Annotated in this window: 53 protein-coding genes and 1 pseudogene (1 of these 54 cut by a window edge); 29 read left to right on the top strand and 25 right to left on the bottom strand. The window is 74.7% G+C overall.

All coding sequences use genetic code 11. The features are described from left to right. A protein-coding gene (locus tag ACI782_RS20325; RefSeq protein ID WP_456911902.1) for a PTS mannitol transporter subunit IICB crosses the window boundary here: on the bottom strand, window positions 1–505 show its 5' portion. Its footprint begins 1,061 nt before the window's first position; 505 of the gene's 1,566 nt are visible here — the first part of the coding sequence; the start codon lies at window positions 503–505; its stop codon lies off the left edge, out of view. 161 nt (window positions 506–666) lie between these two features. Between ACI782_RS20325 and ACI782_RS20320 the strand changes: the two genes are divergently transcribed. From ACI782_RS20320 to ACI782_RS20310, 3 genes are read left to right on the top strand one after another with little or no spacing between them, the layout of a single operon-like run. Next, entirely contained in the window at window positions 667–1,617 is a 951-nt protein-coding gene (locus ACI782_RS20320; RefSeq protein ID WP_456911901.1) for a sugar-binding transcriptional regulator, read from the top strand. Window positions 1,618–1,643: 26 nt separating this feature from the next. Then, complete coding sequence (locus ACI782_RS20315) at window positions 1,644–2,426, top strand: phosphotransferase (protein WP_456911900.1); 783 nt, start codon at window positions 1,644–1,646, stop codon at window positions 2,424–2,426. Window positions 2,427–2,481: 55 nt separating this feature from the next. Then, on the top strand, window positions 2,482–3,423 hold the full coding sequence (locus ACI782_RS20310) for an oxygenase MpaB family protein (RefSeq protein WP_456911899.1): 942 nt from the start codon (window positions 2,482–2,484) through the stop codon (window positions 3,421–3,423). Here ACI782_RS20310 and ACI782_RS20305 read toward each other — a convergent pair. Beyond that, window positions 3,407–4,870: an AAA-type ATPase lid domain-containing protein gene (locus ACI782_RS20305; RefSeq protein ID WP_456911898.1), complete on the bottom strand. Its 1,464-nt coding sequence runs from the start codon at window positions 4,868–4,870 to the stop codon at window positions 3,407–3,409. The genes ACI782_RS20310 and ACI782_RS20305 overlap by 17 nt on opposite strands. A gap of 188 nt (window positions 4,871–5,058) precedes the next feature. Here ACI782_RS20305 and ACI782_RS20300 point away from each other — a divergent pair, with 188 nt between their 5' ends. Genes ACI782_RS20300 through ACI782_RS20290 form a run of 3 tightly spaced genes read left to right on the top strand, consistent with a single transcriptional unit; the run spans window position 5,059 to window position 7,902 of the window. Then, the gene (locus ACI782_RS20300; protein WP_456911897.1) at window positions 5,059–6,102 is read left to right on the top strand and encodes an amidohydrolase family protein; all 1,044 of its coding nucleotides are present in this window, start codon (window positions 5,059–5,061) and stop codon (window positions 6,100–6,102) included. A 10-nt stretch (window positions 6,103–6,112) separates the two neighbouring features. Continuing rightward, entirely contained in the window at window positions 6,113–6,880 is a 768-nt protein-coding gene (locus tag ACI782_RS20295) for an iron-sulfur cluster assembly protein (RefSeq protein WP_456911896.1), read from the top strand. Then, window positions 6,877–7,902, top strand: a complete 1,026-nt coding sequence (locus ACI782_RS20290; protein WP_456911895.1) for an NAD(P)-dependent alcohol dehydrogenase — start codon at window positions 6,877–6,879, stop codon at window positions 7,900–7,902. Before ACI782_RS20295 ends, ACI782_RS20290 begins: the two co-directional genes overlap by 4 nt. A gap of 31 nt (window positions 7,903–7,933) precedes the next feature. Here ACI782_RS20290 and ACI782_RS20285 read toward each other — a convergent pair. Next, window positions 7,934–8,314: pseudogene (locus tag ACI782_RS20285) on the bottom strand (heme-binding protein); the annotation flags it as partial. 87 nt (window positions 8,315–8,401) lie between these two features. Continuing rightward, a complete protein-coding gene (locus ACI782_RS20280; RefSeq protein WP_456911894.1) occupies window positions 8,402–9,358 on the bottom strand; it encodes an alpha/beta hydrolase in 957 nt (318 codons plus the stop codon). Window positions 9,359–9,548: 190 nt separating this feature from the next. Between ACI782_RS20280 and ACI782_RS20275 the strand changes: the two genes are divergently transcribed. The 9 genes from ACI782_RS20275 to ACI782_RS20235 all read left to right on the top strand — a co-directional run bounded on the left by ACI782_RS20275 (window position 9,549) and on the right by ACI782_RS20235 (window position 20,564). Beyond that, complete coding sequence (locus tag ACI782_RS20275; RefSeq protein WP_456911893.1) at window positions 9,549–10,205, top strand: GntR family transcriptional regulator; 657 nt, start codon at window positions 9,549–9,551, stop codon at window positions 10,203–10,205. Window positions 10,206–10,556: 351 nt separating this feature from the next. Then, the gene (locus ACI782_RS20270) at window positions 10,557–11,981 is read left to right on the top strand and encodes an MFS transporter (RefSeq protein ID WP_456911892.1); all 1,425 of its coding nucleotides are present in this window, start codon (window positions 10,557–10,559) and stop codon (window positions 11,979–11,981) included. 23 nt (window positions 11,982–12,004) lie between these two features. Next, window positions 12,005–12,880 carry a transketolase gene (locus ACI782_RS20265; protein WP_456911891.1) on the top strand — a complete coding sequence of 292 codons (876 nt, stop codon included), beginning with the start codon at window positions 12,005–12,007 and terminating at the stop codon, window positions 12,878–12,880. Continuing rightward, window positions 12,877–13,920, top strand: coding sequence for a transketolase family protein (locus tag ACI782_RS20260; protein ID WP_456911890.1), 1,044 nt, complete (start codon window positions 12,877–12,879; stop codon window positions 13,918–13,920). Before ACI782_RS20265 ends, ACI782_RS20260 begins: the two co-directional genes overlap by 4 nt. Window positions 13,921–13,962: 42 nt before the next feature. Next, window positions 13,963–14,724 (top strand): SDR family NAD(P)-dependent oxidoreductase, encoded by a 762-nt coding sequence (locus tag ACI782_RS20255; RefSeq protein WP_456911889.1) that lies wholly within the window; start codon window positions 13,963–13,965, stop codon window positions 14,722–14,724. Window positions 14,725–14,845: 121 nt separating this feature from the next. Next, on the top strand, window positions 14,846–18,232 hold the full coding sequence (locus tag ACI782_RS20250) for a pyruvate carboxylase (RefSeq protein ID WP_456911888.1): 3,387 nt from the start codon (window positions 14,846–14,848) through the stop codon (window positions 18,230–18,232). A gap of 94 nt (window positions 18,233–18,326) precedes the next feature. After that, complete coding sequence (locus ACI782_RS20245; RefSeq protein WP_456911887.1) at window positions 18,327–19,313, top strand: intradiol ring-cleavage dioxygenase; 987 nt, start codon at window positions 18,327–18,329, stop codon at window positions 19,311–19,313. Window positions 19,314–19,389: 76 nt separating this feature from the next. Next, a complete protein-coding gene (locus ACI782_RS20240) occupies window positions 19,390–19,746 on the top strand; it encodes a thioredoxin family protein (RefSeq protein ID WP_456911886.1) in 357 nt (118 codons plus the stop codon). 119 nt (window positions 19,747–19,865) lie between these two features. Next, window positions 19,866–20,564, top strand: a complete 699-nt coding sequence (locus ACI782_RS20235) for an HdeD family acid-resistance protein (protein ID WP_456911885.1) — start codon at window positions 19,866–19,868, stop codon at window positions 20,562–20,564. A gap of 21 nt (window positions 20,565–20,585) precedes the next feature. On the opposite strand, the gene ACI782_RS20230 is transcribed toward ACI782_RS20235, so the two are convergent. Then, window positions 20,586–21,065, bottom strand: a complete 480-nt coding sequence (locus ACI782_RS20230; RefSeq protein WP_456911884.1) for a hypothetical protein — start codon at window positions 21,063–21,065, stop codon at window positions 20,586–20,588. A gap of 196 nt (window positions 21,066–21,261) precedes the next feature. Here ACI782_RS20230 and ACI782_RS20225 point away from each other — a divergent pair, with 196 nt between their 5' ends. From ACI782_RS20225 to ACI782_RS20215, 3 genes are all read left to right on the top strand, one after another. Further along, window positions 21,262–21,642, top strand: coding sequence for an STAS domain-containing protein (locus tag ACI782_RS20225; protein WP_456911883.1), 381 nt, complete (start codon window positions 21,262–21,264; stop codon window positions 21,640–21,642). Window positions 21,643–21,750: 108 nt separating this feature from the next. Beyond that, the gene (locus ACI782_RS20220; RefSeq protein WP_456911882.1) at window positions 21,751–22,983 is read left to right on the top strand and encodes an MFS transporter; all 1,233 of its coding nucleotides are present in this window, start codon (window positions 21,751–21,753) and stop codon (window positions 22,981–22,983) included. Window positions 22,984–23,029: 46 nt separating this feature from the next. Then, window positions 23,030–23,458: a nuclear transport factor 2 family protein gene (locus ACI782_RS20215; RefSeq protein WP_456911881.1), complete on the top strand. Its 429-nt coding sequence runs from the start codon at window positions 23,030–23,032 to the stop codon at window positions 23,456–23,458. 43 nt (window positions 23,459–23,501) lie between these two features. On the opposite strand, the gene ACI782_RS20210 is transcribed toward ACI782_RS20215, so the two are convergent. From ACI782_RS20210 to ACI782_RS20200, 3 genes are all read right to left on the bottom strand, one after another. Continuing rightward, entirely contained in the window at window positions 23,502–25,166 is a 1,665-nt protein-coding gene (locus ACI782_RS20210) for an MDR family MFS transporter (RefSeq protein WP_456911880.1), read from the bottom strand. Then, window positions 25,163–25,801 carry a TetR/AcrR family transcriptional regulator gene (locus ACI782_RS20205; protein ID WP_456911879.1) on the bottom strand — a complete coding sequence of 213 codons (639 nt, stop codon included), beginning with the start codon at window positions 25,799–25,801 and terminating at the stop codon, window positions 25,163–25,165. Before ACI782_RS20205 ends, ACI782_RS20210 begins: the two co-directional genes overlap by 4 nt. 67 nt (window positions 25,802–25,868) lie before the next feature. After that, window positions 25,869–27,500 (bottom strand): glycoside hydrolase family 13 protein, encoded by a 1,632-nt coding sequence (locus ACI782_RS20200; protein WP_456911878.1) that lies wholly within the window; start codon window positions 27,498–27,500, stop codon window positions 25,869–25,871. A gap of 234 nt (window positions 27,501–27,734) precedes the next feature. On the opposite strand from ACI782_RS20200, the gene ACI782_RS20195 reads away from it, so the two are divergent. Beyond that, a complete protein-coding gene (locus ACI782_RS20195; RefSeq protein WP_456911877.1) occupies window positions 27,735–27,950 on the top strand; it encodes a hypothetical protein in 216 nt (71 codons plus the stop codon). 91 nt (window positions 27,951–28,041) lie between these two features. Here ACI782_RS20195 and ACI782_RS20190 read toward each other — a convergent pair whose 3' ends face one another. From ACI782_RS20190 to zwf, 5 genes are all read right to left on the bottom strand, one after another. Next, window positions 28,042–28,857 (bottom strand): succinate dehydrogenase/fumarate reductase iron-sulfur subunit, encoded by an 816-nt coding sequence (locus tag ACI782_RS20190; protein ID WP_456911876.1) that lies wholly within the window; start codon window positions 28,855–28,857, stop codon window positions 28,042–28,044. Continuing rightward, complete coding sequence (locus ACI782_RS20185) at window positions 28,854–30,650, bottom strand: fumarate reductase/succinate dehydrogenase flavoprotein subunit (RefSeq protein ID WP_456911875.1); 1,797 nt, start codon at window positions 30,648–30,650, stop codon at window positions 28,854–28,856. The genes ACI782_RS20190 and ACI782_RS20185 overlap by 4 nt, the downstream gene beginning before the upstream one ends. Beyond that, window positions 30,650–31,480, bottom strand: a complete 831-nt coding sequence (locus ACI782_RS20180; RefSeq protein WP_456911874.1) for a hypothetical protein — start codon at window positions 31,478–31,480, stop codon at window positions 30,650–30,652. The genes ACI782_RS20185 and ACI782_RS20180 overlap by 1 nt, the downstream gene beginning before the upstream one ends. Window positions 31,481–31,658: 178 nt before the next feature. Beyond that, window positions 31,659–33,065 (bottom strand): sensor histidine kinase, encoded by a 1,407-nt coding sequence (locus ACI782_RS20175; protein WP_456911873.1) that lies wholly within the window; start codon window positions 33,063–33,065, stop codon window positions 31,659–31,661. 16 nt (window positions 33,066–33,081) lie between these two features. Then, on the bottom strand, window positions 33,082–34,572 hold the full coding sequence (zwf, locus tag ACI782_RS20170; RefSeq protein ID WP_456911872.1) for a glucose-6-phosphate dehydrogenase: 1,491 nt from the start codon (window positions 34,570–34,572) through the stop codon (window positions 33,082–33,084). Between the two features lie 140 nt (window positions 34,573–34,712). Between zwf and ACI782_RS20165 the strand changes: the two genes are divergently transcribed. Beyond that, window positions 34,713–35,441 carry a glutamine amidotransferase gene (locus ACI782_RS20165; RefSeq protein WP_456911871.1) on the top strand — a complete coding sequence of 243 codons (729 nt, stop codon included), beginning with the start codon at window positions 34,713–34,715 and terminating at the stop codon, window positions 35,439–35,441. Window positions 35,442–35,465: 24 nt separating this feature from the next. Here ACI782_RS20165 and ACI782_RS20160 read toward each other — a convergent pair whose 3' ends face one another. Next, window positions 35,466–35,921 carry a DUF1707 SHOCT-like domain-containing protein gene (locus ACI782_RS20160; protein WP_456911870.1) on the bottom strand — a complete coding sequence of 152 codons (456 nt, stop codon included), beginning with the start codon at window positions 35,919–35,921 and terminating at the stop codon, window positions 35,466–35,468. A 148-nt stretch (window positions 35,922–36,069) separates the two neighbouring features. Between ACI782_RS20160 and ACI782_RS20155 the strand changes: the two genes are divergently transcribed. From ACI782_RS20155 to nhaA, 3 genes are all read left to right on the top strand, one after another. After that, window positions 36,070–37,566 carry a sensor histidine kinase gene (locus ACI782_RS20155; protein WP_456911869.1) on the top strand — a complete coding sequence of 499 codons (1,497 nt, stop codon included), beginning with the start codon at window positions 36,070–36,072 and terminating at the stop codon, window positions 37,564–37,566. A 151-nt stretch (window positions 37,567–37,717) separates the two neighbouring features. Continuing rightward, entirely contained in the window at window positions 37,718–39,223 is a 1,506-nt protein-coding gene (locus ACI782_RS20150) for an MFS transporter (protein WP_456911868.1), read from the top strand. Next, a complete protein-coding gene (nhaA, locus tag ACI782_RS20145; RefSeq protein ID WP_456911867.1) occupies window positions 39,220–41,877 on the top strand; it encodes a Na+/H+ antiporter NhaA in 2,658 nt (885 codons plus the stop codon). The genes ACI782_RS20150 and nhaA overlap by 4 nt, the downstream gene beginning before the upstream one ends. A gap of 139 nt (window positions 41,878–42,016) precedes the next feature. Here nhaA and ACI782_RS20140 read toward each other — a convergent pair whose 3' ends face one another. The 3 genes from ACI782_RS20140 to ACI782_RS20130 all read right to left on the bottom strand — a co-directional run bounded on the left by ACI782_RS20140 (window position 42,017) and on the right by ACI782_RS20130 (window position 45,633). Continuing rightward, the gene (locus ACI782_RS20140) at window positions 42,017–43,039 is read right to left on the bottom strand and encodes an acetamidase/formamidase family protein (RefSeq protein WP_456911866.1); all 1,023 of its coding nucleotides are present in this window, start codon (window positions 43,037–43,039) and stop codon (window positions 42,017–42,019) included. Next, window positions 43,036–44,493, bottom strand: a complete 1,458-nt coding sequence (locus tag ACI782_RS20135; protein WP_456911865.1) for an APC family permease — start codon at window positions 44,491–44,493, stop codon at window positions 43,036–43,038. The genes ACI782_RS20140 and ACI782_RS20135 overlap by 4 nt, the downstream gene beginning before the upstream one ends. 102 nt (window positions 44,494–44,595) lie before the next feature. After that, window positions 44,596–45,633, bottom strand: coding sequence for an ABC transporter substrate-binding protein (locus ACI782_RS20130; RefSeq protein WP_456911864.1), 1,038 nt, complete (start codon window positions 45,631–45,633; stop codon window positions 44,596–44,598). Between the two features lie 20 nt (window positions 45,634–45,653). Between ACI782_RS20130 and ACI782_RS20125 the strand changes: the two genes are divergently transcribed. Next, a complete protein-coding gene (locus tag ACI782_RS20125; protein WP_456911863.1) occupies window positions 45,654–46,103 on the top strand; it encodes a MarR family winged helix-turn-helix transcriptional regulator in 450 nt (149 codons plus the stop codon). 3 nt (window positions 46,104–46,106) lie between these two features. Here the strand turns inward: ACI782_RS20125 and ACI782_RS20120 are convergent, their stop codons facing one another. Both ACI782_RS20120 and ACI782_RS20115 read right to left on the bottom strand, forming a co-directional pair. Continuing rightward, window positions 46,107–46,415: a hypothetical protein gene (locus tag ACI782_RS20120; protein WP_456911862.1), complete on the bottom strand. Its 309-nt coding sequence runs from the start codon at window positions 46,413–46,415 to the stop codon at window positions 46,107–46,109. Between the two features lie 62 nt (window positions 46,416–46,477). Then, window positions 46,478–47,062 carry a hemerythrin domain-containing protein gene (locus ACI782_RS20115; protein ID WP_456911861.1) on the bottom strand — a complete coding sequence of 195 codons (585 nt, stop codon included), beginning with the start codon at window positions 47,060–47,062 and terminating at the stop codon, window positions 46,478–46,480. A gap of 132 nt (window positions 47,063–47,194) precedes the next feature. Here ACI782_RS20115 and ACI782_RS20110 point away from each other — a divergent pair, with 132 nt between their 5' ends. Beyond that, window positions 47,195–47,455, top strand: a complete 261-nt coding sequence (locus ACI782_RS20110; protein WP_456911860.1) for a hypothetical protein — start codon at window positions 47,195–47,197, stop codon at window positions 47,453–47,455. A gap of 10 nt (window positions 47,456–47,465) precedes the next feature. Here ACI782_RS20110 and ACI782_RS20105 read toward each other — a convergent pair whose 3' ends face one another. From ACI782_RS20105 to ACI782_RS20090, 4 genes are read right to left on the bottom strand one after another with little or no spacing between them, the layout of a single operon-like run. Continuing rightward, window positions 47,466–48,647, bottom strand: coding sequence for an acyl-CoA dehydrogenase family protein (locus tag ACI782_RS20105; RefSeq protein ID WP_456911859.1), 1,182 nt, complete (start codon window positions 48,645–48,647; stop codon window positions 47,466–47,468). 41 nt (window positions 48,648–48,688) lie between these two features. Next, on the bottom strand, window positions 48,689–49,195 hold the full coding sequence (locus ACI782_RS20100) for a mycothiol transferase (protein WP_456911858.1): 507 nt from the start codon (window positions 49,193–49,195) through the stop codon (window positions 48,689–48,691). Next, window positions 49,195–49,320 (bottom strand): hypothetical protein, encoded by a 126-nt coding sequence (locus tag ACI782_RS20095; RefSeq protein ID WP_456911857.1) that lies wholly within the window; start codon window positions 49,318–49,320, stop codon window positions 49,195–49,197. Before ACI782_RS20095 ends, ACI782_RS20100 begins: the two co-directional genes overlap by 1 nt. A 39-nt stretch (window positions 49,321–49,359) precedes the next feature. After that, entirely contained in the window at window positions 49,360–50,565 is a 1,206-nt protein-coding gene (locus ACI782_RS20090) for a serine/threonine-protein kinase (RefSeq protein ID WP_456911856.1), read from the bottom strand. 172 nt (window positions 50,566–50,737) lie between these two features. On the opposite strand from ACI782_RS20090, the gene ACI782_RS20085 reads away from it, so the two are divergent. Both ACI782_RS20085 and ACI782_RS20080 read left to right on the top strand, forming a co-directional pair. Further along, a complete protein-coding gene (locus tag ACI782_RS20085) occupies window positions 50,738–51,262 on the top strand; it encodes a universal stress protein (protein WP_456911855.1) in 525 nt (174 codons plus the stop codon). Continuing rightward, on the top strand, window positions 51,172–51,729 hold the full coding sequence (locus ACI782_RS20080; RefSeq protein WP_456911854.1) for an N-acetyltransferase family protein: 558 nt from the start codon (window positions 51,172–51,174) through the stop codon (window positions 51,727–51,729). Before ACI782_RS20085 ends, ACI782_RS20080 begins: the two co-directional genes overlap by 91 nt. A 12-nt stretch (window positions 51,730–51,741) precedes the next feature. On the opposite strand, the gene ACI782_RS20075 is transcribed toward ACI782_RS20080, so the two are convergent. Then, window positions 51,742–52,245 (bottom strand): DUF2505 domain-containing protein, encoded by a 504-nt coding sequence (locus ACI782_RS20075; protein ID WP_456911853.1) that lies wholly within the window; start codon window positions 52,243–52,245, stop codon window positions 51,742–51,744. A gap of 225 nt (window positions 52,246–52,470) precedes the next feature. On the opposite strand from ACI782_RS20075, the gene ACI782_RS20070 reads away from it, so the two are divergent. Beyond that, window positions 52,471–54,600 carry a hypothetical protein gene (locus tag ACI782_RS20070; protein WP_456911852.1) on the top strand — a complete coding sequence of 710 codons (2,130 nt, stop codon included), beginning with the start codon at window positions 52,471–52,473 and terminating at the stop codon, window positions 54,598–54,600. A 63-nt stretch (window positions 54,601–54,663) separates the two neighbouring features. On the opposite strand, the gene ACI782_RS20065 is transcribed toward ACI782_RS20070, so the two are convergent. Then, window positions 54,664–55,116, bottom strand: coding sequence for a hypothetical protein (locus tag ACI782_RS20065; RefSeq protein WP_456911851.1), 453 nt, complete (start codon window positions 55,114–55,116; stop codon window positions 54,664–54,666). Between the two features lie 198 nt (window positions 55,117–55,314). On the opposite strand from ACI782_RS20065, the gene ACI782_RS20060 reads away from it, so the two are divergent. Beyond that, window positions 55,315–56,355: a thioredoxin family protein gene (locus ACI782_RS20060; protein ID WP_456911850.1), complete on the top strand. Its 1,041-nt coding sequence runs from the start codon at window positions 55,315–55,317 to the stop codon at window positions 56,353–56,355. Window positions 56,356–56,533 lie beyond the last annotated feature (178 nt).

Raw genomic sequence — 56,533 nt, 5'->3', positions numbered from 1 at the left:
CCGCCAGCGCGGCCGCGACGATGCCGGCGGAGAAGTTGTTGACCAGCATCTCGAAGCCGGGCTTGATCTTGCCGTCCCACAGCTTGTCGAGCTGCTTCATCACCCAGGCGGCGAGCGGGGCCATGATCAGCGCGCCGAGGAACATCGGCTGCTCGGTGCTGACGATGACGCCCATGGTGGCCACGGCGGCGACCACGGCACCGCGGACGCCGTAGACCATCCGGCCGCCCTGCACCGCGATCAGCAGCGGCAGCATGTAGCGGATCATCGGGCCGACGAGGCCGGTGTTCGGCTCGCCGGCGGCGTTCTCCCCGAAGCCGCCGATCCCCGGGATCGGCGTCCACCCGGTCTCGATGAAGAACGCGGTGATGAAGCCCCAGGCGATGAACGCGGCGATGTTCGGCATGATCATCCCGGACAGGAAGGTGCCGAACTTCTGCACCGCCACCCGGGCGCCGGAGCCCTTCGTCGTGGTCCCTGCCGGAGTCTCTGCTGCTGCGGTCACGATCTGCCTCAGCTCTCCCGTGGTTGGCCCGCGGACGGGTGCACCCCCGTCCCCCGACCGGCAGTGCCGTCGTGGTCGGAAGTCTCGTGACCTGGATCACACGTCGTCAAGTCGAGGTGCGAACATGGGCGCGGGGTGCTCATCTGAGCAGGGAGGTCGACGTGGTCAGCCAGCTCTCCGGGCCGGCGTCGCTGGTGCTCTCCGCCTCGGTGGCCCGCCGCTACTACCTGGACGGGCGGTCGAAGGTCGAGATCGCCGAGGAGTTCGGGCTGAGCCGGTTCAAGGTCGCGCGGCTGATCGACACCGCCCGGGCCACCGGCCTGGTCCGCATCGAGATCGGCTCCCGCGGGCTGGTCGACGTCGACCTGTCCGCGCGGCTCCAGGACGCGTTCGGCCTCGAGCACGCCGTGGTGGTGGACACCTCGGAGAGCTCGCCCGACGCGGTCCGCAAGCACCTGGGCCAGGTCGCCGCCGAACTGCTCGCCGAGGTGACCGGCCCCGAGGACGTGCTCGGCGTCGCGTGGTCCCGCTCGGTCGGCGCGATGGCCCGGGCGCTGCACCGGCTGGCCCCTGTCCCGGTCGTCCAGCTCACCGGGGCGCTCGCCCTGCCGGACGGCGCCGAGACCTCGATCGACGTCGTCCGCGACGTGGCCCGGGCGGCCGGTGGGCCGGCCTACGTCTTCTACGCGCCGTTCACGCTGCCGGACGCGGCGACCGCGTCCGCCCTGCGCCGCCAGCGGGAGGTCGCGCTCGCCTTCGACCAGCTGCCCCGGGTGACCAAGGCGGTCGTCGGCGTGGGGCTGTGGGCGCCCGGCCAGTCGACGCTGCACGACACCGCCCGCGAGCGCGACCGGGCCGATCTCGCCCGGCTGGGGGTCTGCGCCGAGGTGTCGGGGGTCTTCCTGACCGCCGACGGCGAGCCGGTCCGCACCGGACTGACCGAGCGGATGATCGGCATCGACGCCGAGCAGATGCGCGCCATCGCCGAGGTCATCGCCATCCCGTACGGCGTGGCGAAGGTGCCCGCGGCGCGTGCCGCGCTGCGCAGCGGCCTGGTGCGGGGCCTGGTCACGCACCGGTCGTTCGCCGAGGCCCTGCTCGAGGCGGCGTGAGCGGTCGACACCGGCCGGAGGGAGCCGTGCGCGAGGTGCCGCTGCCCGGCGGGCTCGCCAACCGCGGGCGGGTGGTCCGGGTGGGCGACACCGTCCGCCGCCCGCTGCGGCGCACCAGCCCGGCCACCCACGCCCTGCTCCGCCACCTGGCGGACGTCGGGTTCGCCGGGGCCCCGCGGTTCCTCGGGGTCGACGAGCAGGGGCGGGAGGTGCTCGGCTACGTCCCCGGGACGACCGTCCTCCCGCCCTACCCCGCGTGGGCGCTCACCGACGAGGCGCTGGTCAGCGTGGCCGAGCTGCTGCGCGCCTACCACGAGGCGGTGGTCGGGTTCGACCCGTCGCCCCACACCTGGCCGGACGCCCTGCCGGCGCCGTTCGCAGGCGAGCTGGTCAGCCACAACGACCCGAACCTCGACAACGTCGTCTTCCGCGACGGCCGCGCGGTCGCCCTCATCGACTTCGACCTCGCCGGCCCCGGCTCCCGGGTGTGGGACGTCGCGTGCGCGGCCCGCCTGTGGGCGCCGCTGCGGCGGGCGGCCACCGTCGGCGACGCCCGGCGGGAGCGCGCGGTCGCCCGGCTGCGGGTCTTCGTCGACGGCTACGGCCTCGACGACGCCGACCGGCGCCGGTTCCTCGCGGCCGTCCAGCAGAACCAGGAGTGGTTCTCCCGGCTCGTCGAGCGGTACGCCGCCGCGGGGCACGCCGCCTTCGCCGAGTACGCCCGGTCCGACGTCCGGATGGCGGTGGGGGACTACCGCCGCTGGCTGGCCGAGCACGAGGCCGCCCTCTGCGCGGCGCTCGGACTCTGAGGCCCGCGCCGGAGCGGCGCTGCGGGCGGCCCCTGCGGCTGGGACCGTGGGGGACGTGCCCGCGCTGACCGCCCTGCCCGAGTCCGTGCGGTCGCGGTTCCGCGCCCGGGTCTCCGGCGACCCGACCGGCGTGCCCGGCTGGGTCCGCGACATCGGGCGGGTGGGGGAGGGGCCCGGCTGGTTCGAACCCGGCGGCGTCGTCTGGTGGGTCCACGGCGACCTCTCCACGCTGGTCGGTGGCATCGCCGCGCTGCTCGGCCAGGCCGCGCACCCGCTGGCCCTGGCCGGGGTGCGCCGCCACTCGGCCTACCTGGAGGACCCGTGGGCGCGGCTGGCCGGCACCGCCCGCTGGCTGGTCGTCACCACCTTCGGGTCGGCCGAGCTGGCCGAGCAGGAGGCCGCCCGGGTCCGCGCGCTGCACGCGCGGGTCCGGGGGACGACGGAGGACGGGCGGGCCTACTCCGCCGGGGACCCGGAGCTGCTGCGCTGGGTGCACCTGGCGTTCACCGATGCCTTCCTCGCCGCGCAGCGGGCCGTCGGCCGCCCGCCGGTGGCCCGGTTCGGCCGCCGCTGGCCCGACGCCTACGTGCGCGAGTGGACGCGCAGCGCCCGCGCCCTGGGGGCCGGCGACCTGCCGCAGACGGAGGCGCAGCTCGGCGAGGCGCTGGCCGCGTACGCGCCGGTGCTCGAACCCGTGCCGGACGACCTGCGCGCCTTCCTCACCGCGCCGCCCGGGCTGGGGCCGGCCGAGCAGGTGTTCTACCGCGGGCTCGCAGGCGCCGCGGGCCTGGTCGTGTCGCCGGTGCTCGCACGGTTCGCCGGGGTGCCGGGGCGGGGGAGCGGCGTGGTCCGGCTGCCGGTGACCCGCGCCCAGCTGCGCGCGCTGCAGGTGGTGCTCGGGCCGCGCAGCCCCTCGGAGGAGGCGGCGCGATGGCGACTGGGGCAGGGGCCGGCGCCGGCGTGGGCGGGCGGCCCCACCGTCAGCGCGGCAGGGTGATCTTGTACTGCGCCATCTTGCGGTAGAGGGTGGCGCGGCCGATCCCGAGCTCCTCGGCGGCCCGGGTGATCGTCGTCCCCGGTTCGGTCAGGCAGCGGACGATCTCGTCGCGCTCGAGCCGCTCCAGCCGGGTGAGCGCGCGGCCGCCGGCGTCGAGCACCTCCGGCGGCAGGTGGTGGACGTCGACGAGGTCGGCGCGGGCCGCCGCCTCCCGGACGGCGCGCCGCAACTGGCGCACGTTGCCCGGCCAGGCGCAGGCGGTCAGCGCGCGGGCGGCGCGGGCGGTGAAGCCGACCGCGCGGTGCCGCTCCTGCTCGGCGAACCAGTGCGCCAGCGGCACCACGTCGTCGGTGCGGTGCCGCAGCGTGGGCACCTCGACGACGGTGTCGACCAGGGTGGCCAGCTGCCCGGGCACGGCGGTGAAGTCCGGCGCGGTGAGCACGAACGGCTGCGGCCGGCCGGTGCGGCGGACCGCGCCGAGGGTCTGGGCCAGGTCCTCGGCGGCCCACGCCGGCAGGTGCGGCAGGCCGGAGACGATGACGAGGGTGTCGGGGTCGCGCAGCTCCGGCGTCCACAGCTCCAGCCAGGCGGCGACGTCCCCGGTCTCGGGCGCCCGGGCGTGCAGCACCCGCTGCCGGGGGGCGACCCGGCGGCGGGCCAGCGCGGCCAGCGCGGCCTTGCCCACGCCGGGATCGCCCACGACGGCGGTGACCCGGTCGGCCGCGGCGACGGCGTCGGCCACCGCGCCGCGCCACCCCGCCGAGACGCACGGGTCGCCGGCGTCGGGGGCGAGGTGCCCGCCGACGACGTGGAAGACCTCGCCCCGCGGGGCCGGGCGGACCGTCCGCCCGCCGGCGCGGACCAGCATCAGCGCGCTCGTGGCACTGGCGGCCGCCTGGGCCAGGCCGAGCAGCAGCTCGGAGGAGGAGTCCGACCAGGTGGTCAGGTTGATGCTGCCCGCGAGGTCCCCGCTCACCGGGTCCACGACCGGGACCGCGGCGCAGGTGAACCCGCGCAGTTCGGCGCACCAGTGGTCCTCGGCCCGGACCAGTGAGGGCGCGCGGTCGGCGAGCGAGAGGCCCAGCCCGTTCGTGCCGGCGTTGCGCTCGGCGTAGGAGAAGCCCGGGGCGAGGTGGACCCGGTCGAGCGACCGGAGGATCCCCGCGTCGCTGCAGAGCCGGGCGAGCACGAGCCCCTCGGCGTCGGCCACCATCAGGCTGACCGGCTCGTTCGGGATCGTCGCCTGCAGGTCGGTGAGCACCCGGTGCGCGCACTCGTACAGCAGCGACCCGGTGTCCAGGGACCCGGTGAAGACGGGGACGACCTCGTCGGGGGTGACGCCGTAGTCCTGGCTGCGGCGCCACGAGGCCCGCAGCCGGGACGGCGCCGGCCGGGCGGCCAGCACCGGGTCGGCGAAGGGGTCGGAGGCGGCCCGCTGCACGTCCACGGGACACCTCCTGGGCGGAACGGGCCTGGTGGCTGTGGCCCGCGCCACACGAATGTATCCCCGCGGGGCGCCGTCCAGGGGGCGTTCCAAAGTGAGACAACGACCGGCTCCCGCCGCCGTCCCGGCGTGCCTACCGTCGCTCCCACCAGCGTGACTGGCGTCACAGCCAAGCCGAGCGGAGGCCGGAGATGTACACCAAGGACGGCGAGAAGTACTACGTGGTGGACGCCCACATCGCCCTGTGGGACGGGCGCCCGGAGAACCAGCGCAACGTCCACGGCAAGCAGTTCATCGACTGCTTCTACGACTACCACCGCAACCTCAGCCCGGAGTCCGAGGTGTGGGGCTACGAGGAGTACCTCTACCAGGGCGGCGAGCGGCTGATGCGCGACGTGTTCGTCGACGGGATCGTCGACCACGCGATCTTCCAGCCGGCCCGGCTGGCCGAGTTCTACCACCGGGGCTTCGGGCAGACCGACGAGGCGTCCGCTCTCGCGAACGCGCACCCGGACAAGCTCACCTACAACCACTACTGGGACCCCCGCGACGGCGAGAACGGCCTGGACCAGCTGCGTGCCGACGCCGAGCGCTTCGGCCTCAAGGGCGTGAAGCTCTACACCGCCGACTGGCACGGGGAGTCCCGCGGCTGGAAGCTGACCGACCCGATGGCCTACCGGTACCTCGAGGTCTGCCGGGAGCTCGGGATCACCAACATCCACATCCACAAGGGCCCGACGATCCGGCCGCTGGACCGCGACGCGTTCGACGTCGCCGACGTCGACCACGTGGCGACCGACTTCCCCGACCTGACGTTCGTCGTCGAGCACTGCGGCCTGCCGCGGCTGGAGGACTTCTGCTGGATCGCCACCCAGGAGCCCAACGTGCACGCGGGCCTGGCCGTCGCGATCCCGTTCATCCACACCCGGCCGCGCTACTTCGCGCAGATCATGGGCGAGCTCGTCTACTGGATCGGCGAGGACCGCATCCTCTTCTCCAGCGACTACGCCCTCTGGGCGCCGAAGTGGCTGGTCGAGCGGTTCGTGGACTTCCAGATCCCGGAGGACATGACCGAGTACGCGCCGCTCACCACCCAGATCAAGAAGAAGGTGCTCGGCCTCAACGCGGCGCGGCTCTACGACCTCCCGGTGCCGGAGGAGTGCCGGCTGCCCGAGGCCGCCGAGACCGAGACCGGCCCGCGCGAGCCCGGCGCCGCCGACCTGGCGATGGCCTGAGGGCGGCGCGATGACCGCCGTCCTGCCCGACCTCGCCGCGGAGGTCCGGACCGCGCTCGGCGCCGTCGTCGACCCCGAGCTGGACGAGCCGATCACCGACCTCGGCTTCGTCCGCTCGGTGTCGGTGCGCGGGTCGGACGTCGAGGTCCACCTGCGCCTGCCGACGTCGTTCTGCGCGCCCAACTTCGCCTGGCTGATGGCCTCCGACGCCCGGGAGGCGGTCACCGCCGTCCCGGGCGTGGGGCGGGTCGTGGTGGCCCTCGACGACCACTCCGACTCCGACCTCATCAACCGCGGCCTGGCCGCGGGCGCCGACTACCGGGCGACCTTCGCGCACGAGGCGGAGGACTCCCTCGACGACCTGCGCGCCACGTTCACCCGCAAGGCGCACACCGCGGCGATGGAGCGGGCGCTCACCGCGGCGCTCCGGGCCGACCCGTCGCTGACCGAGGCCGACGTCGCCGGCCTGACCCTCGCCGACCTGCCGGCCGGCGCGCCGACGACCGAGGCGCTGCTGCGCCGGCGGGCCGCCCTGGGCCTGCCGGTGGACGGTGCGGCACCCGTCCTGGTCGGCGAGGACGGGACCCGCCCGCCCCCCGAGCAGGCGCCCCTGGTCCTGCGCCGGGCCCGCTCGGTGCGGATCTCCGTCGACGGCAACGCGCACTTCTGCCGCGGGCTGCTCGCCACCCGCTACCCGGGGGCGGAGGCCGACCAGGTGCCCCGCCCCGAGGACCGCCCCCTGCTCCCGCTCACCGTCTCGAAGGGAACCCAGCCGTGAAGGCCGTCCGCGTGCACGAGTACCACGCCGACCCCGCGATCGACGACATCCCCGAACCGCAGATCCAGGGTCCGCTCGACGTCATCGTCAAGATCGGCGGCGCCGGGGTCTGCCGGACCGACCTGCACATCCTCGAGGGCCAGTGGGCCGACCTGCAGAACCCGGACCTGCCCTACGTGATCGGGCACGAGAACGCCGGGTGGGTGCACGCTGTCGGGGAAGGGGTCACCAACGTCGCCGTCGGTGACACCGTGATCCTGCACCCGCAGCCCAGCTGCGGCCTGTGCACGGCCTGTCGCGCCGGCCGGGACATGCAGTGCGAGAACGCCTTCTTCCCCGGGCTGTCGAACGACGACGGCGGCATGGCCGAGTACCTGCGCACCACGGCCCGCGCCTGCGTGAAGCTCGACCCGTCCACCAACCCCGCCGACGTCGCCGCACTCGCCGACGCCGGCATCACCGCCTACCACGCCGTGCGCAAGGCCCTGCCGCTGCTGCACCCGGGCACGACCGCGGTCGTGCAGGGCGCGGGCGGGCTCGGCCACATCGGCGTCCAGTGCCTGGCCGCCCTGTCCGGCACCCGGATCATCGTGGTCGACCGCAACCCCGACGCCCTGGAGCTGGCCCGGCAGATCGGCGCGGACGAGACCGTGGTCGCCGACGGCAACCAGGTGCAAGCGGTCCAGGACCTGACCGGCGGGGGCGCGAACGTCGTCCTCGACTTCGTCGCCGAGCAGGGGGCGGAGATGGACGGCTGGCACATGACCGGCCCGGCCGGCTCGTACTACGTCATCGGCTACGGCGGCGAGCTCCGCATCCCGACGCTGGACTTCGTCGCCGGAGAGAAGAACATCGTCGGCAACATCGTCGGCACCTACACCGACCTGGCGGAGCTGATGGTGCTCGCGCAGGCCGGGAAGGTCACCCTGCACACCCAGCAGTACCCGCTCGACCGGGCCGTGGACGCGCTCCGCGACCTCGACGCCGGGAAGGTCCGGGGCCGGGCGATCCTCGTCCCCTGAGACGCCCGCCGTCCCGCTCGCCCGGGCCGGGTCAGGCCCGGGCGAGCGCGGCGACGGCGGCCTCGGCGCAGGTGGTGTCCTCCTCCGGGGTCGCGCCGCTCACCCCGACCCCGCCGACGACCTCGCCGTCGCGCAGGACCGGCAGGCCGCCGCCCAGGGTGGTGGGGCGGAAGCCCAGGTGCTCGCCGGCGGCCAGCAGCACCTCGGGGCGGCGCTCGGCGACCTCGGCCAGCTCCCACGAGGGACGGCGGAACGCCGCGGCCGTGGCCGCCTTCGACCGGGCGATCCCCGGGGTGAACCCGGGGGTGCCGTCGCCGCGCGCGACGGCCACCTCGGAGCCGGCGAGGTCGACCACGGCGACGCTCACCCGCCCTCCGAGCTCCGCCGCGCGCGCCAACGCGGCCTCCGCGGCCGCGCGTGCTCGTCGTACCCGATGCCCTGTCCCACCCCCGTGCTCCTCGTCTCGGTGCTCCGCGGGCCCACCCTGCCCGACGGGGTCTCAAGCGTGCCGGGCCAGGGCGGACGACTGTTCCGCGCAGAGCTCGGACAGGGCCTGGGGCGCGGCGCGGCAGATCCGCGGGAAGCTCAGGTAGCCGTGCGGCATCGCGACGTACCCGGTCAGGCGGACCGGGACGCCGGCCCGGCGCAGCGCGGCGGCGTAGCGCAGGCCGTCGTCCCGGATCGGGTCGTGCTCGGCCACCTGGACCAGCGCCGGCGGCAGCCCGGAGAGGTCGTCGGCGAACAGCGGTGAGGCGTAGGGGTGTGTCGGGTCCTGGCCGCCCAGGTAGTGGTCGCGGAAGGACAGGCAGTCGGCCTTCGTGAGGATCGGCGCGTGCGCGTTCTCCTCGATCGAGGGGCTGCTCATGGTGAGGTCGACCGCCGGGTAGACCAGCCCCTGATGGGCGATCCGCGGACCGGAGCGGTCGCGGGCCATCAGGCTGACCACGGCGGCCAGGTTGCCCCCCGCGCTGTCACCCATGACCGCGACCCGCCCGGGGTCGGCGCCGAGGTCCGCCGCCCGGTCGACCACGTCGACGAGGGCGCCGTAGCAGTCCTCGGCCGCCGCCGGCCAGCGGTGCCCGGGCGCCAGCCGGTAGTCCACCGAGACGACCACGGCCCCGGTGGTCACCGACACGTGGCTGCACAGCCAGTCCGCGGTGTCGAGCGACCCGATCGTCCAGCCCCCGCCGTGGAAGTTCACGACGAGCGGCAGTCGCCGGTCGGCGGCGCGGTCGGGCCGGTAGACCCGGATCGCCACGGGATCGACCTCGCCCTTCGCCGTCCCGTCCGCGAGGGACACGCCGCCGGCGACTGCGCCGAACAGCAGGTCGGTCAGCGGGTTGTGGCCGATGCGCTGCTGCTGCGCCCGCCGCAGCCGGTCGTCGTCCATCGAGGAGACCGACACGAGGCCGGCCAGCCGGCCCAGCAGCCGCACGCGCAGGTCCATCCGCGTCATGCGGCCATCCTCTCCCGGTGGGGCGCGGCACGCTGACCAGCGTGTCCGTCGCCCTGCACGACGGGCGCGCCCGCCGGATCGCCGCCGCGCCGCGACCGACGGGGCGTGCCCCGATGGAGCTGCCTGTCGACTGTCGCCACCTCGTTGTCGACAGCCGCTGGATACCATGCGGGGGACGAGGAGGTGCACGGTGGACGTCGAGCCCCTGGCCAGTCTGGACCGCAGCACGCTGCGGGAGCGCGCCCTGGAGGTGCTCCGGTCGGCCGTCCTCTCGGGTCGCTACCGCCCCGGTGACCACCTCGGCGAGGTCGAGCTCGCGTCCTCGCTCGGGGTCAGTCGCGGCACCGTGCGCGAGGCCCTGCGGCACCTCCAGCAGGAGGGCCTGGTGACCGCCGGCAACCGGGGGATGCTGCGGGTCAACAGCTTGACCCCCACAGAGGTCCGCGAGCTCTTCCAGGTCCGTGCGGCGCTGGAGGGGCTGGCGGTGCGGGAGGTCGTCGCCTCACCCCGGCGGGAGGCCGCCGTGACGGCGCTGCGTGCGGCCCTCGAGCAGCTCTCCGACGAGGAGGAGCCGGCCGCCCGGATGGCCGCCGACCTGGCCTTCCACCTGCTGCTGTGCCGGCTGTCGGGCAACTCCATGCTGGTGGAGGCGTGGCAGCGGCTGGAGGGCCGCATGCGGGTCGCCATCCTCAACGGAGCGTCCTGGCAGGCGCCCATGATGGCGCGCGACCGGCACGCCCCGATCGTCGACGCCATCGAGCGCGGCGACGTCGACGCGGCCGTCGAGGTGGTCGACGAGCACATGACCGCGGCCGCGGAGCACTTCGCCCGGGCCACGTCCGCCTGACCCCTGCCGACGGCGGTCACGTCCTGCGGGACCTCCCGGGGGACGGCGGTCACGTCCGCCCGACCTCCCCGCAGACGGCCGCCGCACCGGACTGACCTCCTGGGGACGGCCGCCGCACCGGGCTGACCGGCCGCGCCAGACCGGCCGTCCCCTCGCCGGCGGCTGGGCGGCTCTGGGTCCCTGGGCCGCGGCACCTCCTCGCTGGCGAGCAGCCGGGACGCGCTCCCCGCACGCCGGGCCAGAAGTGACCCTTGACACGGTGACCCACGCCACCCACACTCGGTCGGGAGTTGACTGTTAACAGTCAACGGATAACGGGGACCACGGCCCAACGCTCACCCGGAGACCACCATGACCGAACGGCACCCACCCGTCCGCGACCCCCACCTCGAGGAGGTCGCCGCGTGGCACCCGATCGAGGGCACCCCGACCAAGAAGAAGGTCGCGATCGGGTGCTCCGTCGGGGCGACGATCGAGACCTACGACTTCATCGGCTTCGGCATCGCGGCGGCGCTGTACTTCAACACCGCCTTCTTCCCGGCCGACGACCCGCTCTCGGGCACGCTGCTGTCCTTCGCCACCCTGGGCATCGGCTTCGCCGTCCGACCCCTCGGCGGGATCATCGGCGGCTACCTCGGTGACCGGATCGGCCGCAAGCCGGTCCTCGTCGGCTCCCTGCTGCTCATGGGGATCGCGACGGTCCTCATCGGCTGCCTGCCCACCTACCAGCAGGTCGGCGTCTGGGCCGGGATCCTGCTGGTGGTCGTCCGGGTCGTGCAGGGGCTCGCGTTCGGCGCGGAGTGGGGCGGGGCCATCCTCATGTGCTTCGAACACGCCCCATGGCGGAAGAAGGGCCTGTACACCGGCATCACCCAGGCCGGCTTCCCGGTGGGGCTGCTGCTGGCCAACCTCGCCTTCCTGGCCAGCGTCCCCCTGGGCGGCTCGTGGGCCTGGCGGGTGCCGTTCCTGCTCAGCGCCGTGCTGATCGTCGTGGGCATCGTGATCCGGCTGAAGGTCGAGGAGTCGCCCGAGTTCGAGGAACTCAAGGAGGAGGGCGAGCTCTCCAAGAACCCGCTCCTCGAGGTGCTCCGCGACGACTGGCGCAACATCCTGCGCGCCTTCTGCCTGCGGATCACCGAGACCGCCGGCTACGCGGTGTCGGTCACGTTCATGCTGTCCTACGTCGCCGCCGAGGAACTGGCCGACCGGTCGGTCACCCTCACCGCGACGATGATCGCCGCCGGCATCGGCATCTTCGCGACCACGTACTGGGGCGCGCTCACCGACCGCGTCGGCCGGCGGCCGGTGTACCTGCTGGGCACCGCGCTGCACCTGCTGTGGGGCATCCCGCTGTTCCTCGTGGTCAACACCGGCGTGGCGGTGGCGATCGTCATCGCGTTCGTCATCAGCTACGCGGTCCTGCAGAACTCGCTGGCCGGCGTGCAGGGCGCCTGGTTCTCGGAGCTGTTCGCCACCAAAACCCGGACCACCGGCGCGTCGCTGGCCTACCAGATGTCGGCGGTCGTCTCCGGCTTCACCCCGCTCATCACCACCGCGCTCTACGCCGGCTTCGGCTGGATCGGCCCGGCGCTGCTGTTCAGCGGCTACGGCCTGCTGGGCCTGGTCGCCGCGCTGCTGACCCGCGAGACCTGGGGCAGGACGGAGCGCGAGGAGGTCGCCGCCCTCGAGCGCAGCCTCGCCGCCGAGGCCGCCGTCCCCAGCCCCCGCACCCGGACGCACGAGCTCCGGCCGACGGCCGACTCGGCCACCGACTGACCGACTCCCGAGAGGAGACCGACATGACCTCGCTGACCACACCGCAGGCGGCCGGGACCACGGCCGACCGGGCGGAGCGGATCGACCGCATCCGCCAGGCCGCGTACCGCATCCGCCGCAACGCCCTCGACATGGGGGAGGTGCAGGGCCAGGGCTACATCGGCCAGGCGCTGGGCGTCGCCGACGTCCTCGCCGTCGTCTACACCGACCAGCTGCGGTACCGGCCCGAGGACCCGCACTGGGCCGACCGCGACCGCTTCCTGCTCTCCATCGGCCACTACGCCATCGCGCTGTACGCGGCGCTGGCCGAGGCCGGGACCATCCCGCTCGAGGAGCTGGAGACCTACGGCTCCGACGACTCCCGGCTGCCGATGTCGGGGATGGCCTCCTACACCCCCGGCATGGAGATCTCCGGCGGCTCGCTGGGCCACGGCCTGACGGTCGCCACCGGGATGGGCCTGGGGCTGCGCCGGCTCGGCAACCCCGCCCGGGTGTTCAACCTGCTCTCCGACGGCGAGCTGGACGAGGGCTCCACCTGGGAAGCCGCCATGGCCTGCGCCCACCACGGCCTCGACAACGTGACCGCGATCGTCGACGTCAACGCCCTGCAGGCCGACGGCCCCACGGCCGGCGTCCTGCGCACCGAGCCGGTCACCGACAAGTGGCGGGCCTTCGGCTGGCACGCCCTGCGCGTGGACGGCAACGACGTCGGCGCCCTCGTCGACGCCTTCGACGAGATCCGCGAGCACCGCGGCTCGCCGTCGGTGCTCATCTGCGACACCCGCATCGGGCGCGGGGTGCCGCTGCTCGAGAACCGGGAGAAGGCCCACTTCATGCGGGTCGAGGAGCACGAGTGGCAGATCGCCCGCGACCAGCTGCAGGAAGGACTGACCCGATGACCAGCACCGCCCCCCGCAAGAAGCTGACCACCTCGGCGATGATCGCCTCGTTCGCCGACCCGGGACAGCGCACCACCAGCGCCCCGTTCGGGCACGCGCTGAACCGGCTGGCCGAGGAGCGGCCCGAGATCGTCGGGCTGTCGGCCGACCTGGCCAAGTACACCGACATGCACGTGTTCCGCGACGCCCACCCGGACCGCTTCTTCCAGATGGGCATGGCCGAGCAGGCGATGCTCGGGGCGGCGGCCGGACTGGCCGAGGTCGGGCTGGTGCCGTTCGCCTCCACCTACTCGGTGTTCGCGACGCGGCGGGCCTACGACTTCCTCTGCCTGGACATCGCCGAGCCGGGCCTGAACGTCAACGTCGTCGGGGCCCTGCCCGGCCTGACGACGGGGTACGGCCCCAGCCACCAGGCCACCGAGGACCTCGCGATCCTCCGCGGCTGCCCGAACCTGACGATCGTCGACCCCTGCGACTCGGTGGACATCGAGCAGGCCGTGCCGGCCCTGGCCGCGGCACCGGGCCCCACCTACCTGCGGCTGCTCCGCGGCGCGGTGCCCACGGTGCTCGACGAGTACGACTACCGCTTCGAGCTGGGCAAGGCCGCCGAGCTGCGCACCGGCCGGGACGTCGTCCTCATCTCGACCGGCCTGATGACCATGCGGGCGCTCCAGGCGGCCGCCCGGCTCGAGGCCGACTCCGTCGACGTCGCCGTGCTGCACGTCCCGACCATCAAGCCGCTGGACACCGAGGCGATCCTGCGGGCGGCGCGGACGGACCGGCTCGTGGTCACCCTGGAGAACCACACCGTCGTCGGCGGGCTGGCCGAGTCGGTCGCCTCGACGCTGGCGTTCGCCGGCGTGGGCACCCGCATCGTCCCGATCGCCCTGCCCGACGAGTTCCTCGCCGCCGGCGCCCTGCCCACCCTGCACGACCGCTACGGCCTGTCCACCGACGCCGTCGTCGCGCGGGTCAAGGCCGAGCTGGGCGGCGGCACGCACGCCCCCTGGGCCGCCGACCCCACCCCGGCCACCGCCTGACCCCCACCCACCCCGCACACCCGGAAGACCCTGGAGGACCCCATGACCGTCTCCGACAAGACCGCCGTCGTCACCGGCGCCGGCTCCAAGCGCGGCATCGGCCGCGCCACCGCCCACGCCCTCGCCGCCGCCGGCTGGAACGTCGCCGTCCTCGACCTGGACGAGGCCAGCGCCAAGGACGCCGCGCACGAGGTCGCCGACCGCAACGGCGTGCAGGCCGTCGGGATCGGCTGCGACATCACCGAGGAGGCGTCGGTGGAGAACGCGCTGACCGTCCTGGACGGCGCGCTGCCCCCGGTCGGCGCCCTCGTCAACAACGCCGGCATCACCTCGCCCACGCCGTTCCTCGAGGTCACCGGGGCGGAGTGGGACCGCATCTTCGCCGTGAACGTGCGCGGTGCCTTCAACGTCACGCGGCGTCTGGCGCCCGGCATGGCCGAGCGCGGCTTCGGCCGGATCGTGTTCCTCTCCTCGGTGTCGGCCGAGCGCGGCGGCGGCGTCTTCGGCGGGGTGGCCTACTCCGCCGCCAAGGCCGCCGAGCTCGGCTTCACCCGGGCGCTCGCCCGCGAGCTGGGGCCCTCGGGGATCACGGTCAACGCCGTCGCGCCCGGGCTGATCGACACCGACATCACCGGCGGGGCGCTGGAGGGCGAGCGCAAGCAGCAGCTCGTCGCCGGGATCCCCGTGGGCCGCAACGGCCGGGTTTCCGACGTCGCCGACCTCATCACCTACCTGTGCCGCGAGGAGACCGGCTACGTCACCGGGGCCACCTACGACGTCAACGGCGGCTCCCACATCCACTGAGGAACGACGCGACCGGCGGCGGTGTCCCCGCGGACGCACGTGGGTGACACCGCCGCCCGGACGTGGTCGAGTAATCCGGTGTCCGCGCGCGGACCGCGGGACCCGTGACCGACGACAGGCTGTGAGGGGCGAGATGTTCGGCAAGGTGCTGGTGGCCAACCGCGGGGAGATCGCCGTCCGGGCGTTCCGCGCCGCCTACGAGCTCGGGATCGGCACGGTCGCGGTCTTCCCGTGGGAGGACCGCAACTCGGTCCACCGGCTCAAGGCCGACGAGAGCTACCAGATCGGCGAGATCGGGCACCCGGTGCGGGCCTACCTGTCGGTCGACGAGGTGGTCGCGGCGGCGCGGCGGGCCGGCGTGGACGCGGTGTACCCCGGCTACGGGTTCCTGTCGGAGAACCCGGAGCTGGCCGAGGCGTGCGCGGCGGCGGGGATCACCTTCGTCGGCCCGCCGGCCGACGTCCTGACGCTGACCGGCAACAAGGCGCGGGCGATCGCCGCGGCGCGGGAGGCGGGGCTGCCGGTGCTGGCCTCCACCGAGCCCAGCGCCGACCTGGACACCCTGCTGGCCGCCGCCGAGCAGCTGCCGTTCCCGGTGTTCGTCAAGGCCGTCGCCGGCGGCGGCGGGCGCGGCATGCGCCGGGTGGAGGACCCCGCCGAGCTGTCGTCGGCGGTGCAGGCGGCGATGCGGGAGGCGGAGTCGGCGTTCGGCGACCCGACGGTCTTCCTCGAGCAGGCGGTGGTCGACCCCCGCCACATCGAGGTGCAGATCCTCGCCGACGGCGCCGGGAACGTGGTCCACCTGTTCGAGCGGGACTGCTCGGTGCAGCGCCGACACCAGAAGGTGATCGAGCTGGCGCCGGCGCCGAACCTCGACCCCGCGCTGCGGGAGCGGATCTGCGCCGACGCGGTCGCCTTCGCCCGCCACATCGGCTACGTCAACGCCGGCACCGTGGAGTTCCTCCTCGACCGCTCCGGCCGGCACGTGTTCATCGAGATGAACCCGCGCATCCAGGTGGAGCACACGGTCACCGAGGAGGTCACCGACGTCGACCTGGTGCAGTCCCAGCTGCGGATCGCGGCGGGGGAGACCCTGGCCGACCTCGGGCTGGCGCAGGACACGATCGCGCTGCGCGGCGCGGCGCTGCAGTGCCGGATCACCACCGAGGACCCGGCCAACGGCTTCCGCCCCGACACCGGCCGGATCACCGCCTACCGCTCACCCGGTGGCGCCGGCATCCGGCTGGACGGCGGGGCGGCGCTGGGCGCGGAGGTGGAGGCCCACTTCGACTCGATGCTGGTCAAGCTGACCTGCCGCGGCCGCACGTTCGACATCGCCGTGGCCCGCGCCCGCCGCGCCGTGGCGGAGTTCCGCATCCGCGGGGTGGCCACCAACATCCCGTTCCTGCAGGCGGTGCTCGACGACGAGGACTTCCGCGCCGGCAGGGTGACGACGTCGTTCATCGAGCAGCGGCCCGAGCTGCTCACCGCGCGGTCCTCGGCCGACCGCGGCACGAAGCTGCTGACCTACCTGGCCGACGTCACGGTCAACCGGCCGCACGGGGAGCGGCCGCACCTGGTCGACCCGCTGGAGAAGCTGCCCCCGGTGGACCTGCGCGCGCCCGCGCCGGACGGGTCCCGCCAGCGGCTGCTGGAACTGGGCCCGGAGGGGTTCGCCGCCGACCTGCGCGCCCGGACCGCGCTGGCGGTCACCGACACCACCTTCCGCGATGCGCACCAGTCGCTGCTGGCCACCCGGGTGCGCACCAAGGACCTGCTCGCCGTCGCCGGCCACGTCGCCCGCACCGCGCCGCAGCTGTTCAGCCTGGAGTGCTGGGGCGGGGCGACCTACGACGTGGCGCTGCGGTTCCTGCACGAGGACCCGTGGGACCGGCTGGCCGCACTCCGCGAGGCGGTGCCCAACGTCTGCCTGCAGATGCTGCTGCGCGGCCGCAACACCGTCGGCTACACGCCCTACCCCGAGCAGGTCACCGATGCCTTCGTGGCCGAGGCGGCGACGACGGGCATCGACGTCTTCCGCGTGTTCGACGCGCTCAACGACGTCGGGCAGATGCGCCCGGCGATCGACGCGGTCCGCGAGACCGGGACCGCGGTCGCCGAGGTGGCGCTGTGCTACACCGGCGACCTCGCCGACCCGGGCGAGACGCTGTACACGCTGGACTACTACGTGCGGCTGGCCGAGCAGATCGTCGACGCCGGCGCGCACGTGCTGGCGATCAAGGACATGGCCGGCCTGCTCCGCCCGCCCGCGGCCGCCCGCCTGGTGACCGCGCTGCGCGAGCGCTTCGACCTCCCGGTCCACCTGCACACCCACGACACCGCCGGCGGGCAGCTGGCCACGCTGATGGCGGCGTGGCAGGCGGGGGTGGACGCCGTCGACGGCGCGGTCGCCTCGATGGCCGGGACGACGTCGCAGCCGCCGCTGTCGGCGATCGTGGCCGCCACCGACGCCACCGAGCGGGCCACCGGCCTGGACCTGCGGGCGGTCAACGACCTGGAGCCCTACTGGGAGGCGGTGCGGCGGGTCTACGCGCCGTTCGAGTCCGGCCTGCCGTCCCCGACCGGGCGGGTCTACACGCACGAGATCCCCGGCGGGCAGCTGTCCAACCTGCGCCAGCAGGCCATCGCCCTGGGCCTGGGGCAGCGGTTCGAGGAGGTCGAGGACGCCTACGCCGCGGCCGACCGGCTGCTGGGCCGGCTGGTCAAGGTCACCCCGAGCTCGAAGGTGGTCGGCGACCTGGCGCTGCAGCTGGTCGGCTCCGGGGTCACCGTCGACGACTTCGCCTCCGACCCGGGCAAGTACGACCTGCCCGACTCGGTGATCGGGTTCCTGCGCGGCGAGCTCGGCGACCCGCCCGGCGGCTGGCCCGAGCCGTTCCGCACCCGGGCGCTGGAGGGTCGGCGGGAGGCGCAGCCGCCCGCCGAGCTGACGCAGGAGGACGTCGACGGCCTGGCGAAGCAGCCGCGGGCGACGCTGAACCGGCTGCTGTTCCCCGGCCCGACGAAGGAGTACCTGGCGCACTCCGAGCAGTACGGCGACGTCTCGGTGCTGCCCACCAAGGAGTTCCTCTACGGCCTGCGCACCGGCACCGAGCACGCCGTCGACCTCGAACCCGGCGTCACCCTGCTGATGGGGGTCGAGGCGGTGTCCGACGCCGACGAGCGCGGGATGCGCACCGTCATGTGCACCCTCAACGGGCAGCTGCGGCCGGTCAGCGTGCGCGACCGGTCCATCGAGGCCGCGGTCAAGGCCGCCGAGAAGGCCGACCGCAGCGACCCCCGCCAGGTCGCCGCACCGTTCGCCGGAGTCGTCACGCTGCAGGTGAAGGAGGGGGACACCGTCGAGGCCGGGCAGGGCATCGCCACCATCGAGGCGATGAAGATGGAAGCGGCCATCACCGCCCCCCAGGCCGGCACCGTCACCCGCGTGGCCATCAGCGAGGTGCAGCAGGTCGAGGGCGGGGACCTGCTCGTCGTCCTGGGCTGAGGCGGGCCGGACCGGGACTCCCAGGGGGGTCCCAGGTCCGGCCCCGGTCGGGCGCCCAGCATCGCCGGTGACACGGCGAGAGGACGGAGAGCGCATGGCACCCGACCGGGGAGCGACGTACGAGGGGCGGTCCCTGCCGCGGCCGCAGGAGGAGCTGGTCGACCAGGGGCTCGGCTTCGACGTCGGCACGCTGCTGAGCCGGCGTCGGCTGCTGGCGCTGCTCGGCCTGGGGGCGACGGGGGTGGGGCTGGCCGCCTGCGGCGCGGGCGGCGGCGGCTCGTCCGCCTCCGGTACGTCGTCGGCGGGTGGGACGGCGTCGGCGGGCGAGATCCCCGAGGAAACGGCCGGCCCGTACCCGGGCGACGGGTCCAACGGGCCCGACGTGCTCGAGCAGAGCGGCATCGTCCGCAGCGACATCCGCTCCAGCTTCGGCGGGGCCACCGGGACCGCCGAGGGCGTGCCGATGACCCTGGAGCTGACCGTCACCGACCTCGCGGGCGGCGGCGTCCCCTTCGAGGGGGTGGCCGTCTACGTCTGGCACTGCACGCGCGAGGGCGGCTACTCGATGTACTCGGCCGGCGTCGAGGACCAGAACTTCCTGCGCGGCGTGCAGGTCGCCGACGCCGACGGGAAGGTCCGCTTCACGAGCATCTTCCCGGCCTGCTACAGCGGGCGGTGGCCGCACGTCCACTTCGAGGTCTACCCCGACCAGGCCTCCATCACCGATGCCACCACCGCGATCGCCACCTCTCAGGTGGCCCTGCCGCAGGACATCTGCGACACGGTGTACGCCCAGCCCGGCTACGAGGCCTCGGTGACCGACCTGGCCCGGGTGAGCCTGGCCGGCGACAACGTGTTCGGCGACGACGGCGGCGCGAGCCAGCTCGGCACGGCCACCGGGGACGTGGCCGGCGGGTACACCGTCACCCTCGCCGTCGGCGTGGACACCACCACGGCGCCGACCGGCGGGCAGCTCGGCGGGGACGGCGCCCCGTCCGGCGCCCCCGGCGGCACGCCGCCCTCCGGGGAGCCCGGCGGCGAGCCGCCGTCCGGCGGGCCGGGCGGGTCCCCGCCGCGCTGATCGACCAGGCCGCAGGACTCGCCGCCCGTCGCCCCGGGTACCGGGGCGACGGGCTCCCCGTTCCCCGGGAGGGACGATGACCACGGTCAGCCTCTCCGCCGCCGACTTCGGTGACGCCGTCAGCGCCGAGGGCATCGTGCTGGTCGACTTCCGCGCCTCCTGGTACCACCCCAGCCGCTCGTTCGCGCCGGTGTTCGCGGCCGCCTCCGAGCGGCACCCCGACCTGGTGTTCGCCACCGTCGACACCGAGGTCGAGCGGGAGCTGACCGCGGCGGTGGGCGTGCGGTCGGTACCGACGCTCATGGTCTTCCGCGACGGCGTCCTGGTGTACGCCGAGCCAGGCTCGCTGCCCGCCGACTCGGTGGACCTGCTCATCGCCACGGTCCGGGACCTCGACATGGCGGCGGTGCGGGAACAGTTCCCGCACGGGTGACCTCCGGCCGCGGTCGGTGACCTCCGGCCGTGGTCGCCCGCCGCGGAGAGGACGAGGCTCGCCGCCGTCGGACCACCGGCGCGCCGTCGCGCGTGCCGGGGCGAGGAGTGGGAGGAGCCATGGACGACGGAGGGCGCACGGGCCTGCAGGAACCCACGCGGCTGCTGCTGCGGGGGACGGCCCGCTACTGGTGGGTGATGCTGGTCGTCGGGGTGGCCTGGCTGCTCCTCGCGTGGGTCGTGCTGCGTGCCGACGTCGGGTCCATCGCGGCGGTCGGGGTTCTGCTCGGGATCGTGTTCGTGGCGGCGGGGGTGAACGAGGCCGCGCTGGCCGGCCTGGTGGCCGGCGGCTGGAAGGTCCTGCACTACGTGCTGGCGGTGCTGTTCGTCTTGGCGGGGCTGTGGGCCTTCATCCGGCCGATCAACACGTTCTTCGCGCTGGCGTCGGTGCTCGGCCTGGTGCTGCTGTTCGCCGGGACGTTCGACATCGTCCGCGGCGTCGCGTCCCGGGGGGAGACCCCCTACTGGTGGACCGGGCTGGTCAGCGGGGTGGCCCTGCTGCTGCTCGCGCTGTGGGTGTCCACCGACGACCCGTCGGACACCCTCGCGCGCCGCACCTTCCTGATCCTGTTCTGGGTCGGTGTCATGGCACTGTTCCGCGGCATCTCGTCGATCATGCTGGCCTTCACCCTGCGGCACGTGGGGCGGACACCGGCCGGCGAGGTCCCCGGCGGTCGGGACGGGGTCGACGTCGGCGACGTCGTCCCGCCGCAGGAGCGCCGCGCTCCGGCGCCGTCGCCGGAGGTGCCGCGGACCTGAGGGCCGGCGGCCGCCGGCGCGTCAGCGTCCGTCCAGCGTCAGGGTGAGGGTGCCGGTGCCGTCGCCGTGCTCGACGAACGTGCCGTCGCCGGCGGCCCCGCGGTGCTCGCCCGACCCGCCGGTCACCGCCAGGGTCTTCTCCGGCGGCGGCGCGTTCTCGAACGCGTAGGTGAGCGTGCCCTCGCCGTCGAGGGTCACCACCGCGGTGCAGTTGGCCAGCCCGGCGGGGTCGACGAGCACGCAGCTGCCGACCTCGTGCCCGACCTCGCGGCCGTCCTGCAGCAGCCGGTCGGAGAAGACGATGACGTCCGCGGCGGAGGGGCCGGGCTCGCCCAGGTCGGTGTAGCTGAACGGGCTCAGGACGACGTCGAAGACGAGCGCGACCTCGCCCCCTGGGTCGTGCCGCCCCTGGTCGGCACCGGCCGTGGCGCCCGGGACCAGCAGGGCGCAGGCGGCCAGGGCGGTGCCGAGGACGGCGAGGCGGAGGCGGCGTCGGGTCATCGGGGACTCCTCGGGGCGGGGGCGGGCCGGGCCGACTCTTCGCCGGGCGCCCCGCCGTCGGCAGAGCCCTCCGCCCCTGGTCGGAACGACGTCGTTCCGATACAGTCGGTCCGGGTTGAGACCGCAGCCCAGGCAGTCCGCGAGTGGGCGTGCCCGTCCCGCCGACGGGCACGCCCACTCGCCCGCCGAGGTGATGATGCCCGCCCAGTCCTCCTCCCCGGCCGGTCCCGCCGTCCCCGGGCCGCCCTTCCTCGTCCGGGTCGACCGGGTCGGCGGCCGTGCCGTGCTGTCCGGCCGGCTCGACCGCCGGACCGCCCACCTGCTGTCCGACGCGGTGTCGGCGCTGCTCGCCGGGGACTGCCCGCACTGGACCGTCGACGCCGCCGCGCTCGCGGTGGCCGACCACGCGGCCCTGCGAGCGATCGGCGCCGCCTACCGCCGGGCGATCCGGCACGGGCGGCGGCTGACGATCCGCGGCACCTCGCCCGCGCTGCACGCGGCGCTGACCCGGCTGCGGCTGGACCACCACGTGCTCGATCCGGGGGACCCGGCGAGACCGGTGCCCGTACCGGCCTGAGGGCCGGTACGGGGACCGTGGCGGTCAGCCGTCCTCGCGGTCGGGCTCTCCAGGCGGGACGAGCGGGCCGTCGCGCGGTGTCCCCGGTCACAGGCGCAGAGTCGGGACGTGGACCCGCGACCGCCCGACCAGCCGGGGCACCGGGCCGGCGAGCGGGGGTTCCGCCGCGCGTCACTGGCCATCTTCCTGGCGGGGATCGCGGTGTTCGCGATGCTCTACCTGCCGCAGGTCCTGCTGCCCGAGCTCGCGCGGTCCTTCGACATCTCGCCTGCCGCCTCGACGCTGGCGGTCTCGGTCGCGACCGCCGGCCTGGCCGCCGGGTTGCTGGTCCTCGGCCCGCTGTCCGACCGGCGCGGACGGACGGCGATCCTGCACGGCAGCCTGGCCGCCGCGGCGGTCCTGGCGGCCCTGGCCGCCGCGGCGCCGTCCTGGCCGGTGCTCCTGGTGCTGCGCGGGCTGCAGGGCTTCGCGCTGGCCGGGCTGCCCGCCGTCGCGGCGGCCTACCTGCGGGAGGAGCTGGACGCCTCGGTCAGCGCGCGGGCGATCGGCCTGTTCGTCAGCGGCAACGCGATCGGCGGGCTGACCGGCCGGCTGCTCGGCGGGCTGCTGGTCGACCTGGGCGGCTGGCGGGCGGCGGCCGGGGGGATCGCGGCGCTGGGCGTGGGCTGCGCGGTCGCCGTCCGGCTGCTGCTGCCGCCGTCCCGCCGCTTCGTGCGGGTGCCGCGGTCGGTGCCGCTGCTGCGGCAGCTGGTCGCCGGCGTCACCGACCCGGTCCTGCTCGGGCTCTACGGGCTCGCCGCGCTGCTCATGGGCTCGTTCGTGGCCGTGTACAACGCCGCCACCTTCCGGCTGGAGTCCCCGCCGTACGGGCTGGCGCCCGCGGTGGCCGGCCTGGTCTTCCTGGCCTACCTGCTCGGGTCGGTGAGCTCCGCGGTCGGCGGTGAGCTGGCCGGGCGGTTCGGACGGCGGCCGGTCGTCCCGGTGGCGGTGGCGGTCATGGCCGGCGGGGTGGTGCTGACGCTGACCGCGCCACTGGCGTGGTTCGTCGTCGGGCTGTGCGTGCTCACCGTCGGCTTCTTCGCCGCGCACGGCGTGGCCAGCGGCTGGGTGGCGCTGCGGGCGGCCTCGGGCGGTCGCGCGGTCGGGCAGGCGGCGTCGCTGTACTCGTTCTGGTACTACGTCGGCTCGTCGGTGGGCGGCACGCTGGCGGGGCTGGCCTGGGACGGCGGGCGCTGGCCGGCCGTGGTGCTGCTCGCCGGGGGCCTGACCGTCGCCGCGCTCGTGCTCTCCGTCGTCCTGGGCCGCAGCGCCAGCCTGCTGCCCGACCCGGGTCCCCGCTGAGGAAGGACCCTGGTGCGGGGCCCGGGCACGCGGCCAGCCTGGCCGCATGGCCTTCGACGTCGAGCGGTTGCTGCGGCTGTGGACCGACCCGCTGCCGGACGACGGTGCCGCGGTCGCGGCCTTCCGTGAGCTCTACGCCGACCCGGTGCGGGTCAACGGGACGCCGATCGCCGCGTCCGACCTCGTCGCCCGGGCCCGCGCGGTGCAGAGCGTCTTCGAGCGGCTGGAGCGGGAGGTGGTGGCGGTCGTGGACGGCGGCGAGCAGGTCGCCGTCGCCTTCCGGATGCGCGGCCGCCAGGTGGGGCCGTGGACGACGACCGCGGGCCCGCTGGAGCCGACCGGCCGCGAGCTGGTGCTCCGCGTGATCGACGTGCTCACGCTCTCCGACGGCCGGATCACCGACATCGTCATGGTGGCCGACGAGCTCGGGGCGCTGACCGCGCTGGACGCCGTCCGGTTGGTGCCGCCGTCCTGACGGCCCCGGCGCCGGGGAGGGTTCCCGGCGCCGGAGCCGGCGGTCAGCTCGGGACCGCGGTGGACTCCTCCTCGTCGGCGGCGCGCCGGTCGGTCAGGCCCTCCGCCGGCTCGTCGGCGGAGCGGTCGGGCCCGCGCAGCGACGGGTCCTCGACGGCCTCACCGCGGGCCACCATTCCGGCGACGTCGGACAGCGGGATCTCCTTGAGCAGGAGCGCCAGCACCAGCGCGATGGCGAACGCCGGCAGCAGGTAGGCGAACACGGGGGCGAGCGCGTCGGCGTAGGAGTCGACGATCGCGGTGCGCAGCGGCTCGCCGGCGGCCTGCACCGCCCGCGGCACCAGGCTGTCGGGCGAGGTGATGCCCGCCGCGACCGCCTGCTCGGCGTTGGCCTGCAGCGCGCCGCCGAGGTTCTCGGCCAGGCGGCTGGTGAAGATCGTCCCGAAGATCGCCACGCCGAGGGTGGCCCCGACCTCGCGGAAGTAGTTGTTGGTGGCGGTGGCCGAGCCGAGGTCCGACGGCGGCACGGCGTTCTGCGCCACCAGCACCACGATCTGCATGATCAGGCCGAGGCCCAGGCCGATGACGAACAGCATCGTGCAGATGGTGAACAGCGAGGTCTCGCCGGAGAGGCTGGTCATCCACACCATCGCCGCGGCCACGACGAGCACGCCGGCGATCGGGAAGACCTTGTAGCGGCCGGTCTTCGTCGTGGCGATGCCCGAGCCGATGACCGTGATGAACAGGCCGCCCATCATCGGCAGCATCAGCAGGCCGGAGTTGGCCGCCGAGGTCCCCGACGCCATCTGCAGGAAGGTCGGCATGAAGGCGATCGCCGAGAACATGCCCAGGCCGACGGCGGCGCCGAGCGCCGTGGTGACCACGAAGGTGCCGTTGCGGAACAGCGACATCGGGATGATCGGCTGCACGGCCCGGTGCTCGACGAGCACGAAGAGGAGCGCCGAGACGACGAAGGCGGCCATCAGCGCCAGCGTCCACGGGTCGGTCCAGCCCCAGTCGCCGCCGGAGTCGGTGAAGAAGACCAGCGAGGTCGTCGCGGCCGACAGGGTGACGATGCCGGCGTAGTCGACCGGCTCGGTGTTCCTCTTCCGCGGCAGGCTCAGCGCGAACCAGCCGATGAGCAGCGCGGCGACGCCGACGGGCACGTTGATCCAGAAGCACCACTGCCAGCCCAGGCTCGGCGAGTCGGTCAGCCAGCCGCCCACCAGCGGCCCGGCGACGGCGGAGAGGCCGAAGACGGCGCCCAGCGGGCCCATGTACTTGCCGCGCTCCCGGGCCGGGACGACGTCGGCGATGATCGCCTGCGACAGGATCATCATCCCGCCGCCGCCGAGGCCCTGGACCCCGCGCCAGATCACGAACCAGGTGAAGTCCGGCGACAGCGCCGCCCCCACGCTGGCCACGGTGAACAGGCCGATGGCGAGGAGGAACAGGGCGCGCCGGCCCCACAGGTCGCCGAACTTGCCGTAGATCGGCATGACCAGGGTGCTGGCCAGCAGGTAGGCGGTGGTCACCCAGGCCATGTGCGGGACGCCGCCGAGGTCGCCGACGATGGTGGGCATCGCGGTGGAGACGATCGTCTGGTCGAGGCTCGAGACGAGCATCCCGGCGACCAGCGCCGAGAAGATGAGGTTGATCCGGCGCCGGGTCAGGACGATCGGTGCCGAGTCGGTGGTCGGGGGGGTCAACGTGCTCCCTGCTCCGGTGGGGGTGCCGAGTCCGTCGGCGCGGTGTGCAGGGCGGCGAGGAAGGCGGTCCTCGTCGCCTGGAGTGCGTCGTGCAGCGGGGTGCCGTCGTCGGCCTCGAACCAGGCGCGGGCCGCCGTCCGCACGAGGGCCTGGGCGGCCGCGGCCACGGCCGTGCAGCCGGTGTCGGGGGCGGCCAGTCCGCGCCGGGCGGCCAGCAGGCCGGCGATCTCCTGCTCGTGGGACACCTCGCGCGCCAGGTGGGCGGCCAGCAGCCGCGGCTCCCGCTCGGCGAGGGCGATCGCCGTCTGCAGGCCGGCCCGGCCCACCTCGTCGAACTGCGGCGTCGGGTCCAGCAGCTCCAGGAGGTCGGCGAGCAGGTCGCCGGTGGGGCCGCCCGCGACGAACGCCGTCCGGCCCTGCGGCGTCCCGACCTGCGGCTGCGGGCCGAGGACGGCCTGCTCCTTCGACTCGAAGTAGTTGAAGAAGGTGCGCAGGGACACGCCGGCGCGGCCGCAGACCTGCTCGACGGTCACGCCGTCCAGGCCGTGGGCGAGCACCAGCTCCTGTGCCGCCTCGGTCAGCCGGCGCCGGGTGTCGGCCTTCTTGCGCTCCCGCAGACCGCCCTCTTCGTGCACACCGTGCAGCTTTGCACGTCGTGCACGAAGATGCGTGGACCTGTGGGCGAGCCCACAGGTGTCCGGGTCAGTCCTCCAGGACCCAGACCGCGCTGTTCGGCGGCAGGACGACGCTGTCGCCGGACTGCCGGACGCGGGTGGTGGAGGCCAGCAGCACCGTGCCGGGGCAGGCCGTGAGCGTCGTCTCGGTGCCCATGTTGACCACGCACCGCACGGTCTCGTCCGACCCGGTGCTGCGCACGGTCAGGACGTCGCCCTGCGTGGTGACCGTCGTGGCACCGGATCCGAACGCCGGGTGGGCCCTGCGCAGGGCCAGGGCCCGCCGGTGCAGCGTGAGCGCCGAGCCGCCCTGGCCGGCCTGCAGCGACACCGCGTACCGGCGCCAGTCCCGGGGGATCGGCAGCCACGGCTCGACGGTGGGGGAGGCGGAGAACCCGACCCCGGGGGCGGGGTTCCACGGCATGGGGACGCGGCAGCCGTCCCGACCGGCCCGGGACCCGCCGCTGCGGAAGAAGATCGGGTCGCGCTTCGCCTCGTCCGGGACGACGGCCTGCGGCAGGCCGAGCTCGTCGCCGGCGTAGAGGTAGGCCGACCCCGGCAGGGCCAGCAGCAGCAGGGCCGCCGCGCGGGCGCGGGCCCGGCCGACGGTCCCGCCGCCGAAGCGGGTGACCTGGCGGTCCTTGTCGTGGTTGCCCAGCACCCAGGAGACCGGGGCGCCGACCGCGCCGAACGCGTCCAGCGCGGAGGTGATCGCGTCGGCGAAGGAGGCGGTGTCCCACGGCGACTTGAGCAGCCGGAACGACAGGGACTGGTGCATCTCGTCGGGCCGCGAGTAGAGCGCCACCTGCTCGAGGTCGGCCAGGCACACCTCACCGACGAGCATGGTCTCCGGGTACTCGTCGCAGACCGCCCGCCAGCGCCGCCAGACGTCGTGGACCTCGGGCTGGTTCCACGTCATGGCCTGCTCGGGGCCGTGGCCGAAGAGGGTGGGGGAGTAGGCGCCCGGGTTGTCGCGCAGCTGCGCGTCCTTGAACAGGCCGTAGGCGACGTCCACCCGGAAGCCGCTCACGCCGCGGTCCAGCCAGAACCGCAGCGTCTCCTCGAAGTCGGCGGCGACGGCGGGGTCGCGCCAGTTGAGGTCGGGCTGCTCGGGGGCGAACAGGTGCAGGTACCAGCGGCCGTCGGGGGTGCGCGACCACGCCGGCCCGCCGAACAGCGACTGCCAGTTGTTCGGCGGCTCCTCCGACGGCGGCGCGAAGTGGTAGCGGCCGGCCTCGGGGCAGTCCGGGTCGGTGAGCGCGGCCTGGAACCACGGGTGCCGGTCGGAGGTGTGGTTGGGGACGACGTCGAGCACGACCCGCAGCCCCAGCCGGCGGGCGTCGGCCACCACCGCCTCGAGGTCGGAGACGTCGCCGTAGTCGGGGTCCACCGCCCGGTAGTCGACGACGTCGTAGCCGCCGTCCGCGCCCCCGGAGGGGTAGTGCGGGTTGATCCAGACCGCGTCCACGCCGAGCCAGGCGAGGTAGGGCAGCCGCTGCCGCAGGCCGCGCAGGTCGCCGATGCCGTCGCCGTCGCTGTCGGCGAACGAGCGCAGGTACACCTGGTAGACGACCGCGTCCCGCCACCAGGGGGCGGGAGCCGATGCGGGCGCGACCCGACGCTGGGTCGCGGTGCTCGCGAGCGAGAGGCGGCGTGCCATGCCGCCACTATCGGCGGGACGTGACCCTCCGCTGTGTGACGCATCCCACGAACTACTCGGAAGGGTTGGTCAGATACCGCCAACCGTGCAGGTGGGGTGTGACGCCCGTGACGGGAGGGGTCGACCGTTCGGGAGAAGGGTGGTCAGCCGGGTCATCCGGGAGGGTGTGCCGGCCCCCGGCCGGCCGGGTAGGACGCGGTCGGCCGGTCAGGCACGCACGCGACGGAGGCGACCATGGACCCCGACCCACGGCCCGGTGAGGACGACGTCGACCGCGACGACGCCACGGCGCGGACGCGGGCGGAGGGCGGTGGGGACAGCGACGCCCCCGACGCCGGGAGCACGACGGGCACCGGCGAGACCGGTGGCTTCGTCGGGCGCGTGGCCGGCGGCGACGACCCCGGGGACGCCGGCGAGAGCGGCGCGGAGCGCCGGGCGGCCGGCCGGTAGCACGACCGACGGCCCCGGTGCAGGGGCCCGCCGCGGCCCCGCCCCGAGGCTCGCCCCGAGCGTGCGAGGGGTGAGGAGGCGGTCCTTCCCCTCACTCCCGCGGGCGTCGCCGGATCCGCGACCCCAGCCAGGTGAGCGGGTCGTACTTGCGGTCCACCACGCGCTCCTTGAGCGGGATGATCCCGTTGTCGGTGAGGTGGATGCCCTCGGGGCAGACCTCGCTGCAGCACTTGGTGATGTTGCAGTAGCCGAGGCCGAACTCCTCCTGGGCGGCGTCCCGGCGGTCGCGCTCGTCGAGCGGGTGCATGTCGAGCTCGGCCAGCCGGATGAGGAACCGTGGCCCGGCGAAGGCCCGTTTGTTCTCCTCGTGGTCCCGGATGACGTGGCAGGTGTCCTGGCACAGCCAGCACTCGATGCACTTGCGGAACTCCTGCGGGCGCTCGACGTCCACCTGCTGCATGCGGTGGTTGCCGTCGGGGTCGCGGGGGCGGGGGGTGAACGCCGGGATCTGCGCGGCCTTCTCGTAGTTGTAGGACACGTCGGTGACCAGGTCGCGGATCACCGGGAAGGTGCGCAGCGGGGTGACGGTGACCGTCTCGTCCTCGGCGAAGGTGCTCATCCGGGTCAGGCACATCAGCCGCGGGCGGCCGTTGACCTCCGCGCTGCAGGACCCGCACTTGCCGGCCTTGCAGTTCCAGCGGACGGCGAGGTCCCCGGCCTGGGTGGCCTGGAGCCGGTGGATGACGTCGAGGACCACCTCGCCCTCGTTGACCAGCACCGTGAAGGTCTGCAGCTCCCCGCCGGAGGCGTCCCCGCGCCAGACCCGGAAGGTGGCGTCGTAGCCGCCGCTGCGTTCACCCCCGCCGCCGTCGTCCGCGCCGATGCTCGGCTCGCCGGCCTCTGTCACGGCTGCTCCTCGAAGATCTCGGCGAGCTCCGGTGGCATCTCCGGCAGCGCCTGGCGGGTGACGGCCACCCCGCCGTCCGGAGTCCGGGTGCAGATGAGGTTGGTCCGCGCCCAGTCGGCGTCGGCGGCGGGGAAGTCGTCGCGGGTGTGCCCGCCGCGGCTCTCCTCGCGCTCCAGCGCCGCCCGCGCGATGCACTCGCTGACCAGCAGCATGTGCGGCAGGTCCAGGGCGATGTGCCAGCCCGGGTTGTACTGGCGGTGGCCCTCGACGGAGAGCGCGGCCACCCGCTGCTTGAGGGCCTCGATCCGCTCCAGCGCCCGCTCCATCTCCGGGGCGGTGCGGATGATGCCGACCAGGTCGTGCATCGTCTGCTGCAGCTCCTGCTGCACCGTGTAGGCGTTCTCGCCACCCTCCCGCTCGAACGGCGCCAGCGCCGCGGTGGCCGCGTCGGCGAGCGCCGCGTCGGCCAGCGCGACCAGGCCGGCCCGCTTGTGCGCGTGCTCGGCGGCGGCCACCCCGGCGCGCCGGCCGAACACCAGCAGGTCCGACAGCGAGTTGCCGCCGAGCCGGTTGGAGCCGTGCATGCCGCCGGCGACCTCCCCGGCCGCGAACAGCCCCGGGACCCGCGCGGCCGCGGTGTCGGGGTCGACCTCCACCCCGCCCATCACGTAGTGGCAGGTGGGCCCGACCTCCATCGCCTCGGCGGTGATGTCGACGTCGGCCAGCTCCTTGAACTGGTGGTACATCGACGGCAGCCGCCGGCGGATGTAGTCGGCGGAGCGGCGCGAGGCGATGTCGAGGAAGACGCCGCCGTGCGGGGACCCGCGGCCGGCCTTGACCTCGCTGTTGATCGCGCGGGCCACCTCGTCGCGGGGCAGCAGTTCGGGCGGGCGGCGGTTGTTCTTCTTGTCGTCGTACCAGCGGTCGGCCTCGTCCTCGGTCTCCGCCGTCTCCTTGCGGAAGAAGTCGGGGATGTAGTCGAACATGAAGCGGTTGCCCGAGGAGTTCTTCAGGACGCCGCCGTCGCCGCGGACGCTCTCGGTGACCAGGATCCCGCGCACCGACGGCGGCCAGACCATCCCCGTCGGGTGGAACTGGACGAACTCCATGTTGACCAGCGAGGCGCCGGCCTGCAGGGCCAGGGAGTGGCCGTCGCCGGTGTACTCCCAGGAGTTCGAGGTCACCTTGTAGGCCTTGCCGATCCCGCCGGTGGCGAGCACGACCGAGGGTGCCTGCCAGGCGACGAAGCGGCCGGACTCCCGCCAGTAGCCGAAGGCGCCGGTGACCCCCTCCGCGTCGGTGAGCAGCCGGGTGACCGTGGATTCCATGAAGACGTCGATGCCGAGGGCGACGGTGCGCTGCTGCAGGGTGCGGATCAGCTCCAGGCCGGTGCGGTCGCCGACGTGCGCCAGGCGCGCGTACCGGTGGCCGCCGAAGTCGCGCTGGCTGATCAGCCCGTCGGGGGTGCGGTCGAACAGCGCGCCCCAGTCCTCGAGCTCGTGCACCCGGTCGGGGGCCTCCTGCGCGTGCAGCTGGGCCATGCGCCAGTGGTTGAGCATCTTCCCGCCGCGCATGGTGTCCCGGAAGTGCACCCGCCAGTTGTCGTCGGGCCAGGCGTTGCCCATGGCCGCGGCGATGCCGCCCTCGGCCATCACCGTGTGCGCCTTGCCCAGCAGGGACTTGCAGACGACGGCGGTCCGCGCGCCCTCCTCGTGGGCGGCGATGGCGGCCCGCAGCCCGGCCCCGCCGGCGCCCACGACGACGACGTCGTAGTCGTGCCTCTCGAGCTCCATCAGAAGAACCTCAGATCCGAGATCGTGCCGGTGGCCAGGAGGAAGACGTAGAAGTCGGCGAAGGCCACGCCGAACAGCGAGATCCACGCGTACTTCATGTGGCTGCCGTTGAGCCGCGAGACGAGCGTCCAGGCGCGGTACCGCAGCGGGTGCCGGGAGAAGGAGTTGAGCCGGCCGCCCACGACGTGCCGGCACGAGTGGCAGGACAGCGAGTACAGCCACAGCAGGGCGGCGTTGGCCAGCAGCACGAGTGTGCCGAGGCCCATGTGCCCCCACGCGCCGGTCTCGTCCCGGAAGGCCAGGACGGCGTCGTAGGTCAGGACGACGTTGAACAGCAGGCCCAGGTAGAAGAAGTACCGGTGCACGTTCTGCGCGATGAGCGGGAACCGGGTCTCGCCGGTGTAGCGCCGGTGCGGCTCGGCGACCGCGCAGGCCGGCGGGGAGAGCCAGAACGAGCGGTAGTAGGCCTTCCGGTAGTAGTAGCAGGTCAGCCGGAAGCCCAGCGGGACGACGAGGATGTAGATCGCCGGCGAGATCCACGACGGCCCGGTGAACAGCTCGGGGAACGTCTCGCCCTCGCAGCCGGTGGTGATGCACGGCGAGTAGAAGGGCGAGATGTAGGGCTCGCTGAAGTAGTACGCGTTCTGGAACGCGCGGAAGGTCGAGTAGACGACGAACAGCACCAGCGCGACGACGGTGATCGCCGGCTGCACCCACCAGCGGTCGGTGCGCAGCGTGCGGGCCTGGATCGCCGCGCGGCGGGGAGCCGGCCCGCCGTTGCCGTTCCCCGGGCTCACCGCCCCGGTGCCGCGGGGCGCGGTGGCGGTCACGGCGCCGTGCGGTCCGACCCGGTGCCCGCCCGCGCGGCGGCGCGCCTGCGCTCCCCGACCTCGATCAACTCCAGGGACATCGCTGCCTCCAGGTGCCGGTGGCCCGCCGGCGCGGCGGTGGAGCGCAGTCGACCACGGACGCGCGGCGCTGGGAAGGGCTTCGCCGGTGCCGGTCGCGTCAGCGCGCCGCTGCGGCGCGGGGCAGCCGGACCCGGACCACCGTCTCCCCGGGGCGGACGTCGATGGCGATGTCGCCGTGGTGGCGCTCGACGATGCGGCGGCTGACGTCGAGACCGAGGCCGACGCCCTGGCCGACGTCCTTGGTCGTGAAGAAGGGGTCGAACGCGTGCCGCTGGACCTCCGGTGACATCCCGGGGCCGGTGTCACCGACCTCGACGACCACCCCGCCGTCCCGGTCGGCACAGGTGGAGACGCGGATCGTCCCGCGGCCGGCGACGGCGTCGAGGGCGTTGTCGAGCAGGTGGGTCCAGACCTGGTTGAGCTCCGCGGCCCGCGCCTCGATCGCGGGCACGTCGGCGGCGTGGTCCCGCACGACCGTGACCCCCGCGGGGATGCGGTGGGCCAGCATCGCCAGGGTGCTCTCCAGGCCCTCGACGACGTCGGTCCGTTGCAGCGAGGCGCGGTCCATCTGGGAGTAGGACTTCACCGCCCCCACCAGGTCGCAGATCCGCCGGGTGGACTCCTCCACCTCGCCGAGGAGGCCGGCCGTGGACAGCGTGCCGGCCACCCACGCCAACCCTGCCTCCAGCGGAGCACCGGGGAGGACCTCGGCCACGCGTTCGCACCAGGGGACGTCGGCTCCGGCCGCGGCGAGCACCGGGGCCAGCTCCCAGGCCCGGTCGACGGCGTGCGCCGACAGCCAGTCGGCCAGGGCCTCCTCGTGGTCGGCGACGACCACCGGGTCGGCGGCCGGCGTCCGGGAGGCGAGTTCGCCGCGCAGCCGGTCCAGCGCGGCGAACCGGTCTCCGGTGACGGAGGCGGCGGCCAGCCGGCGCAGCGCGGTCAGCACGTCGTCGAAGGCCGTCCCGAGGTCGTCGACCGCGCGGGACGCCGCGGCGGCGGGGTTGTTGATCTCGTGTGCGAGGCCGGCCGCGAGCGTGCCCAGGGCGATCAGGGCCTCCTTCTCCCGCGTGATCGACTCGAAGGTGCGGGCGGTCCGGAACAGCCCCTCGATGAGGTGCACCCCGACGGGGAACCAGGTGGTGGCCCACGCGCGCAGGGCCTCGAACGGCACCCGGAGGACGCGGCCCTCGCTCGAGGCGCGCCCGGTCGCCAGGTAGGCCCCGTGCTCGTCCCACGCCCGGAACCCACCGGCCCAGCGGCCGGGCACGTCCATCGTCCCGAGCAGGGTCTCCTCGCGACCGACGTGGCGGACGAGGTCGAGGCTGCCCTCGAGGAGGACCCACCAGTACTCGGCGGGCCGGCCCTCGCCGAACAGCTCCTCGCCGGGGTGGAAGCGCCGCACCTCGGCGACCTCGGCGAGTTCGTGCAGCTGCGCGTCGCCGGTCCCGTCGAACAGGCCGAGCCGGCGCGGGTCAGAGACGTCGGCGGGGTGGAGGGTCACGGGCGGCACCTCCTCGTCAGCCCAGCTGTCGCCAGGTCCGGCCGTGCCGGGCGATGAGCGCGGCCGCCTCGGGCGGGCCCCAGGTGGCCGCCTGGTACAGCGGGATGGGCTGGGAGTCGGCCTCCCAGTACCGCAGCACCGGGTCGACGATGCGCCACGACCGGCCCACCTCGTCCGCGCGGGTGAACAGGGTCGGGTCGCCGATCAGGGCGTCGAGGATGACCCGCTCGTAGGCGTCCGGGGACTGCTCCTCGAAGCTCTCGTAGGAGAAGTCCATCGACGCCTTCTGCACCCGGAACGCGTGCCCGGGCACCTTGGCGCCGAAGCGGAGGCTGAGCCCCTCGTCCGGCTGCACGCGGACGACGAGCGCGTCCGGCTCCAGGTGCGTGGCGGTGCCGGGGAACAGCGGCAGCTGCGGCGGCCGGCGGAACTCCATGGCGACCTCGGTGACCCGGGCGGGCAGCCGCTTGCCGGTCCGCACGAAGACCGGCACGCCCGTCCACCGCCAGTTGTCGATGTCCAGCCGCAGCGCGACGAAGGTCTCCGTCGAGCTCAGCGGGTCCACGCCGGGCTCGTCCCGGTACCCGGGCATGAGGTCCGCGCGGGTGCCGCCGCGCGTGTACTGGCCGCGGACGGCGTTGGCGGCGATGTCCCGCGGGTCCTCCAGCGGCCGGATGGCGCGCAGCAGCTTCACCTTCTCGTCGCGGATCGCCTCCGCGCGGAAGGAGGTGGGGGGCTCCATCAGGAACAGGGAGAGCACCTGGAGGACGTGGTTCTGCACGATGTCCCGCATCGCCCCGGCCGTCTCGTAGAACCCGCCGCGGCTCCCGACGCCGATCGTCTCGGCGACGGTGATCTGCACGTCGTCGACCCAGGTCCGGTTCCAGATCGGCTCGAAGATCGAGTTGGCGAACCGCAGGGCCAGCAGGTTCTGCACCGTCTCCTTGGCCAGGTAGTGGTCGATGCGGAAGATCTGCTCCTCGTCGAAGGCCGAGGTCAGGTCGGTGTACAGGACCCGGGCGCTGTCCTCGTCCCAGCCGAACGGCTTCTCGATCACCGCGCGGACGAAGTCGCCATCAGTCGGCCGGCTCAGCCCCGCCTTCCCGAGGCTGGTCGCGATCGGGCCGAACAGCCGCGGCGGCGTGGCGAAGTAGTAGACCCGGTTGCCCGCCGTCCGGCTGTCGCGGTCGCACGAGCCGAGCACCTCGGCCAGCCGCGCGTAGGTCGCGGGGTCGTCGTAGTCGCCGGCGACGTACCGGGCGGCGGCCGTGATCTCGCCCCAGCGGCCGTTGCCCTCGCCGGGGGCCCGCTCGCGGCAGTAGGCGCGGAACTCGTCGTCGCTCATCGGCGTCCGGGCGACGCCGACCAGGGCCACCTCGGCCGGGAGCGCGCCGTACCCGGCCAGCTGCTCGACCGCCGGCAGGAGCTTGCGCGCGGTCAGGTCGCCGGAGGCGCCGAAGATCACCAGGGCACAGGGCGGCGACCGACGGTCGGAGTCCGTCGTCATGGGTGGGGCACCCCCTCCCCGCAGGTCCGGCGGGAGACGGTGCCCGTCGCGCCGGGATGCGCCGTTTCTACTCCCGGCGCAGGCGGCGGGGAAGGACGGCGGGGAGCGACCGCGGGGTGCTCGGCATAGCATCCCTGGCCGTGCGGCCCTTCCTGCTGCTGGCCTCACGGGCCGAGGACGCCGCCGCGGACGACGAGTACGCGGCGGTCCTGCGCCTGACGGGGCTCGCCGAGGGGCAGTTGCGCCGCATCCGCCTGGAGGCCGGGCCGCTGCCGGAGCTCGACCTCGACGACTACTCGGGGATCGTGCTGGGCGGCGGGCCGTTCAACTCCAGCGACCCGCCCGGGGAGAAGTCCGACACCCAGCGGCGGGTCGAGGCCGAGCTCGCCGGCCTGCTCGACCAGGTCGTCGCCCGGGACCTCCCCTTCCTCGGCGCCTGCTACGGCGTCGGGACGCTCGGTGTGCACCAGGGCGGCGTGGTCGACCGGACCTTCGGCGAGCCGGTCTCGTGCGTGCCGATCGAGGTGACCCCCGACGGGCGGGCCGACCCGCTGCTGGCCGGTGTGCCGGACGTCTTCGAGGCGTTCGTCGGCCACAAGGAGGCCTGCCGCGTGCTGCCGCCGTCCGCGGTGCTGCTGGCCACCTCGGCGGCGTGCCCGGTCCAGATGTTCCGGGTGGGGCGCAACGTCTACGCCACCCAGTTCCACCCCGAGCTCGACGTCGCGGGCATCGTCACGCGGGTGCGGGTCTACCAGCACGCGGGCTACTTCCCGCCGTCGGAGATGGAGGAGCTCATCGCCCGCGTCTCGCTGGCCGTGGTGAGCGAGCCGGGCCGGATCCTGGCCAACTTCGTCGCGCGGTACGCCTGACGACGGCCGAGGGAGCGAGACCGGTCAGCCGGGCCCGAATCCGCGCCCGCCGTGCCCGTCGAAGAGCACCTCGCCCGCCAGCCAGCCCACCGTGAACAGCAGCAGGACGGCGGCCAGCACCACGACGGCGACCCGAGCCGGGGACAGCCGGCCCTCCGTGCCGTGCAGCGAGGACCGCACCTGCTCGACGGCCATGATCGCCAGCGGCTGCCAGCCCGGCGCGGACGGCGCGGACCGCGCGGCAGGTGCCGGGGGGAGGTCGGCGGTCAACGGCCCGAGGTCGCGCACGTGGACCGCGCCGAAGGCGGCCGCCATCCGCTCACTGCCCTCGTCCGGAGCGAGCAGCCCGCGGGCCACCGCGTCCTGGAGCACGCGGACCGTGGCGCACCGGTCGGCGTCCGACGCGCGCATCGGCGGAGGCGACGGCGAGACCGGCGGTGCGGGCGGGACCGTGCCGTCCGTGTCGGTCAGGGGTGGCATGGGGCTGCTCCTCTCGGGCTGCGACACAGCAGGCAGGCAGCGTGCCCCGGGTACCTGTGACGCGCCTGTGAGCCGGGCGGCACGGGGATCCAGCGACCTCCATCCCGGCGTCCAGCCGCCGTCCAGACCCGCACCCCACCGTGGGGTCATGACACCTGCGACCGCCCGGCGGCTGTCGCTGCGCGCCCGGCTGCTCGCCGTCTTCCTCGTGCCGCTCGCGGTGGTGCTGGCCGTGGTCGGCGCCGTCGCCACGACCGCGCTGCACGACCAGATGCTCGACCAGGTCGACACCCGGCTGGCCGCGGCCGTCGAGCGCTCGACCCACGCCGACGCGGGCGGGCCCGCGGACCGGGACGACGCCGGCCCCGACTTCCTGGTCACGCCGGGCCAGGGCGACGGCACGCTCGGGGCCCGCGTCGAGGACGGCGTGGTGACCGAGGCCGCGGTGATCACCGCCAGCGGCGAGGTGGAGGTGCTCCACGGACCGCAGCAGGCGGTCCTCGCCGACGTGGCGGCCGTCGGCGTGCCGCACACCGTGGACCTGGGCGGCGAGCTGGGGCAGTACCGCGTCGTCGCGGCCGCCGGCGCGGTCGGGGACGTGCTGGTCACGGGCCTGCCCCTGGGCCCCGTGCAGAGCGCGCTGCTGCGGCTGGTCGCCGTGGACGTCGGCGTCGGGCTCCTCGGCCTGCTGGCCGCCGCGGCAGCCGGCTTCGTGGTCATCGGCCGCACGCTGCGGCCGCTGCACCGGGTGGCCGCGACCGCCGGCCGGGTCGCCGAGCTGCCGCTGGCCACCGGCGAGGTGCGGCTGGCCGAGCGCGTACCCGCCGCCGACACCGACCCGCACACCGAGGTCGGCCGGGTCGGGGCGGCGCTCAACCGGCTGCTCGACCACGTGGAGGACTCGCTGGCCGCCCGGCAGGCCTCCGAGACGCAGGTCCGGCAGTTCGTCGCCGACGCCGGCCACGAGCTCCGGACGCCGATCACCTCCATCCGGGGCTACGCGGAGCTGGTCCGCCGCAGCACCAGCGAGGTGCCGGACGACGTGGCCCAGGCGCTGCGCCGGGTCGAGTCCGAGGCCGTGCGGATGTCAGGGCTGGTCAACGACCTGCTGCTGCTGGCCCGCCTGGACGCCGGCCGCGAGCTGGCCTGCGAGCCGGTGGACCTGACCGCCCTGGTCATGGACACCGTCAGCGACGCGCACGCCGCGGGACCGGCGCACCGCTGGCGGGTCGACCTGCCGGCGACCGCCGTCCTCGTGCCCGGGGACGACGGCCGGCTGCACCAGGTGCTGGCCAACCTGCTGGCCAACGTCCGCACGCACACGCCGCCGGGCACCACGGCCGTCACCCGGCTGCGGGTCGAGGACGGCGCGGCGGTGCTCCAGGTCGCCGACGACGGGCCGGGGATCCCGCCGGACCTGCTCGGCTCGGTCTTCGAGCGGTTCGCCCGCGGCGACTCCTCACGGTCGCGCACCGCGGGCAGCACCGGCCTCGGCCTGGCCATCGCCCGCGCCGTCGTCGCCGGTCACGGCGGGACGGTCACCGTCGACAGCCGGCCCGGCGGGACGACGTTCACCGTCCGGCTGCCGCACGCCACCGTCGCCCAGCCCGACCTCGACCCCGACCTGGACACCGTGACCGTGTGATGGTCGACCACCGTGTGATGGTCGACCACCGTGTGATGGTCGACCACCGTGTGATGGTCGACCTCGGCCTCCTCCCGGAGCACACTGCGGGGGCAGGCACGGGCCGGCTCTCTGCGGGGCGCGGCGCACGGGACGGTGGGGAGGCGGCACGATGGCCCGACCGCCGGTCATCCCGGAGGGCGGCCTGCGCATGGGGACCACCCGCGGGCGGTGGGTCCTGCTCGCGACGGTGCTCGGCTCGGGCCTGGCGCTGCTCGACGCCACCGTGGTCAACGTCGCGCTGGAGCGGATCGGGTCCGACCTCGACGCCGGCTTCTCCCAACTGCAGTGGACGGTCAACGCCTACACGCTGACGTTGGCCTCGCTCATCCTCCTGGGCGGCTCCCTGGGCGACCGGTTCGGCCGGCGGCGGGTGTTCGTCATCGGCGTCGTGTGGTTCGCCGCCGCCTCCCTGCTGTGCGGGCTGGCGCCGAACGTGTCGACGCTGATCGCGGCGCGCGCCCTCCAGGGGGTCGGCGGCGCGCTGCTCACCCCGGGCAGCCTGGCGATCATCTCGGCGTCCTTCCGCGGCGCCGACCGTGCCGCCGCGGTGGGCGCGTGGTCGGGGCTGGGCGGGGTCGCCGGGGCGGTCGGCCCGTTCGTCGGCGGCTGGCTGGTCGAGTGGAGCTGGCGGGCGGTCTTCCTCGTCAACCTCCCGCTGGCCGTGGTCATCGTCGCCGTGGCCGCCCGGCACGTGCCCGAGACCCGCGACCCCGAGGCCTCGCCACGGCTGGACTGGGCCGGGACGGTGCTGGTCGCCGTCGGCCTGGGCTGCCTGACCTACGGGCTGACCGCGGCGGGGGAGCCGGGCAACGCGGCCACCGCTGCGGCGTGGTGCGTCGCCGGCGCGCTCGCCCTCGTCGCCTTCGCCGTCGTCCAGCAGCGCATCCCGGACCCGCTGGTGCCGCCGGTCCTCTTCCGGAACGCGCAGTTCAGCGCGGCCAACGCCGTGACGCTGCTGGTCTACGCCGCCCTGGGCGCGCTGTGGGTGCTGCTCGTCCTCCAGCTGCAGGTGGTGTCCGGGTTCTCCCCGCTGCTGGCCGGTACCGCGCTGCTCCCGGTCACCGTGCTGATGCTGCTGTTCTCCGCGCGGGTCGGGGCGCTGGCCCAGCGGATCGGCCCGCGGGTGCTCATGACCGCCGGGCCGCTGGTCTCCGCCGTCGGCGTCCTGCTGATGCTGCGCATCGGGCCCGACGCCTCGTACCTCACCGAGGTGCTGCCGGCGACCGTGGCGTTCGGTGCCGGCCTCACCCTGCTGGTGGCGCCGCTGACGGCGACCGTGCTGGACTCGGCCGCCGACCGGTTCGCCGGCGTCGCCTCGGGGGTGAACAACGCCGTCGCCCGGGCCGCCGGCCTGCTGGCGGTCGCCGTCGTGCCGGTCGTGGCCGGGATCAGCGGCGCGGACTACGCCGACCCGGCGGCGTTCTCGGCGGGCTTCCGGACGGCGGTGCTGGTCTGCGCCGGGCTGCTGGTCGCCGGCGCGGTCGTGTCGGCCGTGTGGATCCGCCGGCCGCTGGGTGCGGGAGAGCCGCAGCACCACCTGCGGTTGGAGGAGTGTCCGCACTGCGCCGTGACCGGACCGCAGCTGTGCCCGGCCAGCCAGGAGGGAGCCCGGTGACCGCCACCGCCGCACGGCAGTCCAGCCCCGGCGGGAGCGGCCTGCTCGCCCGCGTGGCCCCCTTGCGGCGGCGGCTGCGCACCGAGGCCGGCAGCGCCGGGCTGCTGCTGGTCGCGACCGTGGTGGCGCTGCTGTGGGCCAACTCCCCGGTGGGGGACAGCTACGACGCCTTCTGGCACACCGAGCTGGCCATCTCGGTGGGGGGCGCCGAGCTCTCGCTGGACCTGCAGCACTGGGTCAACGACGGCCTGATGGTGTTCTTCTTCTTCGTCGTCGGGCTCGAGATCAAGCGCGAGCTGGTGATGGGGGAGCTCACCGACCGGCGGCGGGCCGCGGTGCCGGCCCTGGCCGCGGTCACCGGGCTCGCCGTCCCGGCGCTGGTCTACGCCGCCTTCAACCTGGGCAGCCCGGCCGTGTCGGCCTGGGGGGTGGTCATCTCCACCGACACCGCGTTCCTGCTCGGGGTCCTGGCGCTGGTCGGCCCGGCCTGCCCCGCCCAGCTGCGGCTGTTCCTGCTCACCCTGGCCATCGCCGACGACGTCGGCGCGCTGAGCGTGATCGCGCTGTTCTACACCGAGGACCTCGCGGTCGGCCCGCTCCTCCTGGCCGTCCTCGGCCTGGCGCTGATGGCGGGGCTGCGCCACCTGCGGGTGTGGCGCGGCCCGGCCTACCTCGTGCTCGGCGTCGCGGTGTGGGTCGCGATGTACGCCTCCGGGGTGCACCCGACCCTCGCGGGGGTGGTCATCGCCCTGTTCGTCCCCGCCTACCCGGCTCGGCGGGCGGAGGTGGAGGACGCCGCCCGGCGCACCCGCGCCTACCAGCAGTCGCCCAACCCCGAGTTCGCCCGGCTGGCTCGGCTGTCCATCGACCGGTCGGTGTCGGCCAGCGAGCGGCTGGAGCAGCTGTGGCAGCCGTGGACCGCGTTCGTCATCGTCCCGGTCTTCGCCCTCGCCAACGCCGGCGTCCCGCTGACCAGCGAGACCCTCCGCGCCGCCGCGACCTCGCCGGTGACGCTCGGCGTCGTCGCGGGCCTCGTGCTGGGCAAGCTCGCCGGCATCCTGCTGGGCACCGGGCTGGCGGTGCGCCTGCGCCTGGGCGAGCTCGCCCCCGGCCTCACCGGCCTGCAGCTGGCCGGCGGTGCCGCGCTGTCGGGCATCGGGTTCACGATCTCGCTGTTCATCGTCGACCTCGCGTTCGACGACGAGCTGCTGGCCGACGAGGCGCGGGTCGGCGTCCTCGCCGCCTCGGTGCTGGCGGCGCTGCTCGGGTGGGCGCTGTTCCGGCTCGCCGACCGGCGCCGGCCACCCGGGGCCACCGGCCGGCCGGTGCTGCTGGACCCGCCGGTCGACCCCGAGCGCGACCACGTCCGGGGGCGGGTCGACGCGCCGCTGACCCTCGTCGAGTACGGCGACTTCGAGTGCCCGTTCTGCGGGCGGGCCACCGGCACGGTCGAGGAGCTGCGCGCGCGCTTCGGGGACCGGCTGCGCTACGTCTTCCGGCACGTCCCGCTGGTCGACGTCCACCCGCGCGCCGAGCTGGCCGCCGAGGCCGCGGAGGCCGCCGCGGCGCAGGGCCGCTTCTGGGAGATGCACGACCGGCTCTTCGCCGAGCAGGACCGGCTCTCCGCTCCGGACCTGCTCGAGCACGCCGCCGCCATCGGGCTCGACGTCCAGCGCTTCGCCCGGGACCTGGGCGCCAGCCGGTTCGCCCGCCGGGTCGAGGAGGACGTCGAGTCCGCCGAGGCCAGCGGCGTCGGGGGCACCCCCACCTTCTTCATCGGCGGACGGCGGCACACCGGACCGTACGACGCCGACACCCTCGCCGCCGAGCTGCTCGCCGCGGCGGGGGAGGACCCGGCCGACGTGCCGAGGCTCGTTGACGACGACCTCGAGGGCGTGGACGGGCTCGACGGACTGGTGCTCCCGATGCTCGGTCCCCGGCGGGGCGGTGAGCGGCCGGACCCGCCGTCGGACGCCGTGCCGCCCGTCCCGGCCGACCTGCCCGAGACCCCCGACCGTGGGGGCGCCTTCCCCCGGCTGACCGACGCCCAGCTCGCGCTGCTGGAACGGCACGGGACCCGGCGCTGGTGCCCGGCCGGCGACACGCTGTTCCGCGAGGGGGACGCCGGCTACGACTTCCACGTCGTCCTGTCGGGTGCGGTCGCGATCGTGGAGGACCACGGCCGGACCGACCAGCGGGTGATCTCGGTGCACGGGGCGCGGCGGTTCCTCGGCGAGCTGGACCTGTTCAGCGGCCAGCCGGTGTCGCTGACCGCCTGCGTGATCCGCCCCGCGGAGACCGTCCGCGTGCACCACGACGGGATGAAGGCGGTGTTCGCCGCCGACCCTGCGCTCAAGGAGATGGTGCTGCGCGCCTTCCTGCTCCGCCGGTCCATGCTGCTGGAGCTCGCGGCCGACCTGCGCATCGTGGGGCGGGCCGAGTCCGACGACAGCCGGCGGCTGCAGGCCTACGCCCGCGACCACCGGCTCTCGGCGACCTTCGTCGACCTGGAGAGCTCCGGCGACGGGGCGGCGCTGCTGGCCGAGCTCGGGGTCTCCGAGGAGGACCTGCCGGTGGTGGTCTGGCGCGAGGGGCGGGTGCTGCGCAACCCGACCGACGACGAGGTCACCGCGGCCGTGGAGGCGCCGCGGTGACAGCGGCGGTCACGGCGGCCACCAGCCCGTCGGGGGCCCGGCCAGTGCGACGTCGAGGTCCGGGGGGAGAGGGGACACGTCCCCCAGGGTGGCCCGGCGCAGCCGCGGCGGGGAGCCGGGAGCTCCCCGCCGCGGGGGGTCAGCGCTCGGCCAGGTAGGCGGCGGCGGTCGCCCGCAGCCGGTCGTGCACGCCGTCCACGGCGACGGCGCCGCCGAGGTACCGCTTGGGCAGCTTGGCGACCATCGTGTAGTTGGTGTCGACGACGTTGCCGGCCGGGGCCAGTCCCGCCTGGCTGACCAACTGGTAGGCGTCGAGGAGGTGCCAGCCGGTCAGCTGCGCGGCCCAGGACACCAGGTCCTGCTGGCTGATCCGGAAGGCGTCCTCCAGCGGCCGCACCGACCCGGTCGACCCGAGGAACTCGTCGGTCTCCAGCCGCGGCCACGCCGGAGCGCCGCCCTTGACCAGGTCGACCACGACGACGGTGCGCATGGCCGCCTCGACCGCGGTGCCGCACACCTCGCCCTCGCCCTGGCGGCAGTGCCCGTCGCCGAGGGAGAGCAGCCCGCCGGGCACGCTGACACCGAAGTACAGCGTCGTCCCGGCCCGGGCCTCGGGGGTGTCCATGTTCCCGCCGTGCGCACCGGGCGTGATGCTGGCGAACACCTCCCCGCCGGCCGGCGCGACCCCGATGGTGCCGTGCATCGGGTCCAGCGGGAGCTCCACCTCGGGCCCGCCGCGACGGGGCCGGAACAGACAGGTGCCGCGCTCCCGGTCGACCTCGTAGACCCAGACCAGCTCCTCGAGCGCCTCGTGCAGCATCGCCGTCGAGTGCGTGGTGGTCAGCGCGCCGAAGTGGGGGAACGTCGTCGACACCGCCCAGTCGCGGACCGGCGCGATGTCCACCAGGTGCACGGCGAGGGTGTCGCCGGGCTCGGCGCCCTCCACCGCGATTGGGCCGGTGACCGGGTTGAGGTACGGGAACTCGCACACCCGGCTGGGCAGGTCGTCGACCCCGCGCACCCGGCCGCCGAAGCAGTCCTCGGTGGTCAGCTCGACCACGGTGCCCGGGGCGACGGTGACCAGGGGCTCGCCGCCGCCGAAGGTGTAGCGGAGCTGGTCGGCCGTCGGCTCGACGGTCACGACCTCCAGGGCGGCCGTCACAGACCCTCCTCCGCGCTCAGTTCGGCCTCGCGGCCGGTGGCGAGCAGGACGACCAGCAGGACGACGCCGATCCCGAGCCACACGAACCCGAGCGTCTGCGCGGCCACCTGCGCGTTGATGACGACGTAGACGAGGATCGCGAACCCGATCACCGGCACGGCCAGGTGCAGCCACCAGTTCCGGCTCTTCCGCCGGACGACGTAGTGCACGACCACCGACACGTGCAGCAGCAGGAACGCCGACAGCGCGCCGAAGTTCACCAGCGTGGACAGCAGCGAGATGCCGTCCTCCCGGCTGCTCATGTAGAGGCCGAGCACCAGGGAGACCGCGGCGACCAGGAGCGTGGCGTTGACCGGCACGCGGCGGGTCGGGTGCACCTTGCGCAGGAACCCGGGCAGCTGGCGGTCGCGGGCCATGGCGAACAGCAGCCGGGACGTGGCGGCCTGCGCGACCAGCGAGTTGGCGAAGCCCCACGCGATGGCGGTGGCGATCGCGGTGAGCGTGGCCAGCCACGCACCCCCGGCGACGTCGGCCGCGTCGTAGAACGCCGTCCCGGCCGCGTCGCCCTCGGCGATGAGGGTGTCCGGGTCGGGGACGAGCAGGGCGGCGACCCAGGTCTGGACGATGAAGAGCGTCCCGGCCAGCGCCAGAGCGGCGATCATCGCCTTGCCGATCGACCGGGCCGACTCGCGGTTCTCCTCGGCCAGCGTGGAGATGCCGTCGAAGCCGAGGAAGCTCAGCACCGCGATCGACACCGCGCCGAACACCAGCTCCAACGAGAAGGTGTCGCTGTTGTAGATCGGTGTGAAGTCGAAGCCACGCCCCTCGCCCGAGGCCAGGGCGACGACGCCGACGACCAGGAAGATCGCCAGCACGATCAGCTCGGCGACGAGCATGACCTTGTTGACCCGGGCGGTGAACTCGATGCCGAAGTAGTTGACGACGGTGTTGAGGACGACGAAGCCGACCAGCCAGACCCACACCGGCACCGAGGCCCAGATGGAGTTCATGGCCACCGCGGCGATGAGGTAGAGCAGGCCGGGGACGAGCACGTAGTCGAGCAGGATCATCCAGCCGGCGATGAACCCGACCGGCTGGGCGATGCCGCGCCCGGCGTAGGTGTAGACCGAGCCGGCCATCGGGAACGCGCGCGACATCTGCGAGTAGGACGCGGCGGTGAACGCCATGGCCAGGCCGCCGATGGCGTAGGCGAGCGCGATCATCCCGCCCGAGGCCTGGAAGACGCTGCCGAAGATGCCGAACGGCGCGATCGGGACCATGAAGATGAGCCCGTAGACCAGCAGGTCGGTGAAGCTCAGCGAGCGCTTGAGCTCCTGCCGGTAGCCGAAGGCCTCGACGCCGGGGTCGCCGGTCGCGGGGACGGGCCCCCGGGCAGCGCCCGGGAGCCGGCCGGCGGGATCGCCGGCGTTGGTCGTGGTGCGGGGGTCGCTCACGGCTCCTCCTCTCCTCCGGCTCGGGGGCCGGGCGGGGAGAGAGTAGGCCCCATCTGTTTCCAGATGGAAGCAAGTGCGGGTCCGGCGGTGCGCCCCGCGGGGTCAGGCGGTGCGCACCTCGGAGAAGGCCAGCCCGTCGGCGCGGGCCAGGCGGGGCCGGGCGGCCGCCGGCCGGGGCGCCGTCCCGCGCCCGGCGAGGGAGACGGCGAGGCGGACGCCGTCGTAGACGCCGCGGGCGTAGGCGCAGACCACCGGGGCCGTGGGGCCGGCCCGCCGCGCGTGCCGCTCCTGGAGCGCGAGCTGGCCCTCGTCGGCGGCGCCGTCCGTGGCGGCGAAGGAGGGCATGCAGGCGAACAGCTCGCCGGTGCGGTCGCCGCCGACCGCGTACAGCCCGTTCTCCTCCAGCGCGCCGGAGAGCCGCACCACCCGCCGGTCGAGTCCGCTGCGGGCGAACTCCCGGTTGAAGGTGACCAGGTCCCGGCCCACGAGGCTGAGCAGCACCGCGTCGGCTCGGGTGCGCCGCACCAGGTCGAGCACCGGGCCCGGGTCGTCGGCGCCGAAGGGCACCAGCCGCTCGCCGACCACCTCGGCGCCGAGCTCGTGCAGGACGGCGGCCGCCGCCCGGTGCACCGCCTGCGGCCACACGTAGTCGTTGCCGACCAGCACCCAGCGCCGGGCGCGGCGCGAGGTGACCAGCCAGGCCAGCGCGGCCGCGTGCTGGTCGCGCGGGGAGGAGCCGATCCGCAGCACGCCCGCCCGGCGCCGGCCGCCCTCGTGCGGCGGGGTGAAGACGTAGCGCACCCGCCCGGCCAGCGCGGCCTCGAGCGCGCGGTGCACGTCGCTGGTGTGGAGCCCGACGAGGACGTCGATCGCGCCGGCCTCGTGCAGTGCGGCCGCCTCCGCGGCGACCTGCTGCGGCGGCCGGCCGGAGTCGACGGTCACGAGCTCGACCGCGCGCCCCCGCACGCCGCCGTCGGCGTTGGTCTCGTCCACCGCGAGACCGGCGAGGTCCAGGGCGGACGGCGCGGTCAACGCCAGCGGCCCGGACAGCGGCACGGCCAGCCCGACCCGGACGACGTCCGGACGGCGGGGGAGGAGGGTGGCCTCCCACGCGTCCAGCGGACCGGTCGGCTCGGGCACCCGATGAGTATGGTGCCGCCATGGTCGTCGAGCAGCAGGCGGAGCCGAGGGCCGCCCCGTCCCTGGTGGAGCTGCTGACCGTCGCCCAGCGCCGGGTCGCCCGCGGGGTCGCGGCCGTCCTGGCCGAGGACGGCGCCACGCTCGACGGCTACCGGGTGATGCGTTGCCTGGCCGCCGGGCCGGGGCGGTCGATGAGCGAGCTCGGCGCCGCGCTGTCCCTGCCTGCGCCGACGCTGACCCGGCTGGTCGACGGGCTGGTCGACGCCGCCGAGGCCTATCGCCTGCCCGACCCGGACGACGGCCGCCGCGTCCGGGTGCACCTGTCCGCGCGCGGGCGGACCCGCCTGGCGCGGCTGGTGGCGCTGGTGGGCGCGCACGAGGCCGCGCTGGCCGAGACGCTCGGGCCGGCGCGGGTCGAGTCGCTGGTCCGGGCCCTCAGCGACCTCGACGCCGGTGGGCCGGACGGCTGAGCGTCACTCGGTCGACGGCGGGAGCAGCCGGGGCATGAACACCTCGTCGATCGGCCGTGGGCCCACGTACTGCCGGCAGGTGCAGGGCACCCACTGGTGTCCCGACCAGCGGCCGCGCTTGTCGAAGGTGTCGCGGCGCAGCTCGGCGTAGCAGGTGTTGGACTCGGTGTCGTGCTGGCTCAGCGTGTGACCGCACCCGCAGAGCGGGGCCGGCAGCGCGGGGGGTGCCGGCTTGGTGCGCCGGCTCAGCCGCCCGCCGAGGAAGCCCACGGCGAGCAGCGCCGCACCGACGAGCAGGCTGACAGGTTCCACGGCGTGCGCTCCTCCCGGGTCGTGCCTCTCGACGGTAACGCGGGAGGAGCCGATGGTGTCCCTCAGTCGCTCGTCTTCCCCCGCCCGCTGACCGCGTCGCGCAGGTGGTCGAGCAGGCTGGCGACCGGTCCGAGGACGGTGCGCACGCCCGGCTCGTTGGGGGTCATCGGGTGCGGACGGGTGGGCGCCATGGCCTTGACCCGCTCCACCTTCTCGGCCATCTCCACGAGTTCGTCGCGACTGACGGACGCTCGCAGCTCGGTGAACATCCGGCTCTCCTCGTGCTCGACGTGGTGCCGGATCTCGCGGATCAGCGTCGCCACCTCGGTGTCGAACGACGGGTCGTCGGGGTCCATCCGCTCGAGCCGCTTCATGGTCTCCTCGGCCTCGGCGTGCTCGTGCTTGGAGTGCTCGGCCTCCTCCCTGTCCACCTGCTTCTCCACGCGCGGGTAGACCTGTGTCTCCTCGGCGACCGAGTGCTTCACCAGGCCGATGGTCACCTCGTCGACCAGCTCGCGCTTGCGTTGCAGGGCGTCCGGCCCGGTCTGTCCGAACAGGCCCTCGAGCTGGGTGAAGATCGCGTCGAACTCCCGGTGGTCGGCGCTCAACAGGTCCACGACGTCGCGCTGGGGCTCGGTCTGTGTCATGGTCGGCTCCTCGTGGTCCGTGGGCCCCGGGGATACCCCCGCCGGGCCGGCCTCCACACGGGATCCGGACGCGGTCGTCCGGATCCTCCGGTCGCATGGTTTCGATCTTGTGAGCCCGGTTACAGGGGTGGCGTGGAGTCGTACGCCGTGGGTTTCGCCCGCCCCGATCGCTGGTCACCGGGGCGTCCGACCGAGCAGAGCACCCCGTGGCACGCCGTGGAGGCCCACCGGCCGCCGTCCGAGCTGGACGGCGAGGTGGAGCTCGCCGTGTGCGGCGCGATCGTGCAGGTGTGGGGGTCGCAGCAGTGGCAGCGCGTGGGGGCCGGGCGCACCGCCTGCCCCGAGTGCCGTGAGGTGACGGCGGTCGACCGGGAGCTCGCCGCGGCGGGCTGAGTCGAAGGGGTCAGCGCCGCTCGGGGCGGCGGCCGCTGATCGCGGACAGGCCGGTGATCTCGCGTCCCACGATGAGCGCCTGCACCGAGTCGGTGCCCTCGAAGGTGAACACGGCCTCCATGTCGGCGTGGTGGCGGGCCACGTGGTTGTCCAGCAGGATCCCGTCGCCACCGAGGATGTCGCGGGCGTCGGCGACGATGGCGCGGGCCTTCGCGGCGTGGTTCATCTTCGCCAGCGACGCCATGGCGGCGGTCATCCGGCCGGCGTCGGCGAGCTTCGACAGACGCCAGCACATGAGCTGCATCGAGGTGATCTCGGCCAGCATCCGGGCCAGCTTGTCCTGCACCAGCTGGTAGCCGGCGATCGGTGCGCCGAACTGCTCACGGCGCAGGGCGTGCGCCAGGGCCAGCTCGTAGGAGGCGGTGGCCAGGCCCAGGGCCCGCCAGGCGACGGTGTACCGGGTGCAGTCCAGGACCGTCGAGACGTCCTTGAACGACGAGCAGTGCGCCAGCCTGTTCTCCACGGGGACGAGGACGTCGGTCAGCGTGATCTCCGCCTGCCACACCGCGCGCAGCGCCGTCTTGCCGGTCATGACGGTCGCCTCGTAGCCCGGCGTCCCCCTGTCGACGACGTACCCGCCGACCGCGCCGTCCTCGCCGCGGGCCCAGATCAGCACGTGGTCGGCGATCGACCCGTTGCCGATCCACTTCTTCTGGCCGTTGAGGACGTAGGAGTCGCCGTCCCGGCGGGCGGAGGTCTCCAGGCCGACGGCGTCCGAGCCGTGCCGGGGCTCGGTGAGGCCGAACGCGCCGATCCGCTCCATCCGCGCCATCGCCGGCAGCCAGCGCTCGCGCTGCTCCTCGTCGCCCAGCAGCGCGATCGACTGCATGGCCAGGAAGCTGTGCACGCCGTTGAAGGTGCCGATGCTGCCGTCGGCGCGGGCGAGCTCCGCCGCGACGAGGCCGGCCGACACGGCGCTCATGCCGGGGCAGCCGTACCCGCGGATGGTGCCGCCGGCGATGCCCAGCCCGGCGATCTTGGGCACCAGCTCGAAGGGGAACTCCGCGCGCTCCCAGTAGTCGTTGATCCGCGGCGTCACCTCGGTCTCGCAGAAGGCGCGCACGCGGTCGCGCACCTCGATCTCCTCCGGCTCGAGGAGCTCCTCCACGGCGTAGAAGTCCGGACTCGTCACGGACGCCGACGCTAGGGCAGCGAAGGCCGTTCCTGCCGCGGTCAGCGGCCCAGCAGCCCCCGGACGTAGGCGGCCTGCCCGAGGTGCTGGAAGTCGTCGCCGATCACGCTGACCAGGCGGACGCCGAGGGTCACCGGCGGGTCCCAGCGGGTGTCCACCACCCGGTCGAGGTCGTCGTCGGACAGGCCGCGCAGGAACTCCGCCGTCCGCGCCGACACCGCCGCGCAGTAGCCGAGCAGCAGGTCCGCCGACGGCACGCGGACGGCGTCCACCTCCTCGGTGCTCGCGCCGTAGCCGGTGGCGCCGGGATCGAGGGGCAGGCCGAAGCGGTCGGCCCAGCCCTGCCCGGTCCACACCTGCTCGGTGCCGGCCACGTCGGCGAGGTGGTCGTCCTGCACCCGCAGCAGGTGCCAGGCCAACCAGCCGATGGGGTTGGTGCCGGGCGCGGGGCGGGCGGCGAGGTCCTCGGCGGAGAGGCCCTCGACGGTGGCGGAGAAGGTCTCGGCGATCTGCTCGTAGGCGTACAGGAGGACGTCGCGGCTGCGCATCAGTCGTCGTCCCCGTCCCCGTCCTCGGGGTCGCTCTGCGCCTCGAGGTCACCGGCCTGCTCGGGCGTCTCCAGCTCCAGCGCGATGTCCCGCGGCTGCGGCGTGTCGGGGGAAGGCGTCGTCATGTCTGCCGAGCGTGCCGCACGTCGGCCGCGTCCGCGCCCTCAGAACCAGCCGAGCAGGTACCCGGCCAGGGCCGTGACGCCGGCGACCAGGGCCAGGGCGAGCAGCAGCAGGGTCATGACCGGGACGACGACCCAGCGGCGCTTGAACCGGCGCCGGCGGGGCGGCGGGGGAGCCGGTCGCCACTCCGCCGCGGCCGGCTCCCGTCCGGAGGTGGCCGCGCGGCGCTCGCGCCGGCGCTCGGCGAGGTAGTGGCCGGCGTCCCGGGCGACCGAGCCCAGCGCGGTGGCCGAGGCCGACGCGAGGGCCTTGAGGTCCGCGGCGTCGAAGCGCTCGACCCGGCTGCCCTCGGGCGGGGGGTCGGCCACGTCGGAGCGGGGCGGTGCGGGACGCGGCGGCGACCAGGCCGCCGGCTCCGCCTGCGCCAGCGCGGCCTCGAGGTCGCGACGCGCCTGCTCGGCGGTCGCGCGCCGGGCCGGGTCCTTGGTGAGCAGCCCGCGCAGCAGGGGCTCCAGCGGGCCGGCGCGGACCATCGGCGCGGGCTCCTCGGTGACGACCGCCAGCAGGGTGGCCATCGGCTCGCCCTTGGCGAAGGCCGGCCGGCCCTCGACGGCGGTGTACAGGGTGGCGCCGAGGGACCACAGGTCCACCGGCGGCCGCGGCTGCTCGCCGTTGGCCCGCTCCGGCGCCATGTACGACGGCGAGCCGATGATCGCGCCGGTCGTCGTGATGGCGGAGTCGCCGGTGGCCGTGGCGATGCCGAAGTCGGTGAGGCAGGCGTGCCCGTCGGGGGCGACGAGGACGTTGGCCGGCTTGACGTCGCGGTGCACGATGCCCGCCCGGTGCGCGGCCTCCAGCGCGGAGAGGACGTCGAGGCCGATGCGGGCCACGGCCGGCCACGGCAGCGGCCCCTGCTGGTCGACGATCTGCTGGAGGCTGCACGACTCGACGTGCTCCATCACCAGCCAGGGACGGCCGTCCTCCTCCACGACGTCGTAGACCGCGGTGACGCAGGGGTGGTCCAGGCGGGCCGCCGTCCGGGCCTCGCGCAGCGTGCGCGCCCGCAGCACGCGCCGCTCCTCCTCGGTGAGGTGCAGCGCGAAGGTGACCTCCTTGACCGCGACCGGCCGCTCCAGCTTCAGGTCGGTGGCCAGCCAGACGACGCCCATGCCGCCCCGGCCGAGGACCTCGCGCAGCGCGTAGCGCCCGGCCACCAGCCGGTCTGCGGTGGAGGGCTCCGCAGCCATGGGCGGACGGTACGCCCGGGCGCGCCGTCGCGCCGGTGCAACGGCGTCCCGGGCGGGTCCCCGGCCCCGCCGACGAAGGTCCCTGTCCGGCCGCTGGCCGGACGATCATGATCGGACCGGGCCGGCGGACCGCGGCGCACGGTGCCCGCGGTCGGGGGCCGGGGGAGGAGTCATGACCGAGCAGCCCGACGAGAGTCCGGTTCGGGAGCGGCGGGTCGTCGTCGGGGTGGACGGCTCGGAGGGGGCGCGGGCGGCGCTGCGCTTCGCACTGGAGGACGCCGCCCGCCGCGGCGTGCCGGTCGAGGCGGTCACCGCGTACTTCCCGCCCGAGGCGTGGATGGACTTCAACGCGGTCGGCGAGTACGAGCCGGACCAGGCGCGGGCCGCGGCGCTGGAACGGGCGCAGGCGTTCGTCGCCGAGGTGGTGCGCGACGCGCCGCAGCCGGCGCCAGAGGTCCGGGTGGAGGCGGCCCTGGGCACCGCGGCCGACGTGCTCGTCCGGGAGTCGGCCGGTGCTGACCTGCTCGTGGTCGGCAGCCGCGGTCACGGCGGCTTCTCGACGATGTTGCTGGGCTCGGTGAGCATGCACTGCGCGCTGCACGCGACGTGCCCGGTCACCGTCGTCCACTCGCCGCAGGCGCACCGCCACCGGCTGCGGCTGCGCCGCGAGCACGCCGCCCGGGCGCCGGTCGGCTGACCGGGGTCGGGCTCCGGCCGGCCACGCCGGACGACGCCCCGGCGGTCGCCGCGGTGCACGCACGGGCCGGCCGGGCCGCGTGGTCGCCGTTCCTGGGGGACGTGCTCGCCCGGCCGGAGGTGGACACCTGGCGGACGCGGCTGGCCGAGCCGGGGTTCCTCGTCGCCGAGCGGTCCGGGCAGGTCGTCGGCTTCGCCCGCGCCGACGAGGCGACCGGCGAGGTCGCCTACCTGTACGTCGACCCCGACGAGCAGGGGCGGGGGACCGGGCGGCTGCTGCTCGCCGCCGTGCTCGACCGGCTGCGGGCGGCCGGTCACCGGTCGGCGCGACTGCGGACCGAGGAGCGCAACGCCGGGCCGCGGCGCTTCTACGAGGCCGGCGGCTGGCGCGCCACCGGGGAGGTGCTCGAGCGCGAGTGGCGCGGCCACCGGCTGCGGGAGGTCTGGTACGCGCGGGACCTCCCCTGACCGCATCGGTGGCTACCGGTCGGGGTCGCCCAGCCAGCGCCGCAGCACCTCGTCCTCGCGCCGCAGCACGACCAGCGCCAGTTCCCGGACGGCGGCCTCCGCCTGCCGGCCGACCAGCGGCGCGTCGACCTCCGCCTCCCCGGTCACCGTCGACCGGGTGCCACCTGCGGCCGGGGCCAGCCGGCGCTCGCCCCGGATCACCGCGGTGCGGCCGAAGACCTCCGCGCTCACGTGCAGGACGCCGCGGTGGCCGCTGCCGTCGTCGGCCGTCCAGACCCGGCGGTCGACGACCGGCACCTCCCGGCCGACGAACCGGGTGAACACCGCGGGGATGCCCGTGGTGGGGGCCAGCAGCCGCACCGTCGTCCGCGGACCGTCGTCGTCGGTCGCGGTGTCGACCTCCTCCAGCCGGGCGCCCAGGGCCCGGGCGTAGTCGCGGAGGAAGGACTCGTCGGTGAGGACGGCGAGGACGTCGTCCGGGCCGGCGGGATACGTGGCGACGTGGTCGATGGGCACGCCGAATCCTCGGCCGTCGCGGCCGGGAGCGCGCGGCGAACCCCTCCGGGCCCGGCCGACGACCGTGCGTGCGCGCGGATAGCAGTCACTGTGCGTTGAGAAAAGGTCTACACAGAGTCACTTCGCCGGGCTACCGTCTGCTGCCCCGGCGGTGCCGGGCGGGACGGCGAAGGCCGTCGTCCCCGGACAGGGCCCGGGTCCCTCCCGGGCCGGGAGAGGGCGCAGATGCGACCGACCACCCGCACGCTCGCGGCCGGCTCCGCCGCCGCCGTGCTCGCCGTCGTCGGCCTGGCCGGACCGGCCATGGCCGACCACTCCGACACCCCGCCGGTGGATCCCGGCTCGCCGGGGGACGCCGTCCTCACCGTCCCGATCAACGACTCGGCGGCCGGCGGCACCTACCACCAGCCGTTCGAGCGGGCCTACGGCGGGACCACCGACGACGGCACCCCGGTGTACGTGTACGTGCCCGTGGGCGCGCTCGACGGCCCCGAGGGCGTGCACAGCCTCGACCCCGCCTTCGACCACGACCCCGCCGACGAGTTCGTCCCGTGCGGGGAGGGGGTCGGCGACTACGCGATCACCCAGGAGCAGGTCGACTTCCTCGGCGAGGAGCTGAGCAGCCAGATCGTGCGGGTCGACGAGGAGCACTTCGGCGCGATGGGGGCGGCCGACCCGTCCGACCCCGGCAGCGACGCGCTGGTGACCCTCGTCTACAACGTGCAGGACGAGCAGTACTACGACTGCTCGGTCACCTCGTACACCGCCGGCTACTTCGCGCCGGACTTCATCGACGGCCTCGGCATGAACGTGATCGTCCTGGACGCCTTCGACTGGGCCAACCGCATCGGGGAGGACCCCAGCGCGCAGCCCTGGACCGACGGGGACCCGGCCAACGACAGCCCCGAGCTGTACGAGGGCGTCATCGCCCACGAGCTCGAGCACCTGCTGATGAACTACTCCGACGCCGGTGAGCTCTCCTGGGTGGACGAGGGCCTGGCCGACACCGCGGCCTTCCTCAACGGCTACGACATGACCGGCAGCCACCTCACCTACCAGCAGGTCTTCCACCGGGAGACCTCGCTGACCCGCTGGGGCGGCGGCCTGGAGAACTACGGCGCGTCGTTCAGCTACTTCGCCTACCTGTGGGAGCAGGCCGGTGGGAACGGCGACGGCGACCTCACCCCCGACCTGGCGTACGACGACACCGCCGGTGACCTGTTGATCCAGCTGGTCTTCGCCGAGCAGGCCGACGGCATGGCCGGCGTGCAGAACGCGATCGACGAGTTCAACGCCCGCACCGGCGCCGGCCTGCGCTCGGCCGAGGAGCTGTTCCGCGACTGGGCCGTGACGATGTACCTGGACGCCGAGGGCTCGCAGCTGTGGGACCTGGCGAACTTCGACCTGGGGCCGGCGTCCGGCGGCTGGACCGTCGACATCGCCAACCAGGAGTTCTGGGACGACCGCGGCGCCTATCAGGGCGCGCAGCCGGAGGCGAAGTGGAACCGGCCGGGCACCCGCCCCGACGGCACCGCGCTGCCCTTCGGCGTCTCCTACGAGACGTTCCGCAACCCCGGCCCGCAGGTGTCGCTCGAGTTCGAGGGCGAGGCCGTCACCGGGATCGCTCCCCACACCGGCGAGACGCACTGGTGGGGCGGCTACGCCAGCCAGTCCGACACGGTGCTCGACGTCGACACCCCGGTCACCGGCGGCCAGACCGTCTCCTTCTGGAACTGGCACTTCATCGAGGAGGGCTGGGACCACGCCTTCGTCGAGGCCGTGGTCGACGGGGAGTGGGTTCCCGTGCGGGTGACCGACGTCGCCAGCGGCGCCGTCGTCTCGACCGACGACGACCCGCACGGCAACAACGAGGAGGGCAACGCCATCACCGGGACCTCCGGCGGCACCTACTCGGTCGACGACCCGCGGTACGTGGAGTACTCGGCGACGCTGCCGGCCGGGGCCACCGACGTCCGGTTCCGCTACTCGACCGACGCCGCCTACCTCGACACCGGCTGGTTCGTCGACGACGTCACGGTGGACGGCGTCCCGGCGGAGCTCTCCTCCGACCAGTGGATCGAGACCGACGGGGTACAGGACGACAACTGGACGGTCCAGGTCATCGCTGCCTGCGACCTCACCCCGGGCAGCACGATCGACGGGGAGCTCGTCGACGCCGCGGGCAACTCCGTCTACCGGTTCACCGGTGACCGGATCAGCACCCCGGTCCTGGACACGCGCTGCGCCAACGGTCAGGGCCGCGACTTCACGGTCTCGGTGTCGAACCTGCCCACCGGGGACCTCGCCGTCCTCGACGCCACCTACGACCACTCGGTGGTGAAGCAGCGCGGGTGACCTCCGCGGGGGAGGGGCCGGACCGGTTCACCGGTCCGGCCCCTCCTCGATCGGCCGGGATCCTCAGCCGGGGGTTCCGTCGGCCCAGGTGACCGCCCGGATCATGAACCGGCCGCGGGAGATCGCCTGGTCCACCTCCTCGACCACCAGCTCGACCAGCCAGCGCACCGGTCCGGTCTGCTCGAGCAGCTCCTCGGTCGGCAGCGTCCGGGGCGTCCCCAGCAGGCCCAGGGTGCCGGCGACGGCGGCGAGCGCGGCGTCCTCCGGCGTCCACGCGCGGTCCGGGGGCGACGCCATGGCCTGCTCGTCGGCCGTGGTCCGGTCGGCGCGGCCGTCGGCGCAGCGCGTCCCGGGCCACCGCCGACGCAGTGTCCACGACCCGCGGCGCAGGTGCTCGGCGGCGAGGTCGTCCTGGCCGACCCGCCCCCGGCGCAGCAGCTCCGTCAGCGACGGTGCGCCGTCGGCCAGCAGCCGGCCGGCCGGGGGGAAGCCGGTGGGCCCGTCGTCGAACTCCACGGCGTCCTCGGTCCCGGAGCAGCGCGTCCCACGGTCGCCGCACGGGAGGCGGCTCGGCACCGCTGCACCGGGGGACGGGACCGGTCACCGGCCGTCCCGACACACCACGGCAGGCCCTTCGTCCCTGATCCCGCCGGGGGAGGACCGGACCAGCCTGGGCCACGCACGGGATCCCCGCACCGGATCGAGGAACGCGCCATGGAATCCAACCGGTCCCTCCTCGCCGCGGTCCGCGAGGCGATCCGCGGCCCCGGCTGGGCGCCCGGGCGACGCCCCGTCGAGGGCCGGATGCCGTCCCTGGACGGCGCCACCGGGTGGCTCAACTCGCCGCCGCTGACGACCGAGGGGCTGCGCGGGCGGGTGGTGGCCGTCGACTTCTGGACCTACACGTGCATCAACTGGCTGCGCACCGTGCCCTACGTCCGCGCCTGGGCCGAGGCCTACCGGGACGCCGGACTGGTGGTGCTCGGCGTCCACACCCCCGAGTTCGGGTTCGAGCACGACGTCGACAACGTCCGCCGGGCGGTCGAGGACCGGCGGATCACCTACCCGGTCGCCCTCGACAGCGACTACGCCATCTGGACCGCCTTCGCCAACATGTACTGGCCGGCCCTCTACGTCGTCGACGCGCAGGGACACATCCGCTTCACCCACTTCGGCGAGGGCGCCTACGAGGAGTCGGAGGAGGTCATCCGCCGGCTGCTGGACGAGGCCGGCGCCGGGGACGCGCTGCCGCTCCCGGTGTCCGTCGAGGGCTCCGGCATCGAGGCGGCCGCCGACTGGGCCGACCTGGGATCGGCGGAGACCTACCTCGGCGCCGAGCGCACCGACGCCTTCGCCTCCCCGGAGCGGGCGGTCCCCGGCGCCTCGCGTCGCTACACCACCCCGGCCCGGCTGGCCGCCGGCGCCTGGGCGCTGGCGGGGAGATGGACGGTGCAGCCGGACGCCGTCCGGCTCGACGAGGCCGGCGGGCGGCTCGCCGCCCGGTTCACCGCCCGCGACCTGCACCTGGTCATGGCCCCGCCGCCGGCCGGTACGCCGGTGCGCTTCACCGTGCGTCTCGACGGCGCGCCGCCCGGCGCCGACCACGGGGACGACGTGGACGACGACGGCACCGGCACGGCGACCGAACCGCGGCTGTACCAGCTCGTCCGCCGGCGGGGCCCGGTCACCGGGCGCACGTTCGAGATCACCTTCTCCGACCCCGGGGTGCGGGCCTTCGCCTTCACCTTCGGCTAGGCCGGCCCGCGCCGGTTCCGGCCACCTCGCACAGAAGGGACGGGCACCGCGATGACCGCAGTCGACCAGGAGACCAGCAGGGCCGTCCGCCCGTTCCGGGTGGAGGTGCCCGACGAGGCGCTCACCGAGCTGCGCCGGCGCGTCGCGGCGACCGTCTGGCCCGAGCGGGAGACGGTGC

The sequence above is a fragment of the Geodermatophilus sp. SYSU D00703 genome (genome assembly GCF_054050155.1).
This window is presented reverse-complemented; position numbering and strand designations above follow the sequence as displayed.

Bases quoted from the DNA above. Each gene is read 5' to 3' on its own strand.
- ACI782_RS20300 (WP_456911897.1), top strand. From the start codon at position 5,059: ATGTACACCAAGGACGGCGAGAAGTACTACGTGGTGGACGCCCACATC.
- ACI782_RS20295 (WP_456911896.1), top strand. From the start codon at position 6,113: ATGACCGCCGTCCTGCCCGACCTCGCCGCGGAGGTCCGGACCGCGCTC.
- ACI782_RS20280 (WP_456911894.1), bottom strand. From the start codon at position 9,358: ATGACGCGGATGGACCTGCGCGTGCGGCTGCTGGGCCGGCTGGCCGGC.
- ACI782_RS20270 (WP_456911892.1), top strand. From the start codon at position 10,557: ATGACCGAACGGCACCCACCCGTCCGCGACCCCCACCTCGAGGAGGTC.
- ACI782_RS20265 (WP_456911891.1), top strand. From the start codon at position 12,005: ATGACCTCGCTGACCACACCGCAGGCGGCCGGGACCACGGCCGACCGG.
- ACI782_RS20260 (WP_456911890.1), top strand. From the start codon at position 12,877: ATGACCAGCACCGCCCCCCGCAAGAAGCTGACCACCTCGGCGATGATC.
- ACI782_RS20255 (WP_456911889.1), top strand. From the start codon at position 13,963: ATGACCGTCTCCGACAAGACCGCCGTCGTCACCGGCGCCGGCTCCAAG.
- ACI782_RS20245 (WP_456911887.1), top strand. From the start codon at position 18,327: ATGGCACCCGACCGGGGAGCGACGTACGAGGGGCGGTCCCTGCCGCGG.
- ACI782_RS20240 (WP_456911886.1), top strand. From the start codon at position 19,390: ATGACCACGGTCAGCCTCTCCGCCGCCGACTTCGGTGACGCCGTCAGC.
- ACI782_RS20235 (WP_456911885.1), top strand. From the start codon at position 19,866: ATGGACGACGGAGGGCGCACGGGCCTGCAGGAACCCACGCGGCTGCTG.
- ACI782_RS20230 (WP_456911884.1), bottom strand. From the start codon at position 21,065: ATGACCCGACGCCGCCTCCGCCTCGCCGTCCTCGGCACCGCCCTGGCC.
- ACI782_RS20225 (WP_456911883.1), top strand. From the start codon at position 21,262: ATGCCCGCCCAGTCCTCCTCCCCGGCCGGTCCCGCCGTCCCCGGGCCG.
- ACI782_RS20215 (WP_456911881.1), top strand. From the start codon at position 23,030: ATGGCCTTCGACGTCGAGCGGTTGCTGCGGCTGTGGACCGACCCGCTG.
- ACI782_RS20200 (WP_456911878.1), bottom strand. From the start codon at position 27,500: ATGGCACGCCGCCTCTCGCTCGCGAGCACCGCGACCCAGCGTCGGGTC.
- ACI782_RS20195 (WP_456911877.1), top strand. From the start codon at position 27,735: ATGGACCCCGACCCACGGCCCGGTGAGGACGACGTCGACCGCGACGAC.
- ACI782_RS20185 (WP_456911875.1), bottom strand. From the start codon at position 30,650: ATGGAGCTCGAGAGGCACGACTACGACGTCGTCGTCGTGGGCGCCGGC.
- zwf (WP_456911872.1), bottom strand. From the start codon at position 34,572: ATGACGACGGACTCCGACCGTCGGTCGCCGCCCTGTGCCCTGGTGATC.
- ACI782_RS20160 (WP_456911870.1), bottom strand. From the start codon at position 35,921: ATGCCACCCCTGACCGACACGGACGGCACGGTCCCGCCCGCACCGCCG.
- ACI782_RS20155 (WP_456911869.1), top strand. From the start codon at position 36,070: ATGACACCTGCGACCGCCCGGCGGCTGTCGCTGCGCGCCCGGCTGCTC.
- ACI782_RS20150 (WP_456911868.1), top strand. From the start codon at position 37,718: ATGGCCCGACCGCCGGTCATCCCGGAGGGCGGCCTGCGCATGGGGACC.
- ACI782_RS20125 (WP_456911863.1), top strand. From the start codon at position 45,654: ATGGTCGTCGAGCAGCAGGCGGAGCCGAGGGCCGCCCCGTCCCTGGTG.
- ACI782_RS20115 (WP_456911861.1), bottom strand. From the start codon at position 47,062: ATGACACAGACCGAGCCCCAGCGCGACGTCGTGGACCTGTTGAGCGCC.
- ACI782_RS20100 (WP_456911858.1), bottom strand. From the start codon at position 49,195: ATGCGCAGCCGCGACGTCCTCCTGTACGCCTACGAGCAGATCGCCGAG.
- ACI782_RS20095 (WP_456911857.1), bottom strand. From the start codon at position 49,320: ATGACGACGCCTTCCCCCGACACGCCGCAGCCGCGGGACATCGCGCTG.
- ACI782_RS20090 (WP_456911856.1), bottom strand. From the start codon at position 50,565: ATGGCTGCGGAGCCCTCCACCGCAGACCGGCTGGTGGCCGGGCGCTAC.
- ACI782_RS20085 (WP_456911855.1), top strand. From the start codon at position 50,738: ATGACCGAGCAGCCCGACGAGAGTCCGGTTCGGGAGCGGCGGGTCGTC.
- ACI782_RS20070 (WP_456911852.1), top strand. From the start codon at position 52,471: ATGCGACCGACCACCCGCACGCTCGCGGCCGGCTCCGCCGCCGCCGTG.
- ACI782_RS20060 (WP_456911850.1), top strand. From the start codon at position 55,315: ATGGAATCCAACCGGTCCCTCCTCGCCGCGGTCCGCGAGGCGATCCGC.